This is a genomic window from Leptospira andrefontaineae, from assembly GCF_004770105.1.
GTDB lineage: Bacteria > Spirochaetota > Leptospiria > Leptospirales > Leptospiraceae > Leptospira_B > Leptospira_B andrefontaineae.
In genome coordinates, this window is sequence record NZ_RQEY01000028.1 from 1 (window position 1) to 57671 (window position 57671).

Here is a 57671-nt window from a genome sequence, read left to right on the forward strand (position 1 = left end):
GGCCTTATTTTCCAATGATCAATTCTCTGGGGATTTTAACGGAGATGGGACTTCTGACTTTTTATTATTCGATCGTTCTTCCGGAGAATGGACTTTAGGGGAAACAATCAACCAAACCATCAATTTTAAGATCTGGTCTAAGGCTCCTCAATTCAAAACAATTACTCGCTGGCTTCAGGGAGATTTCAACGGTGATGGATCAACCGACATAGGGTTTTTCTCTGAGACAGACGGAAGATTCTGGATCGGCGAAACAACGTCTAACGGATTCCGTTATAAAATTTATAGCGATATGAGCTATGGTCCAAACCAAGAGAGAGTGATGAAAACTCCTCTACCTTTGGATGAAGTAAAACCGATTAAAGGATTTGGAGTATTCTCCACTTCTTCGGATACTAAAACTGTTCTTTTAGATTACCAGTATGATGGGAACTCCAACCCAGGAAAAGGAGAGATCGCATATCCAGGATGTTTTACTACAAACGATTGTAGTGCTTCTTCTGAATTACTTTTGTTTGATAGAAAAACAGGAGTATTCGATTTCAAGAAGGGTTCTACCTTTACTGAAGCGGTTCTTACAGGTTTCAATCCGGAGACTAATGGGATCGTAACCATAAATAATGGAAAAGCAGATCGTTATACTGTAAACACTCGAGATGAAGTTTTATTCTTCGGAGATTTTGGAACAACGAGTAAATTTTTCGTAGTCACCCAAGATACCGGAAACGCTTTTAAAAGAACGGACCTCGCAAATATTGCAGACTCACAAGTTGTTTCTTTTGATATCAACTCAAGCGCATATGCGATAGATAACTTTGATTCTACTTCTTCTAAATCTGCCTTGGTCCTGAATGATCAGACAAGCACAAGCTCTCAAAGATTTTTACTCACAGGACCAAGTGGAACAAAATATTTAACAACTTCTGGCGATGTGCTCGATTCATTCTTACAAAACTTATTCCAAGTAGGAAGTGAAACAAATCGTAATAATCGGAACATGTTCAGTATCTTTTCCGGAGACTTTACTGGTGCTGGAAAAGCGCAGATCCTCTTAGTAGATCGTAGAACCGGAACTCATAAATGGTATTTGGGGACCATAGGAACTTCTTCCATTACTTTTAAATTATTGTTACCGACTGGGGCAGCTGTGAGCCTTCCTGTTACGACTACTGTTTATGACAGAACGAGCCAAGCTGGGATCCAATATGCATTGTATCCGGAAGTAGCTGGGAATTCTATCGTATACGAAGATCCTACGGATACAGCCTCCATCGTATTTTCAAAAATTAGAATTACTGCAACTACTATTGCAAGAACCGTATATAATCCTGGCCTTGTAGGATTTTCTAGCCAGTATGATCATAGAGGAAATCCGATTGTAGTCTCCGATGGAGAGAATAAAATTTACGATCTTTCTCAGAGTAAAATTGTATCTGCTGCTTCTCCTGTGTTTGCTTTATCTATCGACCGTCCTGATCTTATGACCAAGGTGTATCCATTCCAGTGGATCCAAGGAGATTATAATGGGGATGGACTTACAGATATTGGGATTATCCATCTCAAAGAACCTACCTGGTATTTTGCAATGTCCACTGGTACTGTTCCGGATGTGATAGAGCAGGTGAAGAACGGGATCGGTGGGACTTATACTTTAGAATATGAAAATTCTACCAAGTTTGATAATAACGGTGGAGATAATATCCCGGATCTTTCTATTAACTACAGGGTCTGTACTAAGATTACCTTAGATGACGGGCTCGGGAATACAATCCCGAAGAATTATAGTTACAAAAACGGGGTGTCTTTTTCCGCATTCATCAACGGCAAAAAAGAAACGGATGCATTCGGATTTACAGAATTCACTTTAACTGATGCGACAGGGTCCCGCACTGTTCATTCTTATTTTAGCCAACCTTATTCCAATTTTATGCATAACCGTGCACTTGCCGGAGCCGAAAAGGAAAAACATATTATAGGTTCTGATAATAAGGACTATGGATCTAATAAGAACACATACGAGATCCAACAGATAGAAACTGTTACAGGAAAAATCAGCTATCTTGCTCGTTTGAATAAAACCCAGAATTTCATCAATGGAACTGCAACCACTACTTCCGAAGGTTCCGTTATTTTTAATGGATATAATCTAACCAAAAAGATAGATACAACCACGGATCATTATGCGGATTCCGCTCACCCTTCTCAGAGTTTTACTACAGTTACTGATTTTGAAACGGATTCTACGAGCAATCAGACGAGACCAAAGAAAACAGTCTCCTTATCCGGTTCTTCTCATGAAATCACAAGCAATCTTACTTACGATTCCCAAGGCAATCTGACTCGAAATGCTGTAACCTATACTGGTAGCGGACTTCCTTCTGTTCCTGCAAACATTACAGAATATGAATACGATACTTACGGGAATAAAACTGAAGAAAAAAATGTAAGTGCAAATCCAAACCGTGGGACCTCCTACATTTACGACGACCAACTTCATCAATTCGTAAAAGAACAAACAAGTTATGGCGGGTCTCTTCAACTTAAAACCAGATATACTACAAATTACGCAAAGGCATTTGGCTCCCAAGATGATTCTACAGATCCGAATGGGAACAAGGCATATTTTGTATATGATGATTTTGGAAGATTAGTTGAGTCCAGTGCAGACACTGATTCTGGGACCAAGGTTCTTACAGTGTATGAATATGGATCTAGTTTTCCTTTCAGTGCAAAGACCACATTTCCTACAGGTGGTGCAGATCCAAGTTTTGCACTTCGTTCCTACAAAGACGGAATGGGGAGAATTGTCCATACTGTCAAAACAGGATCCAATGGACAATATATAAGATCTGGAAAGATTACTTATAATGGGAATGGACAATCAGTTCGATCTGGACAACCGGATTGGGCGGATGCAGGCGAGATAGACACCTTTGTTCTGCATGCTCAAGAAAGAAACCCAAGCTATATGGAATACGATGCCATCGGAAGAGCGAAAAAAACAATCCAACCGATTGCAGCAGGTGAAACACAAGCAACTACTATTACAGTTACTTATAACGATCCTTTCGAAACTTTAGAAACCCATAGTGACGGTACAAGTAAGAGAACTGTAAAAGATGGTAGAGGCCAAACTTTATATATTGAAGATTTTAGCCCAGATGGAGCGCAGGCAAAAATTGGTTTTTGTTTCGATCTTGCAGAAAAGATGATCAAAAAATCAGACCTGAATGACGGAGGAGCTTTATCCTGCGATACGAGCGGGATTACAGTAAAAGATACCTCCGGAAAAAACCAAGCCTATTGGCTATACGATGCTTTCGGAAGACTCAAGAAAAATAGCGATCCGGATTTCGGGGTAAGTTCTTCTTCATACAATGCATTCGGGGATGTTATTCAAACAACAGATGCTCGGGGTATTACTACAAGCTTTACCTATGATTCTTTGGGAAGGATGGCTACCAAGGACACTCCGGACGGCACCATTTATTACGATTATGACTCAGGAACTGGTTCAGAAAATGCTCTCGGAAAATTGGTCAAGGTAGAAGATTCAGTCCAGGCAAAAACATTCAGCTACGATAAACTTGGTCGTGCGAAAAAAGAAACCAGGGAGATCAAGAACCTAACTATTGAATTAGCAAATGGTCCTTATATTACCGAATACAAATATGATCTACTAGGTCGTGTAACCTCCATAGATTACCCGGAACATCCCGTTAACCATACTCGAATGAAGGCTTGCTATAATTACGGAACTGCAGGTTATATCACTGGAATTTCAGTCCAAGTAAATACAAACGGTATTATTCCAGGATTTTGCAGCAAAACCATCGTAGAAAATATCACTTACAACGAATTCGGGCAAACAGCTGGATTCGGACTCGGAAATGGAGTCCAAACAAATTACACTTACGATGTAAAGCAAAGATTAGTTCGAATCAACTCAGTTGGGGATGTAGACGGGACCACGAAAACTCTCCAAGATGCAGTATATGCATTCAATAGTAGAAACAATATCACTGGGATCACTAACACTTCTTCTGAATATACAACCGCTTATAATTACAGCTATGACGGCCTAGACAGACTTATCGCCGCAGACGGGCAATACCAAGAATCTGCGGATAATTACACCAAAACGTTCCGCCAAAGTTTTGCATACGCGAAGAATGGAAACCTTCTCGCAAAACGTAATCATAATTTTAACGATAACACTCTCATAGATGAATGGAATTACCAATATTCTAACCACCAAGTCACTCATATAGATTCTACCCAAAGTGGTAATAACCGTTTGGTCATGAACTACGATTCCGCAGGGAATATGACCTACCAGAGAGACAATTTCAAAGACCTTACAAAAACAATTACTGTTGATTCTCAAAATAGAATTACCAAGGTCCAAGATGCCCTTAGCACGACTATCGGTAGCTACTGGTATGACGAAGGTGGATTCAGGGTTCGTAAGAAAGCTTTTCTTCCAAGTGGAGCTTCTTTCAAAAACCAGGAGATCCTATATCCAAGCAAGTTTTATGGACTCGAATATTCTGAAGAAACGAATATTCTAAGTTCTATTAATAACGTTTATCTGAATGGAGTGCGGATCGCCGCTTTGAATGAAGATGGAGTCGCTGCTTATTTTTTAACAGACCAAGTAGATTCGGTTTCTCACATTTTAGATGAAGCCGGTCACACTCTGAGTCACGTACAGTATGAGCCCTACGGGGAAACTCTTGTTCAACGGGGAACGCTGGATTTTGCTCCAAAGTATAACTCCCAGGAATTAGACAGAGAGACTAATTTTTATTTTTATAATGCAAGGTATTACGACCCCCAGATTGCAAGATTTGCAAGTGCAGATACAAAGATCGATGGAGAACGCAATACTCAGGGATGGAACCGTTTTTCATACGTAGCAGGAAATCCAATTAATTACAAAGATCCCACTGGACATTGGAGTTGGAAAGGTGCCTGGGGTTCATTTAAAAGTGCAGCACAATCATTTGCTAGTAAAATATTTGGATCGAAAAGCACTTCTAAAACAACTTCGTTTGGAAAAGTCGGTGGAAATAAAAATCTCGGTGCAACAAAATCTAGTGGAGGAAGGAAAGGTTTTTGGAATTTGCGACGGAATGTCTTTTACGGAAAGTCTGGACTATCTACTATTCATGTTAATGGTAGTAAACTTAAAAGTGCTCCTAGTTTTGAGACACCTTTTTCATTACCTAATACTACTCCAAATATAGATCATGTATATAAACAACCGGAGGTAATGGGCCTTGAAGGCTATAAACTAATGGATTTAATGTATAAAGTAAAAGTAAAACCGACACCACCGCCACTTGAACCTACTATTTATTTTCAAGGATCTGGTGCATATTCCCCTCTTGGTTTTGGCGGTAACGTTTCTGGAGTCTTAGCATGTCAATTCGTATGGCCTGTGAAATGTTCGGTCGGCTTATCTGCTGGTGCTGCATTTGGTGTTGATGAAGGAGGTTCAGGATCTATCGGTTTTGGTGTTACAAGGGATCCAAACGATGTAATAGAAGCTATTGACATAACCGTAATGTATGGAGTTGGTCCTCAAGTTAAAATCAATCCTAATGGTAGTTTCCTATTGGGCGTTGCTGTTGGAGCGAGAGAAGGCGTTGGAATAACTGCAACTCCTTTTTCATTCACGGGAACTGTTCAAACCTACGGAAAATGGGAAGCGAAAGCTGCGTATCCGAATGGAAATTCAGACTCGAAAAATCTGTTCGATAAATGAATGAGGGGATATTTCTTGACTATTACTGTTCAGGAAATTGGATATTAGTATGGTAGCGTTTCATCTTGTATTTTGGCTTGGTGTGATTATTATTTTTGCTCAATACATTCTTAAAATTATAGACATAAGAAAAAAATATTACGAATTTAAAATATACTCGGGGTTTACCAAGGAGAACAGCCACATGGTATATCTTCCAATTTCTGAGTATATTTTATTTTTGAAGTATTTAAAGAAAAATAAAATGGAAATTCCCAGGTGGCTTAGATGGTTTTTTTTCTATTGGATAGGAGGCATCTTACTCTTAATGGCCTATGCCGTTTTAATGGGTCTAATATATCGATTAATGGTAAACTGATTTTTACTTAAACCCTCCTCAACGTAATAATAACAAAAATCTATTTAAAGAAGAGTAAATTAGATCAGCCTCATATTGGCATAGCCTTTCAACTATTTAATTCAATTAATGTCTTTGCATCAAATAATCAAAGCAGCTGTTATACCTATAATATTTCCTTTTTTTGGTTCTGCGGATTCCCCTGGGCCAAGACCTTGGCTTGGCCCAGGGGAAACTTCTCCCTACCCTTTCTCTCCATTACAAATCGAAGTCAAACCTGCTCCCTTGCGAATCACCGCCTCTTCCCCCCTCCCCAAACTAACCAACCCGTAACTACTTCGTAATAAATATGTAACTCAAATCACGTAAAAATGTCTCATTACTTCTTATGGAGCTTTCGAAAGCTATGCATAATCGATATACTAATCTCTCTCTACGCCAATGGATCGCCATTGCACTTGTAGGAGGATTCGTTCTAACTGCAACTTTACCTACTTTTTCTCAAGATGCTGCGCCTACAGACGCAAATAAAACCGAACAAACAACTGCACCTGCAGAACAACCTGCACCGGCTCCTGCTGAAAAAAGCGGAACTTGGGGATTTGTAGACCTGTTCAACAAGGGCGGATGGACAATGTATCCATTGGCTCTTTCTTCTATTATTGCTCTTGCGATCATTTTCGAAAGAATTTACTTTCTTACTACTTCCAAACTTCTTCCTAAAGGTTTTAATATCGATTTAGGGGAGAAGGTTGATGAGAAAGGTTTTGATGGAGCTAAAGAATTCATCGATGCAAACCCTTCTTATAAAATTTCCGATATTTTGAAAAACGGTATCGATGTATCTGCGGGTAATGCTGAAATTTTCGCAAAAGGTATCGAAAGAGAAGCTGCCGAAGTGATCGTAGTTCTTGAAAGAGGACTTGTGATCTTAGCTGCTGTTTCGACTATCGCTCCTTTGATCGGGTTCTTAGGAACAGTTTCCGGTATGATCAACGCATTCGATGCGATCGCAAATGCAGACCAAGTTAACGCGAAAGTAGTAGCGGGCGGTATTAAAGAAGCTCTTATCACTACTGCAGCCGGTTTGATCATCGCTATTCCTGCAATGACTTTCCACCAATACCTGACTTCCAGAATCGACGGATTCACTTCCGAAGTGGAAGAAGCTGCAAACAGAATTTACAAAGAATTCCTGAAACGTAACGCAAGAGCTTAATCTTAGTTCTTTCATTTATTAGGAATTCGGAATATGATTCAGCTTAAGAAAAAAAGAGGTTTGGAAGAAATTTCGGCCTCTTCTATGTCGGATATCGCGTTTCTTCTTCTCGTATTTTTTATGGTGACAGCGGTGTTTTTCGTGAAGGAGGGTTTGAATATCCAACTTCCCCGAAAAAACTCCAACCCCACCCTAGTTTTAAGAGAGAATATTTACGAGATATTGGTGGCAGGCGAAACGATCAAGATGAGGAACAAAGTCCTCGGCACTCGTGATTACAAGGATCTTGCGGAATTCAGAAAAGATCTGAACGATCTAGAAATCCCGAATCTCGATGAAAAAGTTGCTCTGATCAAAACGACCGGCGAAACGAAGTACGGAAATATGCTGGATGCTCTTTCTGCAGTGCAGTTAAGAGGATTCAAACAAGTCTCCGTAAAAAGATTAAAATAAGATATGGCACTTAAAAAGAAAAAAGCTCCACCTTCTATTCCGGTCAGCTCAATGGCCGATATCGCCTTTCTTCTTTTGGTATTCTTTATGGTGACTTCGGTCCTTGATACGGATCCGGATCTTCCCATCGCTCTTCCGGATGTTCCCGGCGGAGAGCAGCTTAATAAGAAAATCGCGAATTTATATTTAAGCGCCGATAACGAGAAGTCCATTTACTTCAACCAAGTAAAGATGCCTTTGAATGAAGCGATCAATAATGTTCGTGCCAAACTTGCAACCACTCCTGATCTGAAAGTATTGATCCATGCTGATAAAGAACTGAGTTATGCTGACCTGGACAATGTGTTCGAACTCTTAAAAGAAGCCGGTGCGTTAAAAGTTTCTCTGGTAACTAAAACTACCCAAGGAGGAGGCCTGAAATGAACCAAGTAGTTTCCTCTCCTTCTTCTTCTAAAAAACGTTCGGGGCTTCGCAGGTTTGTTGATCGTTACAGAATGGAAACCTTCTTAGGTTCTTCTGCCGTTCTTCAGATCGCAGCACTTCTTTTCTGGTACACTCCTCCAAACACTTACGATCATCTGGACAAGTTGATCGATGAGGTCGCTTTCGTGGAGAATCTTGTGATCCAGGATCCAAACGTAGGAGAAGCTCCCGACGACGGAGAATTCGAGGTTACTGATACTCTTAAGAAAAAGGAGGACTCCAGGATCGCAGGTGCTCAGGATGCAATCGTTTCCGGTGCTACTGCTCCAGTGGATCTTTCTCCAAACCTTCAACCTGAATATACAAAAGACGCTCAGTCTGCAGGTGTGGGAGGAACTCTTACCTTAGAAGTAATCATCGCTGACTCCGGAGAAGTTTTAAGAGTACGTAATATTGGTAAAACTTTAGGATACGGATTAGAAGAATCTGCAATCCAGGCATTTTACAAAAAACGTTACTCACCTTCTATGCTAGAAGGAAAAGCGATCACCGTAAAAGTTTACGTTCCAGTTCGTTTCTCTCTCTATTGATATAATCTTCTTCTTTCATATGGAAGAAGAAGATGTTCTACTCTCCCACCTAACACCCGCCTATTAGATATCTTTTATATATTTATCCCAGAACGATCGTTCGAATTATAATTTTATGATTTGCTTTTTATTCCCGGCCGGAAGTAATTACGGCCCTTGGGAGATACTAAGTGATGGAATCGAACTCAAATCAAGCCAAACATGCATGGAGGATACTGATCCTTCTATTCTTGGCAAACCTTCTCAACTTCTTTGATAGAACGATCCCTGCAATCATCATTGAACCTATTCGACATGAATGGGATTTAAGCGATCTCCAATTAGGTATTGTAGGTTCTGCATTCACAGTCATCTACGCCATAGCAGGCCTACCATTAGGAAGACTCGCGGATTCTTGGAGTCGCAAAAAGATCATAGGCTGGGGACTCGCAATATGGAGCGCATTCACCGCTTTGAATGGATATGCTTGGAACTATTTATCTTTTGTTTCGGTTCGTATGGGCGTTGGGATAGGAGAAGCAAGTTACGCACCTGCTGCTAACTCTCTTATTGGAGATCTTTTTCCTTCTCACAAAAGAGCAAGAGCAGTCGGTATTTTTATGTTAGGACTTCCTTTAGGGTTAGTACTCGCATTCTTTACTGTTGGTGCAATGGTAAAAGCTTTCGGAACCTGGAGAGCTCCATTCTTCATTGCGGCTTTGCCTGGGATACTTCTTTCCATATTCTTCTTTTTTATCAGAGAACCGGAAAGAGGAGCTGCAGAATCTATCCAAGTATCTAATGCCGCGCCTTCACAACCTATTAAAAAAGTATTAAGAATTCCTACTATGTGGTGGATCATTCTGTCCGGCCTTACATTCAATTTTGCAGCTTATGCAGTGAATAGTTTCCTAGTTTCTTTATTACAAAGATATTACCATTTCACTTTGGTAAAAGCGGCGATCACAACTGGATTTATAGTAGGGATCACAGGTCTAATCGGGCTAACGGTCGGTGGTTGGATCGCAGATAAGATCCACCAAAAATCCGAAAGAGGCCGTCTTCTTTTCGGAGCATTCAATTTGTTTGTGTCCGGGATCTTGATCCTTCTCGCATTAATGCAGTCGGAAGAAATGGTTTTATTCTTCTCCCTTCTACTTGGACTTGGATGGTTACTTTCTTATAATTATTATACCTGCGTTTATCCTGCTATCCAAGACGTGATCGAACCTAGACTCAGAGCTACAGCGATGGCAATCTACTTTGCAGCCATGTATCTATTAGGTGGTGCGACCGGTCCTGCTGTTGTGGGTTGGTTTTCGGACTACTTAACCAAATCTGCAATGCTCCGTTCAGGTACTTCTGAAATGACCGAACAATTCAAAGCGATTGGCCTTCATGATTCCCTTTATCTGATCCCTGTAACTGTGCTATTGACTTCCTTATTTGTATTCTTGGCTTCCCGAAGTTTTGCCAAGGATGCATCCGCGATGAAGCATAGTTTAGAAGGAAAAGTATAAAAACTAATCATATGATTAGATAATTTAGTCTTATTTCTGTAACTTAAATGATACCAGTTCTGCATAAAACTAGGCCGGAGGAGGCTTGTAACGAAATCATCGTCATACTGTAATCATTTTGTAACGTAAAAAGGCCATTCTGTTACCTAAACGTAAAACAGAATTCGCTCGGTGAAAATCCGGGAAGCGAATCGAAAAGGTAACTCTGAATGAAGCAGAAATCTAAAAATAGAAAGAACTTAGACGGGATTAAATCTAGTTTTCTAATTCTTGGACTAGTAGTCTGTTCTAGGGGGATTTTTTCCCAAGGGACTTCACCTGCAGGGGAACTTGCGCAAGCTAGTGAGCCTCCTAAAGTGGAAAAACCTAAACAAGAAGAATTCACTATTTATGAAGATCAGGACGGACAGTTATATACTAAGCCTGGTCCAGGTCGTTTTAAGAGTAAGATGGATAAAGCCATCAACAAGAGCGAGCCTAAGTTCAATCCTTATCCAAACCATTTCACTAGTAGACCGGATGAACTCCAAAAAGAAAGACTTACCATCACAGGTAGGATTCAATTTAGAGGTATCTCCGCTCAGACCGGATCCAATTATAATAACGGTAATGAAGATTTTAATTCTGTGGATTGGAACTTCAGACGTCTTCGCTTAGGATTACAATACCAAGGTAATTCTTGGTGGGGAATGATGATCAACCTAAGGGGAGAAAATATGTTAAATGCCCCTTACATCACCCAAAACAAGAATACTACCGGAGAAGTGACGAATGTTTCCTTGAGAGAAGGGAGAGGTTATATCCAAGAAGCATTCCTTTTTGTGAATATTCCAATCTTAGGAGCAAGATTGAGTTTCGGTCAATTACCAACTCAATTCCATAGAGAATATCTGATGTCTTCTGCGAACTTCATCGCATTAGAACGTTCTTATATGACAAACGCTTATCCTCAGTTCGATATGGGTGTAAACCTGAGACTTTCTCCTTTGAAAGATTTTTTCGAAGGAAAATATGAAAAATATCTTACCATCGACCTAATGGCAGGCAACGGACACGGGGGCGGCGGTGACTATGGAACAGGTAGACGTCAGGATCTTACCGTTGCAGGTAGACCGAACCAACCTATTTTGAATTCTCCTTTATATTTTGCGAGAGTTCAATGGAACGTTTTAGGCGGTCTAGTTAAGGAAAACGGTAGCAATGTAGGTTGGCAAGAAGGAGAAGAGATCTTCCAAAAAGATCTTAAAATTTCCTTGGGTGCCGCTACAATGCAAACTAAGAACGTAAGCTTTAGTTCCGGTCCTGCCTCCACTCTTGCTGTGGATGGCGCGATCCCAAGAGGAGCTCCTACTCAATATCTTCTTACCACACAAACAACTGCAGATAATAGCACAGGCGATTGCACCGTTCCAAGTTATCAAACCAGTTATTGCCAGAAAAATCTGGACTTAAGAGGTTATACTTACGACGGGACCATGACCTGGAATGGTATTTATCTAAGTGGAGCTTATACTACTTATACTGGAGCTGCTTCCAATAATCTTTCCGGATGGCAGGCGACCGTAGGATATAATATCCAGGTATTCGATAAATATTATATTATGCCTGTTTTCAGATATGATTTCCTAAAGGGAGATTTCAATCGTAACGGTAAGATAGAAGATAACGATCTGAAAAAATACTACTGGGTTGGTCTGAATCTTTTCGGAGACAAACACTTATTCAAGGCGCAATTATTCTATCAAATCCCTGTTCTTAAACTGGGAATAGATCCTGTAACCAGAGAACCTGAAACGATCAATAACCAAACAGTCTATTTCCAACTTCAGGCAACTTTCTGGACAGGAACGGTTACACCGGACCAATTGAACAGCAGATTAGATTAAGAAGAGGAGAAACGGTTAATATTATGAAATCTAAACTTAAATTCATACTTCCACTTTTGGGACTTTTAGCAATTTCTTGCTCTTCCGATCAAAAGGACGATGCCGCCCTATTACAAGCATTAGCAGGAACCCCGGACGACGGGAACAATTCTATAGTAGTAGTAGAGGTTGCAGGAAACTTCACTGACTATACGGGGGAATGTTACGATCATTTCACCGTATTAGGAACTTCTAATTCTACGATCTCTCCGACCAATTATTATCTTTATGTAATGTTTGGACATTCTCTGGATACGGAACTTAGAAAGTCCGCACTTTCTAAACAAACTTGTGGCGCTTTGGGATTTTTGGGTTCAGGAATTCCTACAAACGCAAGTCCTGTGAATTTTAAATATTATACCTGTGATCCAAACCTGGGACAGGCTGGGGGACATTGTGGGGATAAGATCAAGGAAGCAGTAGGATTCTAATCATAAAAAGCCTGCTGTATCTTCTTAAAGTCAGGGGCATATTTTCATAGAATGCGCTAAAATGCCAAATCTATGCAATAGAATAGAGTGTATCAGGATTGTAATATTTGAGAAATCCGTTCGTAACGGTTCTTGTTTATGATTCAAAAATATTTCAGGAGAAATATCAAACAGATGAAAAAGATAGGTTTAAGACTTATTGTCTTATTAGCATTCGCTCTTTCTTCATTTTCCGTATCCGGGGAAGAGAAAAAGACAATCACCATAAAAGGATCCGACACGATGGTTATCCTGGTTCAAAAATGGACCGAAACCTTCCCGGATAAATCGGTTCAATTCCAAGTTACGGGAGGAGGATCCGGAACCGGGATCGCTGCTCTAATCAACGGAACCACAGATATTTGTTCCGCTTCTCGCCCTCTCAAACCTCAAGAAATCCAACAATTAAAGGAAAAATATAATTCCAATGGTGTGGAAATCAAGGTTGCAATAGACGGTATTTCTCTTTATGTGAACAAAAAGAATCCAGTCGCAAAACTTTCTCTGGAAGAAATCCGTAAAATTTTCACCGGAAAGATCACCAACTGGAAAGAAGTTGGCGGCGAAGATCATAAGATCGTACTATATAGCCGTGAGAACAACTCCGGAACTTATGAATATTTCAAAGAGCATGCTTTAGAAAAGCAAGACTTTGATCCTTCTGCTCAACACATGGTAGGAACTGCAGCACTAGTTAACGCAATCTCCAAAGACAAATGGGGAATCGGTTACGGTGGAGCAGCTTACGCATCCGGTGTAAAAGATGTTGCAGTTTCAGCTGACGCAAACTCTAAAGCTGAACTTCCAACCGAAGCGAATATTTTGACAAACAAATATCCGATCTCCAGATATCTATATTTTTATTTGAGAGAAGCACCTAAAGACCAAACTAAAAAGTTTATCGATTGGGTAATCGGAAAAGACGGACAAAAAGTTGTGAAGGACGTAGGTTACTTCCCTCTTAAGAAAAAGTAATATTGTGCGATCGGCTCTCAGAAATGGGAGCCGATCTTAAATCCAGAATTCGGAACATTCAATGAGCAAACTCGATCCTCTGCTGAGATATCTTTTACATCCGAGCAGAAGAAAAATAGACGTTTTCGCGGAAACTTTAGTTAAAGGAACCGCTGCAACTTCCATCCTTATCATTCTTCTTATTTTTTTCTTTGTCTTTAGAGAAGCTTCTTCCTTGTTCTTCTCGGATTCTCCGCAAGCCTCCCCTACTATCCAAAGCTCCGGGGCACCAACAGAATACAATCCTGACTCCGGCTCGGATGCTCCTGCTGAGTATAATCCTGACGGAGATACTTTAGAATTGAATAAACCTATAGCTGTCTCTTCTCCTGAACCTGAAAAACTTTCTCTTTTCGAAAATCTTTTCAGTAAGATTTGGCAGCCGGTATCTTCCGTTCCTAAGTTTGGTATTCTACCTTTGATCGTAGGAACTGCAAAAACAACCATCATAGCAATTTTACTCGGAGCTCCATTAGCTATTTTAGCAGCTTTGAATATTACGTTCTTTGTTCCTGCAAGAGTGCGAGAGATCGTGAAGCCAGCAATTGAAATGCTTGCAAACTTCCCTTCCGTTGTGATCGGGTTTTTCTGTTTGATGGATGTTGCCACTCTAGTAAAAGCTACTTTTGATATAGATTTCAGATTGAATGCTTTGACTGGAGGGATCGGTTTAGCGATCGCAGTTACTCCGATCATATTTACGGTCGCTGAAGATGCATTGAGCACTGTGCCTCAATCTTATAGACAAGCGTCTTTAGCATTAGGTGCAACTGAATGGCAAACAGCTTATAGAGTAATGCTTCCTGCCGCGTTACCTGGCGTATTTGCCGCAGTACTTTTAGGGATAGGAAGAGCTTTTGGAGAAACGATGATCGCTCTTATGGCCACAGGTAATGCCCCTATGATGAGTTTCGGTATTTTTGATCCGAGTAGGACCTTTGCCGCCACGATCGGCGCGGAAATGGGAGAAGTTATCTGGGGATCGGAACATTATAATATTCTGTTCTTCCTAGGAGTTCTTCTCTTCCTATTTACTTTTTCCTTGAACGCAATCACAGAGCTGTATGTTAAAAAACGGCTTATGAAAAAGTTCCAAGGCTCCTAAACAAACAAAATTTGGTAAACCCCTTTGAAATGGAAAAAAGTCAGACTTAAAAGAAGAAAAGTCGTAAAAGATAAAATTTATTCCATATTAGCTCTAGGCGCTCCCATGCTTGCTACAGGACTGATCTTATCAGCGGTAATTCTAATGCTTGGGAATATATTCTATAAGGGAATCTCAGGTGTTAACTGGGAATTCCTAACAGAAGCACCAAGGAATAATAACTTAGAAGGTGGGATTTTTCCTGCAATCTATGGAACTGTATATCTAGTTTTTATAATGATCTTATTCAGTATTCCGATTGGTACTGCAACCGGGATCTTCCTTTCCGAATATACCGCAAGAGATTCTAAGTTCGCAATGACTGTTCGATTTGCGATCAATACCTTGGCAGGAGTTCCTTCCATTGTATTCGGACTATTCGGAGTTGGATTTTTCATCCAATTCCTCGGGAAAGGAATGGATTATATTGCAAGTAACACCACACCAATTTGGGGTAAACCGGCTCTGATCTGGGCCGCTGCAACTCTTGCAATCCTCACCCTACCGGTAGTCATTATCTCCGTAGAAGAAACGATGAGAAGTATTCCGAGAGAAATGAGAGAATCAAGTCTCGCGTTAGGTGCAACCAAATGGCAAACCATTTGGAAATTGATCTTACCTAATTCTTTAACTGGTATTTTGACAGGAGCAATTCTTGCGATCGGAAGAGGTGCAGGAGAAGTTGCTCCGATCTTATTCGTAGGAGTTGTATATTCTTTGCCTGAATTACCTTCTCACCTTTCGGATCAATTCATGCAATTAGGTTACCATTTATTCGTATTGGCAACTCAATCGCCTGATGTGGACGCGGCTATGCCGAAACAATATGCGACCACAGTTGTATTATTAACTCTTACCTTCGGGATGAGTTTTTTTGCTACATTCTTAAGATACAGAATCAGGAAGTCCAGGGGCAAGGCCCATGTATAACGTTTTTATTGGAGATGCGAGGAGTTAATCGCAGATGAAAGATACAAAAGTAAAAATAAAATCCCGCCATTTCAATTTTTTCTACGGTGAGAATCAGGCATTGCATGATATCTCTTTAGAGATCCATGCGAAGAAGGTCACTGCGTTCATAGGACCTTCCGGTTGCGGTAAATCCACTTTTTTAAGATCCATCAACCGAATGAATGACGTGATCGATAGCTCTAAAGTGAACGGTAAACTGGAAATAGATGGGATCAATATTTATGATCCTCTAATGAATGTTGTGGAACTCAGAAAAAGAGTCGGAATGGTTTTCCAAAAGTCTTTCCCTTTTCCTAAATCCATCTATGAGAACATCGCTTACGGATTAAAACTGAATGGCGGAGTGTCTAAAGATCAGATGGATCATATCGTTGAAGAAAGTCTTAGGAAGTCCGCACTTTGGAAAGAAGTTAAGGACAGACTGAACGATAGCGCACTCGGACTTTCCGGTGGACAACAACAAAGGTTATGCATCGCAAGAGCAATCGCAATGAATCCCGAAGTGATCTTAATGGATGAGCCTTGTTCCGCCTTGGATCCCATTTCTACGAAAAAGGTGGAGGAGTTCATTTCTGAATTCAAGGATTCTTATACGATAGTGATCGTGACACATAATATGCAACAAGCCGCAAGGGTGAGCGATTATACAGGCTTCTTCTATATGGGTCGTTTGGTGGAATTCGATACTACTAAAAAGATGTTCCATGATCCTTCCAAAAAGGAAACAGAAGATTATATTTCCGGAAAATTCGGTTGATACCGAACCAAATATTTCCTTTAAAAAAGCCTGCAGGATGCAGGCTTTTTTATTCTGCACTGTAACCTAAATTCAAAATCATCGAAGTCTCCCTCAATGAGGCAGACGAAATCAGACTTAATCGATTCACTCGAGATCATTTTTTCGAGATTTGCGGATCTACTATATAGGATCTCAGAAAGAAATTATTCTCGTCCTTTACATTTATTGTCCGGGGCGAGTATAGGCAAACAGATCCGTCATTGTTTAGAATTTGCGGAAGCATTATTAAACGGCTATGATGCTGGGCTTGTTTCCTATGATCAAAGAGAAAGAAATCCTCTCTATGAAAATTCTCCAAAGGCAGCGGCAGATCGTTTTTTAGAGCTAATAAGAGAATTCGAAAGTAAGGATTGGGAAGGAGAAATCCAAGTTTCCTATTTAGTACATTCTTCTTCCGGACTAGAGAACGTAGTAAGTTCTTCTTGGGAAAGAGAATTACTATATGTACAAGAACATACAATCCATCACGAAGCAATTATTAGAGTAGCGCTTGAACATGATCTCGGGTTCGATGATATTCCCGAAAGTTTTGGATTTGCGATTTCCACCCTGCAATACAATACGAATCGACTCATTCTTGCTTGGGACCCGGTCATATAGAATGTTAGAGACTCAGACAGAACAGGATTTGCTCAAACAATCCGATCCAATGGAATTTTGGCCCACTTGGAAATTGTATCTGCCTCTGATCCCTTATATCGCTTTTGAATCCATTCGTTCCATCCGATCCGGATCCATTTCTTCTCTAGGATTCGGAACGATTGCAGCAGCAAATCCAGGCATTCCTCTAGGCGGACTCGTAGGGGAATCCAAATATCAAATCTTACAAAAACTAAACTCTAAGAATATATTAAAATTCTTTTTAGTCCCCAAAGGTTCTAAAGATATAAATTCTATTTTAGAAAAAATGAATACTTTCGGATTAGTATTCCCGATTATACTCAAACCCGATTCAGGGCAAAGAGGACAAGGTGTGAGAAAGATCTTAAGCCCAAAACATTTGGAAGAATGTTTATTGGAATCAAATGTGGACCTACTTATCCAAGAATACCATCCTGGTCCATTCGAAGTTGGGATTTTTTATTATAGATATCCGACTGAGAGCAAAGGTAAAATATTCTCAATCACCAGGAAAGTATTCCCTAAATTAGTCGGGAACGGGATCTCTTCTCTTTCTAAATTAGTGGAGACCCATCCCAGATATAAGATCCAAAAAGATAGATTTCAAAAAAGATTTTCAGAGGCCTGGGACAAGATACCAAAACTAGGAGAAAACATTCTACTTTCCGAGGCAGGGAACCATTGCCAGGGAACACTATTTTTGGACGGTTCAGAATGGATCACTCCAGAATTAGAGAATAAGATCCATGAGATCTCTTCTTCTTTTTCCGGATTTTATTTCGGTAGATACGATATACGATTTTCCTCCCTCAAGGATTTTTTAGAAGGAAAAGATCTCCATATAGTGGAATTAAACGGAGTTACTTCCGAATCTACGAACTTATATGACCCCAGATTTTCATTCAGAGAAAGATATTCCATACTATTCTCCCAATGGAAGATTTTATTTAAGATTTCAAGACAATCCAAAGTGAAGGGTGCGGGCCTTTTTTCCATATTAAAAGAATTGTATAATTTTTATTTCGGGGAAAGAATCGTCTCCGATCTTTCTATATGAAACAAAAATTAGTACAACTGATTTATTTGATCTTTGGAGATCCTAAAAAGAACTCCTTAGAGCATCGATTATTCAATGCAATTTCCCTAGTAAACGGAAGTTTGAATATATTAGGTTCTATCTTCGAAGAACAAACCGAATATTCTCATCGGGTCATCATTCTAAACCTGATCTCCGGTTTTATTCTACTCACTATGTACTATTTTTCCAGATTTAGGAATATTTATTACGTTCTTTTCTGGCCCTTAAATCTAACGATTCTCGTATATTTATCTTCTCTTTGGTTCTTGCATGGTGGTTCGAATGGAGGAAACCATTATTATTTTATCCCTGCGTTAGTAATAGCGACAATTCTATTAAAAAATCATAATATATTTTTCATATATGCGTTTTATGCATTCGTGACAGGCTTCTTATATATATTCGAATATTTTTATCCGAATTTTATAGTCCCTCAAAAAGATAGGGATGCAGAATATATGGATCTGGGAGGAAATTATATCTTCGTCCAGATCCTAACAGGGATACTGATCTTTATACTCAGCAGAAACCTGAATATAGAGAGGAAAAAATCCGACAATCTACTTCGAAATATTCTTCCGGAGTCGATCGCAGACGAATTAAAAATGAACGATACTGTCCAACCAAAACGTTATGATAGTGTTACGGTATTATTCACTGATATGGCAGGGTTTACCCAGATCGCGGAGAAGATGAGTCCGGAAGAATTAGTGAAGGAACTCCACTTCTTCTTTGCTGAATTTGATAAGATCGCTAAAAAATACGGCTTGGAGAAGATCAAGACGATCGGAGATGCCTATATGGCCGTTGCCGGACTTCCTACACCGAATCATACTCATGCAAGAGACGCGGTTTTCTGCGGATTGGAGTTCCAACAATTCATGAAGAAACAAAAGGAAGAGAGACAGAAATTAGGTCTTCCTAGCTGGGAATTACGTTTAGGTATCCATACGGGCAGCGTAGTTGCAGGAGTAATAGGCACGGAAAAATTTGCCTACGATATCTGGGGGGACACAGTCAATACCGCAAGTCGTATGGAAAGTTCCGGACTTGCGGGAGAAGTGAATATTTCCTTAGATACATTCCATTTTGTGAGAGAAGATTTTATCTGCGAGTCCAGGGGGTTGATAAAAGCTAAGAATAAGGGAGAGATTGAAATGTTTTTGGTGAAGGAAGCCAGAGAAGCATAATAGGTTCTTGACCGAAAGATCATAGGAAAGAATTTGAACCAGTCAGATTTTCTTTCCCATGAATTTTAATAGTTTTGGATTTTTCATATTCCTATTAATTACCTTTACCCTTTACTATCTCCCTTTCCTAAAAAGATTCCAACTTCTGACAGTAGTTGCCGCGAGTTTTTATTTTTACGCATATACCGATCCTTGGTTACTCATCTTACTTTTGTTCTCTATCTTCTGGAACGCAAGTATCGTATATCTGATCCAAACCCCGGATTTTAGATCTAAAAAAGCAGTCTTGGCTTTAGGTGTGGTCCTGAACTTAAGCGTATTATTCTTCTTTAAATATAGCGGACTATTCGCCAAAACTTTCTTGGGCAATTCGGGATCCTCGGAACTACATTGGATTTTCCTAATACCTCTTCCGATCGGTATTTCTTTTTACACCTTTCATGGGATCAGTATGGTGGTGGATTTTTACAGGATAGGCACTGAAATTTTCAAGGAGAAGGTCCCCTACCCTAAACTTGTCCTACAATCTTCCCTCTATATTAATTTTTTTCCTCAGTTGGTAGCAGGCCCTATCGTTAAGGCAAAGGAATTTTTCCCTCAAATCAAAACGAAAGATTTCAAAGACATTCCCTGGATTGCAGCTGCGAAAATATTAATACTTGGGTATTTTCTAAAAACTGTGATCGCAGATAACTTAAATGATCTTACATTCGTTATCGATTTTCCTTATAATGCACATCATTCGACTCTTACTTTAATATTGCTGATTTTCGGTTATTCCGCTCAGATCTTTTCAGACTTTGCTGGATATTCTTTGATAGCGATCGGAACTGCATTCTTATTCGGCTATAGACTTCCAACCAATTTCAATTTTCCTTATATATCTTCTAACTTTTCCGAATTTTGGAGAAGATGGCATATCTCCCTTTCAACTTGGCTTAGGGATTATTTGTATATTCCTTTGGGTGGAAATAGAAAAGGAAATTTCAGGACATATATAAATCTATTTTTGGTCATGGCATTAGGCGGTCTTTGGCATGGAGCAGAATGGAGATATATGGTTTGGGGAATCGGCCATGGACTTCTGTTATTAATTGAAAGATTCCTAGATCAAAATCTTCCATTTAAACTTCCTGAGAATCGTTTTTTCTCCTTCATAAAAGCAGGATTTGTATTCTTATGTGTTTCTCTTCTATGGTTATTATTCCGTTTACCTGATTTCGAAACTGCAGTTAAGTATCTTAAATTATTAGGTACAAATTTAAGTTTGGGGACAGATTGGGAACTTTGCACTTTCTTAATATTCTTCTCTATTCCCGTGTTCTTTTATCATGTTTACGGATGGTATAAGGAGAAGTATCCGGAAGAAACAGTGGAGAAGGTTTCGAATATCGGTTATGCATTCTTACTATTTATGATCGTTCTGAACAAGGGGCCTTCTGCCGCATTTATCTATTTTCAGTTTTAATTATGAAATTTTTTTGCCGAGTCATTATTTTCTTTCTGATCTTCTTAGGACTGTATTCCGGTTTTGTATATTTTCTTTCTCCTCAAAAAATACCAAAACAAAGTTGGTGGCAACATAATAGAGTCAGAGTAGAAAGTTTCTTAACAGAAGGAAAAAATTCCAAATACGTAATTGCTGGATCTTCCATGTCGGATAGAATGTTACCGAAGGCCAACTCAGGATGGTTTAATCTTTCGCTAGTGGGCGAAGGCGCATTAACTGGATTATCTATATTAAAAAATTCGGATACTTCTCCCAAATTCGTTTTGATAGAAGTTAATCAGCTCTCCGTAAAAGAAAACGTAAAATTCTCCGGAGAGAATACCGATCCCTTTTTTGTTTTTACTAGAAGGAATTTCCCAGTCCTAAGATCCGAAAAACAACCTTTAAATTATGCGGTAGGATTTGTGATCCAATTTACGGATCGGTTCTTTACTACGGAAGCGAAACCGGCACCAAAGGAAGAAAAAGAAGTTCTTGAAATTTCCAAAAGACTAAAACAAGAACATCTACAAGAAGTAAAACGTTGGTATGGCGCCGCAGTAGAACAGAAAAAATTAAATGATAGGATGGTCTATCTTTCTTCTGTTCTTAAAGAATTGGAAGCCAAAGGAGTCAGGCCGATATTTTTCGAAATGCCAATGCATCCCGAAATTCTGATCTCCGCTAAGGAAACCAGGACCAGAGAAACTGTTCAGAAAAATTTTCCTCCTTCTCATTACCTTTGGTTTATAGATAATAAAGATATCTACGAAGACAGCGATGCTCTGCACCTGGCTTATCCGGAAGCCGATCGATTCTTATCTAAACTGAAAGAATATGCGGAATCCTTACAGTAAGGAGTTCCTACCACCCAGAATTTAAGTCCGGATATGTATTCTAAGCTCCGAGTTATATTAAACATTTTATTCAATATAACGGATTTTTCTGGTATCCAAGAAGACAGGCTCCATAGATCCTTGGACTAGTCAAACTCCGACTAAAGGTGAACAATGAATCGAAAGCTATTTATCATAGTACTCTGCCTTCTTCCTTTCTTTATAAACTGCGGAAAGAAAGAGGCCCCCAATCTTCCGGGTGATAGAAAGAATCTGAAGATCGGGATTTGCCCTGGTCCTTACGGTGATCTTTTGAAGAAAGGAGTGTTTCCGGATCTAGAGAAGAAGGGATACAAGATAGAGATCGTTCAGTTCAGCGATTATATCCAACCGAATCTAGCTTTGGCTTCCGGCGATATAGATGCGAATTTGTTCCAACATCTTCCGTATCTGAAAAAGTTTACAGCGGATAAAAATCTAAAGTTAAGTGCCATTATCAATATTCCCACAGCTCCTATGTCTGTGTTTGCAGGAAAGACTAAAAATCCTAAGGATATAAAAGATAAGGCTTCGATAGCTCTTCCAAACGATCCGACCAACTTGCTAAGAGCTTTAAAACTTTTCCAAGAATTAGGTTTTATTAAAGTAAATCCGGAAGCACTTCCTACTAAGGCTTCATTAAACGATATCACTGAAAACAAAAAACAGATCCAATTCTTACCTTTAGAAGCGGCTCAACTTCCTAGATCTTTAGAAAGTACTGACTTTTCTGCGATCAATGGAAATTTCGCACTCGCTTCCGGTTTGGATCTGACAAAAGCAGTGATCTTGGAAAAGCTGGCAGAAGAACATAAAAATATCATTGTAGTTCGTGAAGAAGAAAAAGACAGCGTTTTTGCCAAAGACATAGTCGAGGCAGTGAAGTCTGAAAACTTCGAAACAGTTATAGACCAAGACTTTAAAGGATTCCAAAAGCCGGAATGGTTCGGGAAACGGAAGTAAAAGAAAACTCACAAACAATATTAGAATTTCGGAACGTTTTTAAAACGTTCCCGAGATCTATACATCCTTCTATCGAGGATATCTCCCTAAAGATAGATAAGGGGGAAATTTTCGGGATTATAGGGACCACAGGAGCCGGAAAGAGCACCTTACTTAGATTCGCAAATTTATTGGAAACACCTGATTCAGGACAGGTATTTTTCCAATCTTCAGATATCTCCCATTTAAAGGGAGAAGAACTCAGACATCATAGATCTAAGGTGGGAATGGTATTCCAACAATCTCATCTTGTCTTAAACCGAAAAGTTTTCGATAATATCGCACTCCCCTTAAAAGCCGCAGGATGGAAAAAAGAAAAGATCCGCGCGAGAGTAATCGAACTTCTCTCCTTGATAGGACTCGAAGATAAAATAGATTCCTATCCGAACCAACTCAGTGGCGGACAAAAACAAAGGGTCGGAATCGCAAGAGCAATCGCCAACCATCCAACTCTACTATTATGCGATGAACCTACTTCCGCATTGGATCCGGAAACCACTCGTTCTATTTTAGGACTTTTAAGAGATATTCACAAAAAATTTTCGATCACAATTCTGATTGTTACCCATGAAATGAATGTGGTTCGAGAGATCTGTAACTCTGTTGCAGTATTAGAAAAAGGTAAACTGATCGAAACCGGATCTGTTTATTCTTTATTTGCCGACCCTTCTCAAGAAATTACTAAAAAGCTTACTGGACATGCCTTCACTAACTCAATTCCAGAAGAGACCTTGGCAAGAACGGAAGGCAGAATATTAAGAGTAGTGCTAAAAAACGAGATCGCTACGGAGCCAGTGCTCGGAAAAGTGATCCGTGCCACGAACCATGTCCCGAATATCATTCACAGTAAAATTGAATATATTTCGGGAAAACCAATCGGAGTTTTTTATCTGGAAACAGACCCGTCCGATAATAGCACGGACACGGTTAGAGCTGCATTCGTAAGATACGGAGCCACTGTGGAGGAAATATTCAGATGAATTTTTCCAAATGGATAGAATTATACCCGGAACTAGTCAATGCATTTGGACAAACATTCTTAATGCTTGGAATCTCCTTATCCTCTGCTTTGGTATTCGGAATTCCTTTGGGATTTCTAATTTATCTCACTGACAAAAAACTATTTATACCGAACAAATTCTTTCATGCAGTGCTTGGAGTATTGGCAAACTTGATCCGATCCATTCCATTCGTGATCTTACTCGTCGCACTTATCCCTCTCACTCAGTCCTTAGTAGGAACTACTATCGGCCCACTTGCTGCATCTGTCCCTCTTTCCGTTGCGGCAATCCCGTTTTTAGCCAGATTAGTTGAAACTTCTCTTAGAGAAATTCCAGAAGGAGTTTTAGAGGCAGCAGTTTCTACAGGAGCAAAACTCAATTTGATTATCAGGGAAGTCTTGATACCGGAAGCTTTGCCTGGGATTTATTCAGCGATCACTGTTACCACAATTAGCCTACTAGGATACTCGGCGATGGCCGGAATTGTAGGTGGTGGAGGGATTGGAGATCTTGCAATCCGATTCGGATATTATAGATACGAAGACGATATTATGTTTGCGACAGTTTTTATTCTGATCGCTTTAGTCCAAACATTCCAATGGATCGGAGACAAAACCCGCAAAAACAGTGACAAAAGAGTCTCTCATTAATTCTTATTAGGAAGATATTTCAGACTATTCATGGTAAAAAGAATCCGCAAGTAAACCTGCGGATCAAATGCTGTGGTAATGAAAGCGGGACCTTCATAGTCCTTAAGGAAACAATCCGGCCCCGACCATTGCATATTCAAAAATTTTAATTATCAAATGCGCCCAAGGAAACCCATTCGTTTCCTTCTTTTTTATATCTTAAAACTCCTTTTAACGGAATGATCTGTCCACTTTTCGCATCATACCAGCGAGAAGAAGATAAGTTTGCAAGCAATGAAAAATGTAACAACTTTTCCGTTCCGGATTTGTTTGCAGAATTTTGCATTACCCAACCAACGTATTCTCTATGATATCTTCCTTCTTGGGCATGATGAACGTAATTACGAACATCTTCCTTTAGTTTTACGTTTGCGGAGAAGGGAACGTACAACAAATCCTTACTTCCTGAGGAAAAGGATTCTTTTACGGAGATACCTTTTTCAGCATGTATGTCTTCTACAGTTCCGAATAAAGAAAGCCCTTTTTCCAGATCTGTTTTACATCTAGAATCGCTGATCTCGGAGCCACAGGAAAAGAATAAAATCGAAAGAATCCCTATAAACAAACTATATCGGATCATATTCATTTCCTCTAATGTTTTCCCGGGGCGAGAACGGAGTTTCTTCTCTCATACATGATATAAGCTTCTAATGCAATCATCTTAGGATCGTCATAAGCTAAAGGTTTTCCTTGCAGAGGATTTTGGATACACCAGTTGATCATTTCTCTCAATGTGGAAACCTTACCGATCTGTTTCTGGAATTTAGGATAAGTTTCCGGATGTGTATTCGTTGCATTCGGATGACACATAGCACATTGGACCGTATTTCCGCCCAATTCGGGTCCATGAAAAAGTTTCTCACCTCGAGCCACAGTTTCCATAAATGCAGCATTCCATTTGTCTTCATTTGATTTGTCCCAGTCATCTGCGAAGAGCAAGGAAACTGTCCCGAAAATGAAAAAGAAAACGGAAGCGAAGACCCCTAATAAAATTCTGGATCTATATCTATCTTTGAAAGTAAGCCGATCGTCCATAAGTTTCTCCTAATAATGTGTTTGAGGAAGAATTCTAGTTTCAGGCTTTTGATAAGTTGAATCTACCGGATGTCCTGCGGATTCGTCGTATTTTACGATCCGATCCTTATTCTCCCAAAGTTTATAATGCATTTCCTCTCTTGCATTATCCATATTTACGAATGCCCAACCTGTTCCGTCCCTCTCGTGGAATGGATCCTGACGGTTCATGAATACAGTCATCTTAGGAATATAATGTGGCGACTGAGTGTAACTTTCAGGATAAGGCCATGGCCATGCGGTAGACATCAATGCATAGAAACTTATATTCTTGATCTGATTATATAAGACCTGATGTACATGTCCGTGGAAGACTGTTACATTATCAAATTTACTTAAGACGGATTGGATCTGCTCCGCATCGTCCGTCCAGAAATTCCAAGGTTTATAAATTTTATATAATGGAGAATGAGAAAGAACTACTAAAGGAGTTCCACTTTTAATATCCTCCAAGTCCTTTTTCAACCAAGCTATCTGATCGTCACCCACCATAAATGGAGAACCGTTTGGATTATCCAGGCGTGCCATTTCGTTCATTCTTTCTTCAGGAGTTTTCCAACGTTTGATCCAATTGTCATATGTAAGAATACTATTCAAAACAACGAAATGAACCCCCTTATGATCGAAGGAATAATTGAGCTTACTGATCTTATCCTGCCAATAATTTCCCATATCCAAATAATAATCATGTTCACCGATCACAAACTTGACTGGCACTTTTAGTTTGGATAGAAGTTCCATACCATGATCCAGTTCTTCTCTTTTTCCTAACTGAGCAAGGTCTCCTCCGAATACAACAAAGTCAGGCCTTGGGAACATTAAGTTCACCGTTTCGATCGCCTTATTTAGGCCATTATCAAAGTTCCGAACAAAATTAGTTCCTTTAATATGCGTTAGGTGAGGATCCGATATGAACGCAAATGTAAATTTTTCATGAGTGCCCTTTCCTCTTCCTCCGCAGGCGATCTCCACCAAACTCATTGGAACAATACTCGCGGCGAGTAGACCTCCCGTTCTGCGCAAAAAATCTTTCCTGCTCAGTTTTCCCTCTTCCATAACTCCCCTCCTCGCCGGAATATTTCCGGTCTTCAATCATTTTGGCATGCTAGGCAAAACCGGACTCGTTAAGGATTTTAAAAAAGATAAAAGGTCTGCTTTTTCCTGGCCGCTCAATCCTAAGGGACGAATACCGCTACTTAAAAAAGGATTTGTTTCTCCACCTCTATCATAGAGGTCGATGACCTTCTCCAGAGTTGTCAAACTTCCATCATGCATATAAGGAGAAGTTAATGCGATATTTCTAAGAGTAGGAGTTTTAAATGCTCCTAGATCCTCACTCACTCCAGTTACTGCAAACCTACCTAGCTCCGAAGATTCTAGATTTGTAAGTATTTCTTCGTCAGAAGTCGGACTGTTTTTGGACTCAGCCTTTTTTTGAAGGATCTCTTCTAACTTAGGCTGTATCCTTTTAAACCCCACTCCTAGATTATGGAATTTATCATCGATAAAGATAGCGTATGTTTCACCTATCGTATGACAATCTTGGCATCTCGCCTTGCCCATATATAGATTCAAACCTCTGATCGCAGACTCGGATAAGGCCTTCTCATCTTTTCCAAATCGATAGCGATCGAAAGGAGAATTTCCAGAAACGATCGTTCTTTCGAAAGAAGCAATTGCCATGGCAACATGATCAATCTGAATAGAATCCGAATCGATCCCAAACACAGACTTAAACCTTGAAGTATATTCCGGATCCGATTTTACAACCTTAATCAGATCATCATGACTAGATAAGCCATGTTCTACCGGATTTAATAGAGGATCTTTTGACTGACCCTCTAAATCGTTTCTTCTTCCGTCCCAAAACTGAGATTTATAATAAACTGCATTTAATACTGTAGGTGCATTCCTAGTTCCGGTAAGATTTTTAATACCTTTAGAGACCTTTAGCTTATCTACAAATGCTTGTTCAGGCTTATGGCAGGTGGCGCAAGACACAGTTCCATCGGAGCTAAAACGTTTATCAGAATATAATTTGGCACCTAACGATACTTTATCGTTCGATTGAGGATTATTCTTAGGAACAGGTATATCTGGCAGTCCTAAAATCCCGCTTGGAATATAGGTGAGTTCTGTTAGGTCAGTGCCCTTCTTCTTTTGGGAATCACAGCCTATACAATAAAAAACGAATATAAGAAATATATATCCTAAAGACTTGGAATCGATTCGTGAAAATGTGCTTACTTTCATTCGACATCGCCGACAAAATTTCCGCTTAGAATAGTTCTAGAATTAAAATCGGTCAAGGCCTGGAGATAGAAAAAAGTTAGATTATTAGAATTTTTTTATCCTTCAATTTGAGAGTAAGTTTCAAGAATCATTAATAAGTTAAAACATTCGTTTTATTTAAAGTATGTTTTAAAATGAAAGACTAAACATACCTACAGTATTTCTATTTCTTTTCCGGTTCTTCAGGCTTTATCTCTTTTAAAAGTTTCGCCAATTGTTTTGCGGTGTGAGAAGTCCATTCAGGATTTAAATTATCCTCTTCACCGATTACTATATCTTTTTTCCAATAAAGCCATCTAGTCTCTCCAGATTTTTTCCAACCTATCACAGTTGCTTTTTTCCCCGGAGGCAAATTAGGAAAATATAAAACTCGTTTATTATACTCCATGTAAACAGGCATCATGGAATTGATGTCCTTAAAGATCAGAAGAAAGATCGGCCTTTCTTCTATATTCTTTTTCAAAATTTCCTCTTCAAGGACGTTTAGGTAAAGCGGAATGATCGGAGAAAAGTTCAAGAATCGGTCACAGTTAATCCAACCGAAATTCAATATAGAAAAACCGACTCTTCTTAATTCTGAAACTACGATTACACTTTCAGAATCGCGCATTGTCGTCTGTGCCTTTGCTTTGGACGGAGCAAAAGAGATGTTGGAATTCCAACCAAGGCTATCGTTTGTCCAATCTATACTTCCATCCTCTTTCTTTTTCCCATAAAAAATCTCATAGCCTGGTTCTGGAGAATTCTTAAATTCCACGCTTAAAGGATTTCTCTTATTGATTTTTGCTTTTTTACCTTCGGAAGAATACGCTTCTAAACGGATCATCCCCTTGGTTTCGATTGCTTTCTCTCCACTTGTAGTGCTTAAACCGGAAAGAAGAATATCTGCATTCGTATAATATTCTGCGAGTTCTATCCGGATTTCCCCTGCCAATGGTTTTCCATCTTCCCCAAGAAGAGAGCCCAAAGGAATATGTATGATAGTTCCTTCTTCTCCCCTTATTTTGGCATCCTTATCTGCATGGATGAAAAAAACCTGAGTTTCTTTATAACGATAAGAGAAAAGAAAGTCATCCCGATCTTTCGTAAAAATTTTCTGAAGGCTAGAACAATTCAGTAGAAGTATGGATAAGTAGGTTAGGCAAAATATTTTTTTGATCATGGATTCGGAACTTCTGTTTTAAAATCTATATCTATCCTGCTAATTACTCAGACAAGAATGTCTGAAAATTTATGTTTAAAAGGTCAATTTTCGGTACACTCTGAATTTCTAATGTAGGAATTCCAACAAAGGTATCCCGATAAAATTTTTCTCGCAAAAAAGAATGAAATGTGCTAAGGAGTCCGCTTGCCGGGTACCACCGCACCGGCCCCCACCCAAAGAAGGGCGGGGACCGCACTCCACAACATAACTCTCACAGCCTTCCTTCGTATAAGATACTGACCTTCTCCTTAACTAATTAAACAATCTCAGGCATTTTTTCCCAAATCTCTATTAAAACCTGAAGTAATTTCCGTTATTACGGATATAATTTCCACCATGTCAAACTCAACTACATTGCAGAAAGAAACTAGCAAAGTTCACCAAGAAGTTATAGAAGCGAATCAGAAATATGTTTCTGAGTTCGGTAAAAGGGGGGAATTGGCTCTTCCCCCTGCCAGAAGTTTTACGATCCTGACCTGCATGGGACGCTCGTCTGGATCCGGCTAAATATGCGGGCCTTTCCGAAGGAGATGCACACGTTATACGAAACGCTGGAGGAAGAGCAAGTGACGATGCGATCCGATCACTTATCATCTCCCACAAACTTTTGGGAACAAAAGAATTTTTCGTGATCCATCACTCAGACTGCGGAATGGCCTTATTCACAGACCAGATCATCCGAAATTTACTAGCGAAAAGTCTAAAAACTGCAACTGTGGATTCAAACGGTTGGAGAAACTTGGAAGAATCCGGAGGGTCAGACGAAGCAAAATATATCCCGTTCTTAACTTTTGAGAATTTGGAGAAGAGCGTGGTAGATGATGTAAAAAGGATCCGAAACCATCCTTTAATCCCTAAGGACATCCCTGTTTACGGATACTTCTACGATGTGAAAACCGGAAAACTTGTAGAAGTGGAAGAAGCTACCAAAATCGGAAGAGCTTCTTGATTTTTGGAAAAATTACCGGAAGGAAAATTAGATTCTGAATTTCTAATATTCTCTTCCGGTTTTTATTTTAGATCCTGATAGAATATCCAAAAGACCAGATAATACTATGAAGCGGTACCTTTTGCTCTAGGTGTTTATTCACTAAAGCCTGTTTTACATTAGGATCCAATCCGGAATTCTGGATAGAACTTAAGATAAAATCATTCACCAGCCCATAACCCTTAGAAGGATCTATAGTTAATCCGTCATTGGTATTTCCAGTTAACGGACCCACCCAAGTTGCTCCTGGGACTGTCCCGACTGTTTGGCCTCCCACACTATTTGGATAATAATAATTATTATCTATCATGTAAGTATTCGGCCTATAAACATCGGTGAGCGAAAAAGAGAATCCTAAATACTTTACGGTTAACTTATAGTCTATATTCTTAAATCCTGACCTTCTATCTATATTATCATTATAGTATTGGTATCCAAAATCGATCCCTGGTTGGATCTTAAAATTTTCTGTGATCTCGTATTCATGGAAAACCGAGAATCTATGGAAAGTTGTACCATTAAATGCGTTTGTAGGATATCCTGACTCCAGGTCCTTCTCCCCCGCGATACTTGAACCGCCAATTCTTTCGGAAGTCACTCTCACATTATAAGTATAAGTCGGGTGAATATACTTCAGAACAGGCAATGCCCAGCCAAAAGTGAAAAGTCCTAAAGCAAAACTCGGCTGATTATTTGTATAATAGATCCAGCCTGCATTCCAATCTCCCAAACGATTTGTGGACCATTTATAATTGAGAAGAGTGGCAAGACCTTCTCTCAATCCGTTAGGCTCCTTTCTCAATTGATATGTATTTGGATCCTGCATTGCCTTCTCTAAATCAACTCCTGGTCCATACGGATGTGATTGAAAAACTCCATCCACATCCCGATTCGTTCTTCCAGTCAAAGGAGAATAGTCCCTGATAATCAGTTGTAATCCTTCTATAGGTGTTGGGATATTCACCATTGTATCCAGAATTAAAGACTGAGGAACTTGTGAATAAGGCAAATTACCTCTTCGTGCAAAAGCATTTCCGAATAAACTGTTACCGTTGATGAACACATCATTGGTCAAGGATTGGGTCCAAACCAGATCATAATTCCTTTTTTGAGGAATGATCGCCTTCTGGTCCTTGGCATCTCCTGGATTGTTTTCAGTCTGGATGCTTGCGACCTCGGATTTGGAAATCCGGATCGGTATAGAATCTTCTAAGCTAAAAATATAATATTCTTCTGCTTCCTTCTCCAGCTTCAGATTTTTCAGGATTTTCCCTGATTTAAGTCTTACCTCATCTCCCAAAAGAGGTGTGATCAAAAAGAAGGAAAACAGCAAAATCGGCAAAATCTGGTAGGTTTTCTGAATCGACCTAAGTATTTTCATAGGAGTCTCCTTAGTCCCGTTTGCATAATCTTTGGATTTTAAGGCAAAACGAGGCTTCTTCCCATTAGTTCAATAATATTTGAACTATAAAACTTAGAAAGTGCTTGTCAATCTTTTGTTCAAATATTATTGAACTTTATAAGGAGTAATGGAAAAAAAATTCCGATGTCTAAACAACCAACTCATCCCAATTTAGATCAGATTGAATTGAACTCCATTTTCGAGGCGGTAAGCGATCCGATCCGCAGGAAAATACTATTGGATCTTTCCGAAAAGGGTGAATCGAATTGTTCGACCTTCCTAATTTATGCCCCGAAAACAAATCTCTCTTACCATATGGGAAAATTAAGGGACGCAGGCATGATCTTCACTAGATACGAAGGTACTCAGAGATTCTCTATCATTCGTAAAGATGACCTGGAAAAAAAATTCCCAGGCCTACTCGATACAATTTTAAAAAGTGCAAGGATAGAAAGCGATCAAGAAGAAGTTTCCGAGATCAAAGTCTAACTCGAAACTTAACCTTTCATTAATTGTAAACCCTGCGCAATACTAACCACAGGTTTATACCCTAACTCTTTTTTAGCCTTATCGATACGAATAGTACATTCTTTTCCCATAATATCCACAGGGAATCTCATCATAGGAGGTTCTTTACGAATTCCGAATATTCTCCAGATGCCTTCCACTATCATCGCCAAAAATCCAGCAAGTGAAGAAGGGATAGAAGCCTGAGGAAGTGTAATTCCTTGAGTTTGCATCATCTCGGTTAAAAATGTTTTTACCGTTTTATCTTCGTCGTCAGTGATGAAATATATTTGGCCCGGTATTCCCTTTGTTAAAGCAAGTTCGGTTGCATGGACCAAATTTGGGATACATGTTACGGATGTTTTGGCTCTTCCCCCATCCAACCACATAAATTTTCCTTCGGATACCATCTTCTTGAGAACAGGGAGGACGGATGTATCTCCCGGACCCCAAACTAGCCTTGGTCTCAAAGCAATTGTTTCAAAACCCGGACGATTCGCGGAGACAACTCTTCTCTCAGCTTCCCCTTTACTGAGACTATAATAGTAAGGAGTTTTTTTAGGATAAGGATAAGTCTCATCTATCTGTATCATGTCCTGTCCATGAAATAAAGCTGCCTCTGTTCCCATATGTATGAATCTTTTGACTCCTGCTTTTTGAGAAGCTTCCAATAAGCGAGATGTTCCTTCTACATTTCCATTCCAAAAATCTTGGTAGGTCCCCCATGGGCCAACGAACGCGGCACAATGGATTACAATATCTATTCCAGCTAAGTCTTGAGCAGTGATAGATTCTAAACTTCCACTCACTATTTCAAAACCTTGTTGAGTTAGGACTGAGTCTGTTTTTGGAGATCTGGATAATACTTTTATCTTATGTTTTTCTTTTAAATAACGAGCGATCGCTCCGCCTACAAATCCGGAAGCTCCGGTAATAAATAAATTCATAACTTCTCCAAGATCCAATTCTCCAATGGAAAGTTTTGGAAGTATACTAGAAAATCCGAAAGTCGTTGACCTTTTATAGTTTCAAAAAGAGAATCTAACTTATTCTTTTTAGGTGCAGAAGAATATGGGTCTTTTTCAAAAATATAATGTTCTTATTCTATTAAATCTATTCTTAATCTCGAATTTGCAAGCCTCGGAAGAAATTCCCAAAAACGGAACTTCTGAAAAGAAAAAACAAAAATTCGAATTATTATTAAAGAGGCAAACGTATAGTTTTATTCCTTATAATTTCACATCTTATTCTGAAAAAACAGATCCAAATATTTCTATAGAAACGAACCATTTACAACAAAATCAAAAGGTATTGGTTCCTGCAGTTTTCAGTTATGAAAACTATGAAAAGAATTATAGAGCAGAGATCTCTTATTACGAAGTAGAATTGGTAAATCCGAATTCGAATGTGATCCGATCCAATTCAGGAGTTTTATCTGCGGAAAGATTTTATTATTCTCCTTTAGCAAGATCGGAATTTGAAGCAAATTTTTATAAGATCATTTCTCCCGCCGAAAATTGGAATTTATATATAGGAGGAGGAATTCGTAATATTAATAAGTATACCTACGGCAAATATATGTTAGACGGTGCCTTCCAAGAATATTTTTATACATACGGTCCTCAGGTTTCTATCCAATCGTCTTACCAATTTATGGAAAATTTTTCTGCGAATATAAGTTTGGATGTATTTTATACGGAAGGAACCAGGTTTTTCAGGACTCCGATGATTTCTACAGACACACTCGTTTTTACGAATGGAAGCGCCGGAACCAAAGGAATTTTTAGAGGTTATGAATCGGAAATTTCTCTCCAATATAAATTTCATGAGAATATGAGATTTCACTTGGGATATAACCAAATATATTCTTACTTCAGTTATTTACATTTCGATCAATTGAATCTGAGTTATAATATATCTTCACAATCCCCTAACTCGATAAGCAACGGATCCAGATCAGGGAATTATGAGATTTTAAGAGGTTTCTTTTTAGGGTTTTCGGTCTTTTTTTAAAAACATCGTTATGCAATTTTCTATACAGGGTTCAGGCGGAGAATAAACTGGAGACCAGATATCAGAATGAGGTCATCTGTCTTTCATTTACTAGTCCTCTTGGCTTTCATGGGATGTTCTCAAAAAGCCGAGATCTATTCTCCACAAGCAAAAGATGGAATTTTAGATCTGAGAGATTGGGATAGAGATCGATTTTCTACTGTAGCCTTAGATGGAGATTGGGAATTTGCAAATGCAATTATATCTCCTGAGTCTTTCGTAAAAGACGGATTCATTTCAGTTCCCGGTGCATGGAACTCATTTACAAAAAACGGTAAACAACACGAGGGTGAAGGTTTAGGAACTTACAAACTCACAGTCTTACTAGACAAACCGGTAAAAGATCTAGCTTTTCAAATCGGAGATATTTCCACTGCATTCAAACTTTTTCTAAACGGAAAACTTCTGCTCGAAAATGGAAAGATCGGAAATTCCAGAACGGAAATGCTTCCTTCCTATAAACATCCAATTGTTCTAATAGATGAAGAATCCAAAGAACTAAAACTCACCTTACAAATATCAAATTATTATCATATAACCGGCGGACTTCGCAAATCTATTAAGTTAGGAAACACGTTAGCAGTGTTTGAGGAGAAAAAAAGACAGGTTGCACTTGGTTGGGTGGTTTTCGGCGCCACTTTTTTCATGGGTCTATATCATTTGATCCTGTTTTTAATGAGAAGAGTGGATAAATCAGCTCTTTGGTTCGGATTATTCTGCATTGATCTAAGCATTAGAGGCTTTTTTACAGGTTCCGTATTCATCTATGAGGTCACACCTGATTCACTTTGGGTTTATATTCATAAGCTGGATATTTTGACCTTTGTTTTGGCCCTCCCTCTATTCTCCGTCTTCCTTAAAGCCGTATTTCCGGAAGAGAAATATCATTATTATTTCAATAATATATTCCTAAGTGTTAGTTTTGTATTCTTTATTCTGGTTCTTGTACTCCCTTCTACGGAATACATGAATTACATAAGGATCTTCCAAGGTTTTGTCGGGATTAGTATAGTTTATTTTTTCATAATGATCTCTCTTTGTATTTTCAAACAAAGAGAAGGAGCCGTTTTATTTGCAATAGGCTCAATTATACTTTTTTTAACGACTTTAAATGATATTTTGAACCAAAGCTTGATCATAAAAGCTGAATATTTAGCAAGTTGGGGACTTCTCGCATTCTTATTCTCCCAAACAATCATGCTTTCCGTCAGATTTTCCAATGCTTTCGTAAGATTGGAAGAGCTGCAAAAATCCTTAGAACAAAAAGTAACGGAAAGAACCAAACAATTAGCGGAAGCAAAACATATTGCAGAAGAAGCAAATTCGCTTAAGGACACATTTTTATCCTTGGTGACTCATGACTTAAGATCACCGATCACGACCGTAATCGGGATCTTACAATTGATCCGAAACGATTACAATCAATTGGACGATAGATCATTATTGGAGTGGGTGGACAGAGCGGAATATACTTCTAGCCAGTCCCTAGAAATGATCGCAACACTCTTGGATCTGAATAGGCTTAAATCAGGATCTTTTCCTTTAGACAATAATTTGATCTATGTATATCCGGAAGTAGAAGGTGTATTAGCAAAACTTCTTCCACAAGCAGAGGCAAAGAAGATACGTATCATAAATGAGATCCCGAATGATGTGAAATTGAATGTGGATCGCACCTTATTTTCAGAAATATTCATTAATCTAATTTCTAATTCCATAAAATTCTGCAGAGAAACCGATTCTATACGCATAGGATTTTCTAATGAGAAGAATGATCCGGAATTTTTTGTAGAAGATACAGGGATTGGAATGCCTAAAGATATGATCCCGAATCTATTTTTAACGGAGATCAAATCCACTCGTTTGGGGACCAAAAACGAATCAGGAACTGGTTTAGGTTTACCCTTGGTTTATAGTATCATTAAAGCTTATAACGGAAAAATTTCAGTAGAATCCGAAGAGAAAAAAGGAAGCAAATTTACATTCTGTATTCCGAGAGTTTAAGTTTTAGAACAAATATCACAATTTTCGCAAGTATGGAAACTTGCACCAAAGTATTCGTATAAAAATTCCCTTCTACATTTATCAGATTTTAAATACATTAACATCTGATACAATCGATTCAAACTCGCCTTTTTTCTTTCTTCCAAAACTTTTGGATCGATCAAAATATCCGGTAATTCTCCACGCAATATTAGAGACCTTCTCTCCAAATCTCCCGAAGTCACTCCATGTCTTTCAAAAAGATTAAGAACGGTTTGTAAACGATGATCTCCTCTATTCTTGTGAACTACCATCGCCTGTAATTCTTCATACTCGAGAGAAGAAAGTTTTTCTCCCACAGACTTTAAGACCCGATGCACGCGGATCATAAAATTTTCATCAGGATTTTGCCATTCAATAAAATCCATAAGAACAGATAAATCGTCTTGGTTATAAAACAGAAGGCAATCAGAAGGATTTCCATCCCTCCCTGCTCTTCCTATTTCCTGATAATAAGATTCCAGGGAAGACGGTAGTTCCGCGTGAATGATTGTGCGGATATTTGCCTTATCAACACCCATCCCAAATGCATTCGTAGCCAAGAGCAAAGTATTTTTCGAATTTAAAAAATCGTTTTGGATCCTTCTTCTTTTATCCGAAGGTAATAACCCGTGATACACTCTATAGCGGATCTTATCTATATCCAAAAGTTCCGAAAAAGTTTCTATGTTTTTGATCAAATTAAAATATACGATCGTATTTCCTTTCAGATTTTTCAGATAAGAGATCAGTTCTTTTGCTTTAGAAGAAGAATCCACGAAAGTCCTAACTTCTAAATAAAGATTCGGCCTAGAAATCCCTTCGTTATATATTTGAATATCTGATTCAGATAATCCAATTTGTTTGATTATATCCTTTTGGATCTCTTTTGTCGCCGTAGCAGTCAAAGCTATAACCCTAGGATATTTTAGGATCTTTCTGAATTCTGAAATTTTAGTATAGTCAGGCCTAAAATCATGTCCCCATTGGCTGATACAATGGGCCTCATCCACAACCAATAAAGAAACTTTTCTAGTCCTAAAAATCTCTAAAAAGTGAAATTTGCGAAATCTTTCCGGAGAAACATAAAGAATTTTGTATTTCCCATTCTTTAGGTTTTCGTAACGAAGATTACGTTCTTCTTTAGAAATAGATGAGTTTATGAATTCTGCATCTATTCCCAAAGATTTTAATTTATCTACCTGATCTTGCATAAGAGCAATTAATGGAGAAATTACGACAGTCAGTTCCTCCAGAGCTAAAGCAGGCAATTGATAACATAAAGATTTACCCATCCCGGTGGGCATGATCACTAGACAGTTTTTGCCATCTAAAACATCTCTGATAATTTTTTCTTGGGAGGATCTGAATTCGGAGACTCCGAATTTCTTTTTTAATTCTTGTAGATCGAACATTCGGACAGTTTCCTTTTTGGATCTGATCCAGTTTTTGCCAATCCGGTTTTTAAATTCTTTTAAAGACTTTTTACTTCCAAAGTGAAATTTCTCTGGCCTTCTTTACAAAAACTCTTACTCTTTGTTACTAAATTTTTAACCAAGAGAATATAATGAACCTTTCGACATTTAGAAACCTTTTGATCATCCTAGGCTCTGTATTTACCGCAGGCTTTCTATACTTAGTGCTTCCTCCTTTATCCCAAAACTTCGATGTAATCGGTGCTTTTTTAGGAGGATTTGTTAATCCATTTTCCAGCGCTTATGCTCTGGATATTATTTTTACCTGGCTTGTTCTCGCCGCTTGGATCATATACGATGCAAAAACGAAAGGGATCAAAAATGGATGGATCGCACTTCTACTCGGTGTAGTTCCCGGTGTAGCAGTAGGAGCGGCTTATTATATTTATCTTAGAGAGAAACAACGCCATAACTGATCTTTTTCTCCATTTGTAGGAATTCCAACGTTCGGTTTCCATATGCCGGAAACCGACCAATCTCCAGGAAAATACAAATCCATCCTTTCTTCTAAAATTGGTGTGTGCCAATCAACCTGAGTTTGGTATTTTGGATAATCTAATAATTTATTGAACGGTTTGAAGGAATCGTATGAACTCCAACTCCCCCATTGTTTCCATCCAAAACCTCTCCAAATCCTATTCAAACGGATTCCAGGCATTAAAAAATATAAACTTGGATATTGAAAAAGGAGAGATCATAGCTCTTTTAGGCCCGAATGGCGCCGGAAAGACCACTCTGATTTCCATTATCTGCGGGATAGTCAATCCGACTTCCGGTTCCGTTTCTGTAGGCGGTTACGATATCATCAAAGATTATAGAAAGACCAGATCTATGATCGGCCTTGTTCCCCAAGAACTTACAGTTCACGCGTTTGAATCCGTTTTTACCACTACGAATTTCAGTAGAGGTCTATTCGGAAAATCACCTAACAAAGAATATATCGAAGAACTTTTAAAATCTCTTTCTCTCTTAGAGAAAAAAGACCAGATGATAATGACTTTATCCGGCGGGATGAAAAGAAGAGTCCTGATCGCAAAAGCATTATCACATGAACCATTAGTTTTATTTTTAGATGAACCTACTGCAGGCGTGGATGTAGAACTTAGAAAAGATATGTGGAATGTCGTGAGGGCTCTCAGAGACAAAGGAGTCACGATTATTCTCACTACACATTATATAGAAGAAGCCGAAGAGATCGCAGACAGAGTAGGCATTATGAACAAGGGAGAATTGGTTCTTGTAGAAAAGAAAACGGAACTAATGCATAAACTCGGGAAAAAACAGATCTTACTCGATCTTGTTTCCCCGCTCCAAAGTTTGCCGAATAATTTTAACGGTTATGAATTGGAACTGAAGAACGAAGGAAAACAATTATTGTACACCTACGACGGCCAGGAAAAACAAACTGGGATCGCAAGCTTCTTAGAACAATTGAAAAAATCCGGAATAGAATTCAGGGACTTGAATACCACCCAAAGCAGTTTGGAAGAAATTTTCGTACAATTAGTAAAGGAATCCAAATGAATCTAAACGCAATTAAGGCCATCTATTTTTTCGAAATGGCAAGAACAAGAAGAACATTGATGCAAAGTATTGCGTCACCCGTTCTTTCTACTTCTTTGTATTTTATCGTTTTCGGTTCCGCGATCGGATCCAGGATCCAAGAAGTGAACGGAGTATCTTACGGTTCTTTTATAGTTCCTGGGCTTGTTATGCTCTCACTTTTAACGGAAAGTATCTCCAACGCCTCCTTTGGAATTTATTTCCCTAAGTTTACCGGGACCATTTACGAAATTTTATCCGCACCGGTCTCCAGTATGGAAGCAGTAATCGGTTTCGTGGGAGCTGCCGCAACCAAGTCTTTGATCTTAGGTTCTATTATGCTTGCTACTGCTTCTTTGTTTGTGGAAATCAAGATCGCTCATCCTTTTTTGATGGTGTTCTTTTTGATACTTACCTGCATTTCTTTTAGTTTATTCGGGTTTATCATTGGGATTTGGGCGGATAATTTCGAAAAACTGCAAGTGATCCCTATGCTTGTAATCACTCCGTTAGTTTTCTTAGGGGGAAGTTTCTATTCTGCAAGTATGCTCCCTCCTTTCTGGCAGACAGTCACTCTATTCAATCCGATCCTATATCTGGTCAGTGGATTTAGATGGAGCTTTTATGAGATAGGGGATGTAAGCCTTGAGATTAGTTTGGCCATGATCCTATTCTTCTTAGTTTCTTGTTTAGGGGTTGTTGCATGGATGTTCAAAACAGGATATCATATTAAAAAATAATACAATACCTAGCCGGACAATCTAAGATTCTTTAGATTGTCCGTTCCCATTCGAAAGTTTACTCAAATATTTTTTCAAAAGTTCCTCTACCTTCAAAACGGATTCGTTAGATGGATCCAAACGTATCGCATCTTGTAAAATAGATTCGGCTCTATCGAAATTTTTGACCGCTATATAGATCTCAGCTAAATTGGTTAAATTTTTAATATGAGAAGGTTCCCTCAAACGAAGGCGTTCGCTGAAATCTAAGGCTTTTCTGATCTGGCCAGCTTTTCGAGCCGCAAAAGAAGCCACATACAAGATCTCACTATCGATCGGATTCATTTTAAAATAATCCTCAGCGTATCTTGCCGCCTTTTGATAATCTTTCAGTTTCAAGAAAAGTTTTATAAAATTCTTTTTTACCTCGGGAACCCTACTATCCAAAGATTCCGCTTCTTCCAGATAACTAAGTGCTTCTTGTGTATCTTTATTTAAGAAAGTCTCTTTTGCATTCCTAAGTAATTCCTTGATCCTCTGCCTCTTCTCATCTTGTGGAATATGTTGTTTTCCATTTCCAGTAAAAGATAATCGAATGAGAGAAAGGTCATCACTCAATTTACCGTTATTCAAAATAACATTATAGATAGACTGAAGATCTCCTCTTCCCTTCTCCACTGAATTTAGGAATAACTTTTCGTCATCGTTAATGATCCGATCGCCATCAGAATCCATGCCTACAATAATATCATCTCTACCATCCGAACCTACAAAGATACAATCACCCGGCTCCAATTGGAATGTTTTGATAAAAATAGTACCTTCTACTCCTGTGGTCCCTAATTTGCGGAACATAAACTCATTCTCTATAAAACTTGCTATCCCGTCCCGGTACAATACGGTCCATGGGTGCTCTGCATTAATATAATATAATACTCCAAGTTCATCATCCACAAGACCAATTACGGAAGAAACCAACATCGATCCGTCAAAACTTTCGAACACCTTATGCAATTCTATAAATGCGTTTTTCAACCATCTTTCCGGAGATTGTTTCTTGATTGTGTCCACCACTCTCGTTCTTTCAATAATGGATTCAAATACGGATCCAAGTACCAAAGCACCGCCGGCTCCCTGCATGGACTTACCCATTGCATCCCCATTTAAAAATACTGTGTAAGATCTTCCCTGTAGATCGATATGATTGGAGATATTCAAGTCTCCACCGATCTCATCCTCATGTTTTCTAAAAGTGAATCTTTTCTTTTGTTTCAGAAGGAATTCTACTTTTACGTTTTCTTGATTTGCCTTATTCGAACCTAAGGGTTTGATTAAAAGAGAAGTTAAAAAATAATCAGCATCCTGTTGTTGTTTTAATTCCTGAACCTCATTCAAAGTTTGTTCCAGTTCTTTGGTTCTATCTTTTACTTTTTCTTCCAGTTCATTAGCATATTGTTCCAATCTTTTTCTGGCAGCTTGGATGGATCTTGCCATTCTATTAAACGATCTAGCGATAAATCCAATCTCGTCTTCTACCCTTGGAACCAATCTATATTCTAAATTTCCCGAGTTTACCTCGGTCAATCCGACCACTACTTCTTCCATAGGTTTAACGATAGCATTATGGAAGAAGAATCTAAATCCAAAACTAATAGTAACGATCATTACTAAAAGGCAGATAACCATTACTAAAGAAGGAGAATGTAAATACTCTCTGAAAGATTTATAAGTGAAGCCTACTTCATAAATTTTCCCATTTTGAGGATGGGTCACTAAATATGCCAAATAAAACTCAGGAGTTTTTTCATCTGGCTTATTGAACTTAGCTCCTCTATACATCCGTTCTCCCACTTCTCTCAAGGAAGTTAATGGAAGAATGAAAGAAGATCGCACCTCCAACTCGGATTTTCCTGAAGAAATATCCTTCTCTACTTTTTTACGGACTTGTTCAAGCACCGACTTCAAACCGATCTCTTCCGAATTTAAAAGTTTAGCCACCGCAACCGGATCATTTTTAGAAGGGAGATTGGAAAATTTGTTTTTTACAATATACAGTTTTTTATTTAGAAATCGAAAGAAATCTATAAGTTCAGCATCTGAAACTTTAGTTTCTCCTTTTGATTCATAAAAACTTTTTATACCTTCCGAATATGCATAAAATTCCTTAGGAGAATCTTCAAGGATCGTTTTAGATCTTTCCCATCTCTCTTTCGCATTTAATGTTCCCAAATTCGTAAGTTTTCGGGTCACATTGAAAAATTTAATTTCTAAACGATCTTCCGAATCGAACCTCGAGTCCTTCTCCCCTTTTTCCAAACTAAACTCTCTCGATTCCGGATCAAAAGATAAAAGATAAGCAAAACCTTCCGGCTTTTTCCCTTGAAATGCGGCAAGTTCAGAGGCTTGTCCCTTTAATGTATCGAAAGAAGTATCATAACTATTTAATATTGCATAACCCACCAACTGAAAGGCTAAAAGAAAAGTAGCCATGGTCACGGCCACAATTTTACTTAAAATGGTAGTTCTTTCCTTGGTAGCATTTGCGTAAATGATCAGCACAAGGAATAGGCCGGCTACAAGCGCAATATCGGTAGTATGTTGGAATACCTTCCTAGAGACAGAACCGTCCCTACTCATTACATTCAGAATACCTGGAATGATCGTAATCGTAGAATAAGCGATTGCAATGTAGATGATCCATCTTCTCTCTTTTCCTTTTTCTACGATCGCTCTCCAAGTTGCAGAAGCCAAAAACGAAAAGTTATATATTAAAATTATAATAGAGAAAATTTTATAAAACTTATGAGATTCGAAATCCCAATAATTACTCCCTATATTAAAACGATGATCCGACTGTAATGTTATCACAATAAATGTGGCGGTTACGATCGCAAGTCCCGCATATAAAATGGAATAAACAGTTAAACCGAACTTAACGTTTTTAGGATTCGGAAAATAAAAGAAGAATATAAAACATTGAACAAATCCCATCATAGGAGAAGGGATCGCCAGCCAACGATGCACAATAGTCCACTGATCAAAAGAGATGAACGCGATAATATAAGCTAAATGAAAAATGGTCATCGCCAAGGTAGAAAGACCCAGGTGAAATGCAGCCTTACTTCTGTCCTTAATACTTAAAAAGAAGAAGGTAACGTAGATGGAAAAAAGACAGGCGAGTAGAGAACCGAAAAAATAAAAATTAAAATAGAACTGATCCATATCGGCAGCATAAAAAGAATCTCAAAACCGCTTTCCGTCAAGAAGATTGTTTCCAGATTAGAACCGGTTATAGTAGAACCCGCACTTAGAACGATTCCATTCGAAAATGAAACTATGCTCCCAACCTTTCCTGCTCCGAGTTTCTAGGAGAAAGACCATGGATCCTTTTGTAAGCTTTGGAAAAAGCAAACGCAGAAGAATAACCCACCGTCCTTGCAATTTCCTCTAAGGTAAAATTCTCCGCTGCCATCAAAGTTTTTCCCTTATCCATTCTTAATTTTGCCAAATAGTCCATTGGAGTACATCCCAAAACATCTCTGAATCGATTTGCAATGGAAGCCCTCGAGACTCCAACTGATCTGGATAATTTTTCCAAGGTCCAAGGATAAGAAAGTTTTCTATGCAATGCCTCTAATGCTCTTAAGACCTTTTCGTCTTTAAAAGCGCTTCGCCAGCCGGGAGAAGAAGTAGGATGAGTCTCCAGCCAATGTCGGATTACGTAGTATAGAAGAATATCGGTTAATCTTTGCAGTATCAGATCCGAACCAATGCCTGAATCCAATTCCTGTGAGATCAATACTTGAGTGGTGTTTAACGGATGATGGGCCAAAACATCGGATGACTTTACTAAAATAAAATCCGGAAGTTCCAAGAAGAATGGATGTTGTGCTGCTTCAGGAACCTCGTAACGAACGGAAACGAATGTGGTTAGAGGGATTTTTTCGGACTTCTTTTGTTTTTCGGACATATCTCTGAACTTTGCAATATCTACCACCTTATCATCTGGAGAATATACCAACTCATGGTCCAAACCTTTTGCGACAAAAAGAATATCTCCTTTTTCTAAATGTATCAATTTTCCCTTGATCCTTGCATAACAGGAACCTTGGGAAATAATATGGAATCCTCCGCTTCTTTCACACGGAAAACGAAACCCCCAAGGTTTATATAGGGAGGTCCTGGCGAGAAGGTCCGCTTTCCAACCGGCATTTGTCAATATTTCAGAAAGAATATCCATACTTTTAAGAATATGCTATAATATCCAAAAGTCGATTCATTTATACTCTTGGATATGTTTTTTAGATCCTGAGACATAGCCTAATTTCGAGACATCTTGTATCATTCAAAGTTACAGGAGAATAAATCAAATGAAAATTTTCGTTTATGGCGGAGCAGGACAGATCTCCAGTTCCGTAATTTCTAAACTATTGGGTTTAGGCCATGAAGTGTATGCAGGAACTAGAAATCCAGATGCTGGTAAAAAACGTCCAGGACTACATTGGGTATTTGCAGATGCAACCCAACCTAATAAAGGAACTGAAATTTTGGAAAAAGTGGAGAGAGCCTTCTTCATTTCACCGCCGGGATACACGGACCAATATTCAGTATTAAACCCTTGGTTTGAAAAAGCCCAAACTTCTTCCTTAAAAAAGGTAGTCCTCATGAGTGCAATGGGAGTAGACTTTGCTCCTCCCGAGGCCCCATTCAGAAAATTAGAGATCAGTTTGGAAAACTCCGGAGTTCCTTACACGATCTTAAGACCGAATTGGTTCATGCAGAACTTCCAAACATATTGGCTTTCGGGAATATTAAAAGATAAGAAGATATCTTTCCCTGCAGGCAATGCTAAAACCAGCTTTATTCACACGGATGATATATCCTCTTCCGTGGTCTCAGCTCTTTTGAATGACGAGTTCAACGGAAAAGGTATTACATTAACCGGGAAGGAAGCTCTCACTCATGGAGAAGTAGCGGAAAAAATCTCTAAACATACCGGATTGAAAGTGAGTTATGCGGATATCAGCCCGGAAGAATTTAAGACAGGCCTTTTACAAGCCGGTGTTCCCGAAGACTATGCAAGTTTTATGGTATTCATCGCAGGTGCGCTGAAAGAAGGCCATTCCTCTCCTATACTAAATACCGTTCGGGAGATTACAGGAAAGGATCCTATCTCTTTTGATGAATATGCAGAACAAAACAAAAAGGTTTGGTTAAACTAAAACCGTCGCTTGTTCGACCTTGATCTGATCTTCGGTTCAATCGAGGTCGAGCGATTCTTATAGAACTATAAATTCACCTAATTATAAAAAGTCGAAACAGGAAAATAGTACGAAAGCCTTAGTGCATATAGCAATTTAGAGTAAATTTTGAAACACATTTGAAATGATTTTCTTTTGTCGATCAAACGCTCGATAAAAATCAAGAATAAGTCATCTCATCTATTGCTATTTATCATGTATTCAGGAATCCTCTTGACATTTAGTCGTTTATGCAAAATCTAACAAGTCCGATATGGACGCCTCCATTCTTTTCTCCCATCATGCAAGCGGAGTTTTCTCCTTATTCCTTTTAACTGTCGTCCTGAGTGGATTCTTGATATTCAAGAAAAGCAAAACACTGCCCACATATTATCTACTTATAATGTATGCGGGATATGGGACCATGTTTTTCGGTTATTTCCTGTCCTATTCCGTATTCAATCCTTTAGGAGCGTATCATAGATACCTTACCGTTTTTGTGATATTCGCTATCGTAGCATTCATAGGTTTCTCTTATCATTTTCCTAGAAATATCTATCCGAAAGAATCCAAGATAGTCATTCCACTAACCTTGGTAATCGCTTTAGTCGCATGGATCCATTTCATTTTAAACACCGCAGGAAGGGAGAAGATATATCTATTCTCCGCACATCATTACAGTTTCGACTTCGGAAAAGAAGCTAGTTTTGCGATCCTTCTCTGCTTTATACTTAGCACAGTTATTCTGATCAGAAAGACGATCCATTTCTCCCGTTACTCAGGAATATTCCAAAAATGGAATACTTCCTCAAACTCTTTTGCCCTTCCTGTCCGTATTCTTGTAAAAACCCTTCTTTTTCTTCCCCTGAATGTCATGAAGGTTATTCTCCCGTCCGGAAAGGAAGGAATTGCACTCAGAGCATTTTTAGTCACCGTCCTCATAAATATACTAAATGCGTACAATAACGTATTGAATAAGTCCGGAGTCCTATCTTACGACACTTATGCAATCGTATATTTTATTCTATCGGTAAGCACTATGTTCCTCATACAAAGTGCTTATCTAAACCATTCTCCGGAACCTACAAGTTTTATGGGAAAAATACTTTCCAGCGCAGTAGTTACCGTTGTATTAGCGTTAGGTGCGATCAGTTATATTACGTTATTCTCCATAGACAAGTCTATTGAAAAAGAAAACCTAGTAGAGATGAATTCTGTCAAAACTGAGATCAGAAATGGAGATACTAATTTCCCTCCGAATGTAAGATATATACTTTCTCGTCCGGTCGGTTCAGGCATATTCGACCATAAGTATGAGATCCTCTATTCAAAAGATGGCTTAAACCAAACCATTCTTAAAGACGGAGAAAAATATTACAAAAATCAACAGCTCAAAGAAGCGATCGAAAAGAATAAAAAACTCAATAAAGGGAAATCCGAATCCGAATTAGAAACGATCACTCTCAAACAAATGAAAGAAACGGACCTACCTTTAGGTTCCAGGCTGTTTAGGGTTGCGGGAAATTTTTATATACATTACGATTTTGCAATAGGACAAACAAGATACGAGGTCGGATTCGCATATGCAGAATTCAGACAGGTGATCCACGATGTAGCTCGTTGGTTGATCCTGATCATCCTCGGAACAACTCTATTTATTCTGATCGCGTTCCCTATCCTACTTAGGGTCAGCTTGATCCATCCACTTAATAACCTGTTATCCGGTGTGGAGAAAGTGAATCATGGAGATCTGAATGTAAACGTTCCTGTAAAGACCATGGACGAGATCGGTTTCTTATCCTTATCATTCAACTCGATGGTAGATTCCATCCGAGGTGCAAGAGAACAATTGCAGGAACATGCAGATCATCTAGAAGAAAAGGTAGAAGAACGTACGAAAGAAGTTCAAGAGAAAATGGAAGAAGTCCAACGACTGAAAATCCAACAAGACGGAGACTATTTCTTAACTTCTCTGCTTGCAAAACCTCTTTTTTATAATGCAAATAAGTCTCCTAAAGTTAATACCAGCTTTCTTATCAGACAAAAAAAATATTTCGAATTCCGTAATAAGCAGGGAGAACTAGGAGGAGATATCTGCTTAACCGGAAATCTAAGATTAGGAACTCCTGATAATTATAAAAAATTCACGATGGCAATGAACGGGGACGCCATGGGAAAATCAATGCAAGGAGCCGGTGGTTCTTTGGTAATGGGAGTCGTGATGAACTCCATCATGGCAAGATCCGCTGCTAACAAAAGGGTTCTTTCAAAAACTCCCGAAGAATGGCTGACCGAAACCTATATGGAAATTCATTCCGTATTCAAAAGTTTCGATGGAACCATGGTCATCTCCGCTACCGTGGCATTGATCGACGATGAAACGGGAGAAATGTTTTACTGGAACGCAGAACATCCGTTCTCAGTATTATACAGGGACGGAAAGGCCTCTTTTATAGAGGATACATTAGAACTTCGTAAATTAGGATTGGATTCCGAATTCGAATTTAAGGTGAAAAAATTCCAACTTCATCCAGGAGACCTGATTATACTCGCTTCAGACGGAAGAGACGATCTTTTACTCTCCGTACATAATGAGAAGAGGATAATCAACGAAGACGAAAATGTATTCTTGGATGTGGTAGAAAGATCTCACGGAGATATCAAATCCATAGAGAGGAATATCAGAAGTATTGGAGAAGTTATAGATGACCTCTCCATTCTAAGAATCGGTTTCCAAGAAGTAAATGCACCTTCAATTGAGCAAAGAGAAGATCGAAATGACTTCGCAGATAAGGTAGTCTTACAAAGCCTTTATAAAGAAGGAAAGGAATTATACAGAAATGGAGAAGCTCAAAAAGCGATCTCCATTCTGCTGGATGCTTATGCAACGGATAATAATAATCAAAAATTGAACAAACTACTCGGGTTGATCAGCTTTAAAGAAAAAGATTATCCGTTAGCTGTAAAAGTCCTAAGCAAATACCTAACCCAGGATCCCGACACGGCGGAACTTTGGTATTATCTATCCATTGCGGAGAAACGGATCGGTAATTTAGCACAATCCTTAGAAGCGGCAATGATGGTTAATCAAATGCAACCTATGAATGTGCAGAATCTAGTCCATCTTTCAGATCTAAATAGACTCTTAGGAAATAGAGAAGAAGCTATCGGATTCACAAAATCTGCAGAAGAGATCGATCCAGAGAATAAGAATATCCGAAAGTTGAAAAAACTTTTGGAAATGGATTAAGGTACCGTAACTACTATGTTTTCCGGTGGAAATAAATATTTAAAGGCTCCTACTGCATCCACTGCTTTACCAGATCTAGTTTTGTTTTCCAAACCGGTTACCGTCTTTCCTCCATTCAACAATACCTGGATAGTATCTTCGGCCGAATACTTTGGATTCTTGTAACGAAGTAAGGCAGCGAGCCCAGCCACATGAGGAGCTGCCATAGAAGTTCCGCTTATAGCCTTATATCGATTCGTATAATCTTTGTCCATTGTGGTCATGCTCAACCCTAGAATCGCTACACCCGATTTTCCGATCTGAGTTCCAGAGTTAAATTCCATTCCGAGAGTGCATCTACTTCTTCCGACACAATCCTTTAATTCCAAAGTTAAAATTTCAATCCTTCCGTTCATTTCCTCTGATATTTGTTTGAGCATTTTACCATAAGTAATATTAAATGGAGGATTAGTGACATATCCATAATAAAAACTTAATGTATCATACGGATCTAAAGTATCGACTGTCAAAGCCATTTCGGCATAAACCCTGTCCACGGCAGAACTAATCGTAACTGATTTATAAACTTGCGAATGAGTCAAGTTTGCGTAGGCTCCATTTACATTCCCGACTAAAGGTGTATTACAATTATTCGGTAAAAGTAATGTAGTATATGGAAGTGAAGGGCCTCCATCTAAGGCAATGTAGCAAGTTAGATACGTGAAAGGTGTACCAGAATTATTGATGTATGTCCAATCCGAAAATTCCGAACTAGCAAGTACATCAACTTCCATCCCCGCCCAAGTATTAACGATATTTGTTCCCGGGGCTGATACATCTACATGGGTTTTACTCGTATCGTAATTCGAGAACTGAGCCAACGAATAGGATTGATCCAATGCCCCTACACAAACAATATTGCTTTCCGGGAATTTGCAAGGATACGAATTTCCTGAGCGGAGATCTTCCGACTCATTTCCTGCAGCCACCACAAACAAAGCATCATGATTCTTTCCAGCTAATGCTATCGCTTGTTGAAGCGCAGTGTCCGATTCGGTTCCGGATAAGCTTAAATTAATAATTTTTGCGCCGTTCTTGACTGCAAAATTGATCCCTTTTATTATTTTTTCTGTCGTTCCAATTCCTGTATCATCCAAAACGCGAACTGCCATGATAGGAGCACCCCAACAGACTCCTACACCGCCGAGCCCATTCATCTTAGCTCCAATAATCCCGCTTACGTGAGTTCCATGGCCGTTCAAATCCATTGGATAAATATCATTATCTACGAAATCGTATCCGTAAGGACAATTCCCGATATAACCTCCTAGGTCCGAAACACAACTTGAGGAGTTCCAGAAAGTTAGATCTTCATGATTATAGTTCGCGCCCGAATCCAAAACTGCAACAGGAACCCCGTCGCAGTATTTAGTGAAATTATCCCAGGCCTCAACCATGTTCATATCCTTTCCGCTAATTCCAGGATTATTACCTAAATAATTTGCAGAAAAAATAGTTTGTCCGGTATTACGAAATCCCCATTGATTAACGAACTGAGGGTCACTAGGAGCAACAGTTGCTCTGTATATATAATTTGGCTGAGCAAATTCTATATCTGGATGGTTTGAATATTCACGAATTGCATCTTGCAAAGAAATATTCTTTTCAATCGAAACAAGGGAAAAATCAGAATTCGAAATTTCAGATCCGATCATCTTCCCACTAAAAGAACCGACAATATTCGATTTTGCAAAGGAACCGATACCTTTTCGGAACTTCACTAAAATCTCATCACTCTTTGCACTCATATTAAGTGAAGGGTTTGTTAAGACTGAAGATACTTTTGCTTCTTTTTTAAAAATATTACGATTTATAGATTTAAAATATTCTAATACTTCATTCTTTTTTGAATTGTTATTCTGAGCTAACAAACCGATTCCAAGAAGAAAAACACCGAAAAAAAAGAAAGATAGATAGGGAATTCGTTTCATATAAATACCTCTACTGAACAACGAACTTTTTGGGCTCAGAGAATTCAGATTTCCAATTCCCATAAGGTTCTCGATACACTACGGATTTAATCCTAAGATACCAAGTTCCCTTAGAAAGAGTTCCTATCTTTTTAAAAGTTGGAGTAAAAGCTAAACCGGAAGAATTGGCAACGTCATCACATTTTACTCCGGTCTCTTCTTCCGAATTAAAGGAAGAACCTTTCTTATAACAAACTTTATACGATCCGTTAATCCAGTTTACTTCTGAATTTTTACTATTGGACCAAGTGATATAGGCATCTTTTTTGCCACCAGATCCTTGTAAGCCGATATACCCGTTATACTGTTCTCCTTTAAGACCGTTCGGACTCTCTATTTTCAGAGTAGCCGTTTTTATTCCTGCCGATTTGGGAACAAATCTAATCCCATAAGTAGTCGCTTTGCCGGGTGCTAAACTAGTAAGAGTTGATTTGACTAGAGTGAAATCAGATATATCGAATCCAACAAGATAGACAGAAGTTTGAGTTAGGTCTAAATTTGTATTACCCAAGTTTTTCAAAATTACGGTTTGAGTGGAGGAAGACTGTCCAGGTTCTATACCGCCAAAATCAATATTGGAGGTATTAGCTAAATTCATACCATAATCGCCCGAATAAGAAATCTCTATAATGGGAGCATTTGCAGAAGCGAATGAATAGCCAAATACGCCAATCGAGTATAGGTTTGCATTCGGATCGTTCGTGTGAAAATTAGCATAAGTTTGCTGAGTTCCCAATTGGGTTGGAGAAAAAGTAAATGTAATGTTCTTACTCTTTCCGGGAGCGATCGTAAACTGAGTTTCGGAAACTGAAAAAATCGATGTTTGAGTACCGATTTCGATATTGCTAATTATCAAATCCTGCTCTCCAGTGTTTCGGATCGTATAAGTCCTAGATTCCGTATTTCCCGGAGAGGAATAAATTTCCGCACTGTATGCATCATACTTCACACTTGCTTCTACGAGCTGAAATCGCGGAGCGGGAACGTTCGTACCTGCTCCAACCAAATTTAAATAATATGAACCGAATTCTGGATCATCGACTGGAATCACCAGTTTGGCATTCTTTGCTCCGATAGAATCAGCAAAAAAATAAATATCAAAGCCGGCAGTTTGATTTTGGGATATTTTCGTGAATTGGTTCGGCACGGTACCCTGTATTCCGAAACCGTAAGCATAAGGTCCAGTGAATTCAATACTTGGATTCCCAAGTAAGTGAACATATTCAGGATCCGGATATTCACCTGCAATTGTAAAATGAATGTTAGCCGACTGCGAAAGTTCAGATATATTTCCAAAGGAATATATAGATCCGCTAGGATACTTGTTTCCAATGGAATCAATAAGATAAATTCCACTTCCTCCCTCGATTGGGGGATTGGGCTCCTCGGTGTCTTCCGACGATCCGGGTAAGTAAAACGGGCCAGAAATTAGTTTCGAGTTGGAACCCCATCTACAAAACGATAGGGAAAGAAGAAGTATAATTACTAAACAAAAGTTTCTAATATAAAATTCCATATATATCTGAAAGCATTCAGAGTTACTAAATTAGTATATACTATTACTCGAAAGTGCCAGCCGAAGACAATCGTAAAAGAAAAATTTACGATTTTATAAAGAAAGATATATTATCTAAATCTATCCCATTAGAGGTATGGCCTAACGTAAAATTTCAGAATTACATTAAATATCTCTTGCCTATATTATCTCTTTTCTCCGTATCCGCTCCGTTCGAGATCAGAAGTTCTGAAATGTCAGAGAGTCCGTCATAACTATAAGAAATATGTAATGGAGTCACACCCTGCGGGTCGGAAACGTTCGGATCGGCTCCATGTTCCAACAGGATCTGAACAGGTTTGATCTTTCCGTTTTCCACAGCTTTATGAATAGGAAAGATCCCATTCCCATCGGGAAGATTCGGATCCAAACCAGCGTTCAATAATGTTTCCAAATAAAATGGATCTTGGATCTCCGAGGCACAAAAACCTAGAAGTCCTTTAGTACATTCTTTCAGCTCACCTTTATTAGGGATCAGATCCAAAATTTTTCTGAAACCTTGTTTGTCTCCGTTTTGGATCTTAGAAAATAATTCTTTTCCTCTTTGTATCGTCTTACGATTCTCAATCCAGTTTTTAATCCAATCTAGCATGTTATTTTCCGATCTATATTTAGAAAATAGACTGTTTGGATCCGGATTTTGATCTTATCTTTAGGGAGAATCTAAAAAATCTTGGACCAAAGCAGAGGTCAATTCCGGGTATCGATCCTTTCCTTGGGACATGATCGCTTCTCCCAAATAATCACCATGCCCACCAGGCAAAATCAATAGTCTTGCTTTCGGGATCATTCGGACCATCTCAACTGCATGCTCTAACTTTGGAACATCCTTGTCTCCGAGTAGGATCAAGATAGGAATTCCGACAGTTCTAATATCTTTATCGCTAAGATTCTTGAAGTTGCGCATTCTCGCAGCATCTTTCTCATACATGGTATGCAATTTTTGAGGATCAGGATTTACTTTCAGAAAAGCATCCTTAAGAGCTTGGGGCATATTTTCGAAAGTAGCATTTTTCATAAAGTTCCAAAACATAGGATACGCCCCTTCTCTTTTTGTTATAGAGGAAGCGAATACAAGCTTACGGACTAATTTCGGATGTCGGATCGCCACATTCAAAGCTACACTTGCACCATTACTAAAACCGAAAATATCCGCTTGCTCCACCTTTAGAAATTGCAGAAGAGCGACCACATCTTCTGCAGAAGTTTCAAAACTTACAGGCCCTTTTCTATCCGTAGTTCTTCCATGTCCTTGCTCGTCTAGTGCAATCACCTTACGATTTTGTGCGAGAAGAGGAAGTATCCGACTATAAGTTACTTCTATTGTGGAACCTCCACCGTTCAGAAGGACCAGAGGGACCCCATCCTTCTTACCATGGATCTCATAATACATCTGGATATCTTTGATAGGAGCGAGACCCTTTTCAATCGGCTCGGATGTGATTTTAGAAGGTACCTCACGTAGTTGAAAAGGTTGTCCGGAGGAACAGGACGCAACTGTAAGCAGTATAAAAATATAATATGGTATTTTCGAAATTTTCATCTGAGTTCTCCTTATTTTACCTTTTCAAGATAGTCGGTTAATCTTACTAAATGCGCCAGGGTACCTTCTCTTCTGGAAGCCACACCTTCTCTTCCAATGGTTTGGTCTAAAAATGCGACCTGCTCTGTGAATGTAAGTTTAGTATTGGAAGGATCTATCTTTTCGATTTCTGCAGAAGCGATGGAGACTGAGTGGATCTTTCCGCTTAAGATCATATCATAAACAAAAACGATCCTCTGGTTTTCTATTAGATCAGAAAACCGGGCTTTGTATAAGGTTTCCTTTCCGTTGGGAAAGCGACCATGCAATATTTCTTCTCCACCAATTCGAAAATCCAATTTTCTTTGCACGACCGACCAATCACCTGGACCAATAAACCAATTTGCTTTTGCTTCTATATTACTCCATGCGGAATACACGGATCTCGGATCAGATTGATACACTCTTTCTATACTAAAAATTTCGTGAGCGACTTTCAGTGTTTCCATATTTACTTCTTACCCTTCTCCTTTTTTTCCAAAAATTCTCCCAATCGATCAAAATTCCTCTCCCAGAATTTTCTGCGTTGGTTCAGCCAGTTCTCGATCAGCTCTAATGAATTCGTTTCCACTCTGCAAGAACGCACCCGGCCTATCTTCTGGGTTTTGATCAAACCGCTTTCTTCCAAAATTTGTATATGCTGGACTACCGCAGCCATGCTCATCGACAAAGGGCTCGCAAGCTCACTTACGGAAGCGGGTTTTTTGCTAAGCCTTTCAACTATATCGCGACGAGTCGGATCGGATAAAGCATAGAAGATCCTATCCAAGGACGAATTGTTAAGCATTTGCTTAAGTATATAGATACAAGCAAAATAGTCAAGTATTTGCTTAAGTATTTTTATCGATTTTCCGGGGTAATAGAGAGATCCGTTTCTCTTCTACGTATTTCATAAAACACCACCAATAAATTACGTATAAATACGGATCTATACTCCATGTATAGGTATCAGTACCAATAGAAATTTCTCAAGAATCTATATACTATTACTTATTACCTAATTTTTGGATGTCTTCATGATCTTTAAACAAAGTCGAAAAATCTTATATGCTGTTTTTTTTATATTCTTACTAACCGCTTGTTCTAACGGAAGCGGCGGAAATAACTCTCTTGCGTTGATAACTTTTTTAGATGGACCTTCTGAATTACCTGCAGAATGGACTTGGGTTAGCGGTCGAGCTTTTGATACCGTGGGCGGTGGATACGGTTTGCCTGTTTATGGAACAAAGGGAGTAGCGGACCCAGCAAATTTCCCAGGAGGGCGTCAAGATGCGATGCAATGGGTAGATTCATCCAATCAACTATGGTTATTCGGTGGTATGGGAAGAGATGCTGCCACCGGTTTCGGACGATTGAATGATCTATGGAAATTCGACGGGACGAATTGGACCTGGGTGAGAGGATCGAATAACGTCAATTCAGCTGGAGCCTACGGAACAAAAGGTATAACAAATTCCGGAAATGATCCAGGTGCAAGAATGGGTGGAACTACTTGGGTAGATTCCTCCGGAAACTTCTGGCTTTTCGGAGGTTGTGGCAATATAAACAGCGGAGATTGTTTTAGTGATCTATGGAAATTTGACGGAACTAATTGGACCTGGATAGCGGGACCAAATACCAAACAGAATAACGGAGTGTACGGCGTAAAAGGTGTAGCAAACTCCGGCAATTTTCCGGGAGGAAGACAAGGGGCCGCAGGATGGATAGATTCTTCCGGTACAGTTTGGATTTTCGGAGCAAATGCAGGCTTAGACGGATCATGGAATGCTACTTCCGTTATGAACGATCTTTGGAAATTCGACGGGACCAATTGGACTTGGGTAGCTGGACCTAATACTGCAGGGGGGCCTGGGGACGGGAATTGGGGAACAATCAATGTCCCTTCTGTCAGCAATATTCCATCTTCTAGAGGAAAATCCGTAACCTGGGTTGATTCCTCAGATAATCTTTGGTTATTCGGTGGGGCTAGTTACGATGATGGAGGACAGTTAAACGATCTTTGGAAGTTTGATGGGTCAAATTGGACTTGGACCGGAGGCTCTAACTTACCGGATCAAACAGGAGTTTACGGTAAAAAGAATGTCGCGAGTTCTAATAATAGTATCGGGGGCCGATTTAGTGCGATCGGAGGAAAACTTCCGAACGGAAAGGTTTGGGTTTTCGGAGGATCGGGACTAGATTCTTTGGGCGTCTCAGGACAGTTAAACGATCTTTGGATCTTTGACGGGAAAAAATGGACCTGGAAAGGCGGGATGGATCTTGTTAGCCAAGCGGGAAACTTCGGTCCAAAGGGGAAAGCAGGGACTGGCTATTATCCCGGAGGTCGTTATGGATCTAACGGATGGACCGACTCAAAAGGAAATATCTGGATCTTTGGCGGGCAAGGTATAGATGCAAACGGAAATAATGAATTCCAGAATGATCTCTGGAAAGTCCGTCCTTAAATTTAAGAATATTCTAAAATTCTAAAGTGACTAAGCAAAAAATCAGCGCCATTCGCCCTTCTGCGCTGATTTTGAAAAAACAAAAGGAAAATTATTTTCCGGCGTTATACAAGGAATCAGCTAAAGCTTTATAACATACCGAACCTAAATGAACGGAATCAGCCCATGAATCACAACTTTTCCCCAACGGTCTGGCATCGAAAACATTTAGATTCCCAAAGTCCTTCATTCTTTTTTTAAAATGAGAAATGAATTTTTCTTCGACACCCTGAGGTTTATAGACGTATTTTTCATGTATAGGGTGAATTGCAGGGATCCAAAGAACATACTTTATACCTAACTCTTCCATTTTCCGGACTCGTTTAAGCAAGATATCATAAAAGCCGTCCCATACTCGAAAGTTTTTATAATAACCGAAATGATCTTGAGTTTTTCCACCCTCGGTATATTCTCTTTCAAAAAATTCTTCGCCTTTCTTTCCTTTTAAATCTGATTGTTCTTTTGAAAATAATGTGAACTCCAAAACTCCTTGGATTGCATTCGGATCTAAGCCCGGATTGTTTTGTCGTTTAGAATAGGTAGCCAAATTATAAAAACTCACTCCATATTGTAGCGAGTGGAAAAACTTTCCTGTGCGAAATTTAGAACGTAAAGCCACAGGTAATTCATCCTGAGAGAACCTATCTAAAAAGGATTTTTCATATACGTTCGAATCCCATCTAAAAATTTGAAGAGATTCGTTCGCTAGAAAAGGCGAAATTTCCACAGCAATAAAATCAGGTCGTTGTTTAGCTTCGAGAATTTCGTCCAGAATCGCCATCTCCGCAAAAAAATCGACAGCAGTCAGAGCAAATCCGTTCTGGATGCCTAATTTCACTCCGGCTTCAGGCTCCCAAACATTTACATTATTCGATAAGGTAGAAAAGTAGAAAGATTGCGAAGAGCCTAAAAAAATTGCCGTCTTCTTATCTGCTTTTTCCAATTCGCCAAGTTTCAATCGGCATAAATCTAAAGAATTCTCCTGCATAGTTTTTTGTTTTCTAACAAACCGTATAATTGGATCGGAAGTGATAAGGCGATCTAGCAAAAGAAGAGTAACAAAAAAGGTAGAAATAGAAAGAATAAAGAAAATTTTGCGCATTCTAACCTCTCCTTAAAATTGAAAATATATAAAAGTCATAACGTTAGTAACTGTGGATGGAAAGAAGGCAAATATCGCGACACCAAAAGCAGGCAATAGCCAAAACTTTTTCGTTAACAAATCCAATTTACGATAATTGCGTTCAATTGCATGTAGGATTATCGCTGCAAATATCAGCCAACCTGCAAGACTATTATTTGTTAAATTAGAACCTACGTTTCGACTGAATCCTTCGAAAAATACAATTGCATCGCCTATATTCGAACTGCGAAAGAATATCCAGGTAATACAGACAAAATGAAATACAATCAAACTTCTAATTCCAAGCTGCCAAGACTCGGAATACTTTTGAAAAGTTCCAATAAAAGGCCTCTCTATCGCTAAAAACAACCCGTGCATGCCTCCCCATATTAAGAAATTATAATTTGCCCCATGCCAAAGTCCGCCCAATAGCATCGTCAAAAGAAGGTTTATATACGTATTAATTTTACCAGACTTATTACCGCCCAAGGGAATATACAAATAATCCCTTAACCAACGAGAGAGGGTGATATGCCATCTCTGCCAAAACTCCTGCAAGGTTGTTGCGAAATATGGAGTATCGAAATTCCGA

49 protein-coding genes (1 of these 49 running past the window's edge) are annotated in these 57671 nt (G+C 39.0%); 31 read left to right on the top strand and 18 right to left on the bottom strand.

What is annotated here, in order from left to right:
• The 20 genes from EHO65_RS20085 to EHO65_RS19705 all read left to right on the top strand — a co-directional run.
• On the top strand, nucleotides 1–5770 hold a 5770-nt coding region (locus EHO65_RS20085), incomplete at its 5' end, for an RHS repeat domain-containing protein (protein WP_244243597.1).
• Between the two features lie 743 nt (nucleotides 5771–6513).
• Nucleotides 6514–7326, top strand: coding sequence for a MotA/TolQ/ExbB proton channel family protein (locus tag EHO65_RS19615; RefSeq protein ID WP_108926858.1), 813 nt, complete (start codon nucleotides 6514–6516; stop codon nucleotides 7324–7326).
• A gap of 33 nt (nucleotides 7327–7359) precedes the next feature.
• Nucleotides 7360–7779 (top strand): ExbD/TolR family protein, encoded by a 420-nt coding sequence (locus EHO65_RS19620; RefSeq protein WP_100707940.1) that lies wholly within the window; start codon nucleotides 7360–7362, stop codon nucleotides 7777–7779.
• 3 nt (nucleotides 7780–7782) lie between these two features.
• Complete coding sequence (locus EHO65_RS19625) at nucleotides 7783–8202, top strand: ExbD/TolR family protein (protein ID WP_086446850.1); 420 nt, start codon at nucleotides 7783–7785, stop codon at nucleotides 8200–8202.
• Entirely contained in the window at nucleotides 8199–8792 is a 594-nt protein-coding gene (locus EHO65_RS19630; RefSeq protein ID WP_135776230.1) for an energy transducer TonB, read from the top strand. Before EHO65_RS19625 ends, EHO65_RS19630 begins: the two co-directional genes overlap by 4 nt.
• 173 nt (nucleotides 8793–8965) lie before the next feature.
• Nucleotides 8966–10291, top strand: coding sequence for a spinster family MFS transporter (locus EHO65_RS19635; RefSeq protein WP_135776231.1), 1326 nt, complete (start codon nucleotides 8966–8968; stop codon nucleotides 10289–10291).
• Nucleotides 10292–10500: 209 nt separating this feature from the next.
• On the top strand, nucleotides 10501–12177 hold the full coding sequence (locus EHO65_RS19640; protein WP_135776232.1) for a hypothetical protein: 1677 nt from the start codon (nucleotides 10501–10503) through the stop codon (nucleotides 12175–12177).
• A gap of 23 nt (nucleotides 12178–12200) precedes the next feature.
• The gene (locus EHO65_RS19645; RefSeq protein WP_135776233.1) at nucleotides 12201–12647 is read left to right on the top strand and encodes an LA_3150 family lipoprotein; all 447 of its coding nucleotides are present in this window, start codon (nucleotides 12201–12203) and stop codon (nucleotides 12645–12647) included.
• Between the two features lie 174 nt (nucleotides 12648–12821).
• Nucleotides 12822–13661, top strand: coding sequence for a phosphate ABC transporter substrate-binding protein (locus tag EHO65_RS19650; protein ID WP_100707983.1), 840 nt, complete (start codon nucleotides 12822–12824; stop codon nucleotides 13659–13661).
• Between the two features lie 61 nt (nucleotides 13662–13722).
• Entirely contained in the window at nucleotides 13723–14805 is a 1083-nt protein-coding gene (gene pstC, locus EHO65_RS19655; protein WP_135776234.1) for a phosphate ABC transporter permease subunit PstC, read from the top strand.
• 24 nt (nucleotides 14806–14829) lie between these two features.
• A complete protein-coding gene (gene pstA / locus EHO65_RS19660) occupies nucleotides 14830–15774 on the top strand; it encodes a phosphate ABC transporter permease PstA (RefSeq protein ID WP_135776235.1) in 945 nt (314 codons plus the stop codon).
• Between the two features lie 34 nt (nucleotides 15775–15808).
• Entirely contained in the window at nucleotides 15809–16573 is a 765-nt protein-coding gene (pstB, locus tag EHO65_RS19665; RefSeq protein ID WP_100707948.1) for a phosphate ABC transporter ATP-binding protein PstB, read from the top strand.
• Nucleotides 16574–16669: 96 nt separating this feature from the next.
• A complete protein-coding gene (locus EHO65_RS19670; RefSeq protein WP_135776236.1) occupies nucleotides 16670–17215 on the top strand; it encodes a hypothetical protein in 546 nt (181 codons plus the stop codon).
• A gap of 1 nt (nucleotide 17216) precedes the next feature.
• Nucleotides 17217–18293 (top strand): ATP-grasp domain-containing protein, encoded by a 1077-nt coding sequence (locus EHO65_RS19675; protein ID WP_135776237.1) that lies wholly within the window; start codon nucleotides 17217–17219, stop codon nucleotides 18291–18293.
• A complete protein-coding gene (locus tag EHO65_RS19680) occupies nucleotides 18290–19504 on the top strand; it encodes an adenylate/guanylate cyclase domain-containing protein (protein WP_135776238.1) in 1215 nt (404 codons plus the stop codon). The genes EHO65_RS19675 and EHO65_RS19680 overlap by 4 nt, the downstream gene beginning before the upstream one ends.
• A gap of 58 nt (nucleotides 19505–19562) precedes the next feature.
• Entirely contained in the window at nucleotides 19563–20972 is a 1410-nt protein-coding gene (locus EHO65_RS19685; protein ID WP_135776239.1) for an MBOAT family O-acyltransferase, read from the top strand.
• A 2-nt stretch (nucleotides 20973–20974) separates the two neighbouring features.
• A complete protein-coding gene (locus EHO65_RS19690; protein ID WP_135776240.1) occupies nucleotides 20975–21850 on the top strand; it encodes a hypothetical protein in 876 nt (291 codons plus the stop codon).
• Between the two features lie 153 nt (nucleotides 21851–22003).
• Nucleotides 22004–22831 (top strand): MetQ/NlpA family ABC transporter substrate-binding protein, encoded by an 828-nt coding sequence (locus tag EHO65_RS19695; RefSeq protein ID WP_135776241.1) that lies wholly within the window; start codon nucleotides 22004–22006, stop codon nucleotides 22829–22831.
• A complete protein-coding gene (locus EHO65_RS19700; RefSeq protein ID WP_135776242.1) occupies nucleotides 22810–23850 on the top strand; it encodes a methionine ABC transporter ATP-binding protein in 1041 nt (346 codons plus the stop codon). Before EHO65_RS19695 ends, EHO65_RS19700 begins: the two co-directional genes overlap by 22 nt.
• Nucleotides 23847–24521, top strand: a complete 675-nt coding sequence (locus EHO65_RS19705) for a methionine ABC transporter permease (RefSeq protein ID WP_135776243.1) — start codon at nucleotides 23847–23849, stop codon at nucleotides 24519–24521. Before EHO65_RS19700 ends, EHO65_RS19705 begins: the two co-directional genes overlap by 4 nt.
• A gap of 145 nt (nucleotides 24522–24666) precedes the next feature.
• Here the strand turns inward: EHO65_RS19705 and EHO65_RS19710 are convergent, their stop codons facing one another.
• The 5 genes from EHO65_RS19710 to EHO65_RS19730 all read right to left on the bottom strand — a co-directional run bounded on the left by EHO65_RS19710 (nucleotide 24667) and on the right by EHO65_RS19730 (nucleotide 29088).
• A complete protein-coding gene (locus tag EHO65_RS19710; protein ID WP_135776244.1) occupies nucleotides 24667–25140 on the bottom strand; it encodes a hypothetical protein in 474 nt (157 codons plus the stop codon).
• Between the two features lie 11 nt (nucleotides 25141–25151).
• Nucleotides 25152–25595, bottom strand: a complete 444-nt coding sequence (locus EHO65_RS19715) for a c-type cytochrome (protein WP_135776245.1) — start codon at nucleotides 25593–25595, stop codon at nucleotides 25152–25154.
• Nucleotides 25596–25604: 9 nt separating this feature from the next.
• Entirely contained in the window at nucleotides 25605–26690 is a 1086-nt protein-coding gene (locus EHO65_RS19720; RefSeq protein ID WP_135776246.1) for a metallophosphoesterase family protein, read from the bottom strand.
• A gap of 36 nt (nucleotides 26691–26726) precedes the next feature.
• Entirely contained in the window at nucleotides 26727–27887 is a 1161-nt protein-coding gene (locus tag EHO65_RS19725; RefSeq protein WP_135776247.1) for a cytochrome-c peroxidase, read from the bottom strand.
• A gap of 202 nt (nucleotides 27888–28089) precedes the next feature.
• Nucleotides 28090–29088, bottom strand: coding sequence for a hypothetical protein (locus EHO65_RS19730; RefSeq protein WP_135776248.1), 999 nt, complete (start codon nucleotides 29086–29088; stop codon nucleotides 28090–28092).
• 378 nt (nucleotides 29089–29466) lie between these two features.
• Between EHO65_RS19730 and EHO65_RS20090 the strand changes: the two genes are divergently transcribed.
• Nucleotides 29467–29637, top strand: a complete 171-nt coding sequence (locus tag EHO65_RS20090) for a hypothetical protein (protein WP_244243598.1) — start codon at nucleotides 29467–29469, stop codon at nucleotides 29635–29637.
• 34 nt (nucleotides 29638–29671) lie between these two features.
• Complete coding sequence (locus EHO65_RS19735; protein WP_244243599.1) at nucleotides 29672–30079, top strand: beta-class carbonic anhydrase; 408 nt, start codon at nucleotides 29672–29674, stop codon at nucleotides 30077–30079.
• Nucleotides 30080–30146: 67 nt separating this feature from the next.
• Here the strand turns inward: EHO65_RS19735 and EHO65_RS19740 are convergent, their stop codons facing one another.
• Complete coding sequence (locus EHO65_RS19740; protein ID WP_135776249.1) at nucleotides 30147–31499, bottom strand: hypothetical protein; 1353 nt, start codon at nucleotides 31497–31499, stop codon at nucleotides 30147–30149.
• Nucleotides 31500–31664: 165 nt separating this feature from the next.
• On the opposite strand from EHO65_RS19740, the gene EHO65_RS19745 reads away from it, so the two are divergent.
• Nucleotides 31665–32009, top strand: coding sequence for an ArsR/SmtB family transcription factor (locus tag EHO65_RS19745; protein ID WP_135776250.1), 345 nt, complete (start codon nucleotides 31665–31667; stop codon nucleotides 32007–32009).
• 8 nt (nucleotides 32010–32017) lie between these two features.
• Here the strand turns inward: EHO65_RS19745 and EHO65_RS19750 are convergent, their stop codons facing one another.
• A complete protein-coding gene (locus EHO65_RS19750; protein WP_135776251.1) occupies nucleotides 32018–32974 on the bottom strand; it encodes an NAD-dependent epimerase/dehydratase family protein in 957 nt (318 codons plus the stop codon).
• Between the two features lie 124 nt (nucleotides 32975–33098).
• Here EHO65_RS19750 and EHO65_RS19755 point away from each other — a divergent pair, with 124 nt between their 5' ends.
• Together EHO65_RS19755 and EHO65_RS19760 are read left to right on the top strand one after the other, a co-directional pair.
• Entirely contained in the window at nucleotides 33099–34040 is a 942-nt protein-coding gene (locus EHO65_RS19755; RefSeq protein WP_135776252.1) for an LA_2444/LA_4059 family outer membrane protein, read from the top strand.
• Between the two features lie 66 nt (nucleotides 34041–34106).
• Nucleotides 34107–36083: a sensor histidine kinase gene (locus EHO65_RS19760; protein ID WP_135776253.1), complete on the top strand. Its 1977-nt coding sequence runs from the start codon at nucleotides 34107–34109 to the stop codon at nucleotides 36081–36083.
• Here the strand turns inward: EHO65_RS19760 and EHO65_RS19765 are convergent.
• Entirely contained in the window at nucleotides 36080–37516 is a 1437-nt protein-coding gene (locus tag EHO65_RS19765; RefSeq protein ID WP_135776254.1) for a RecQ family ATP-dependent DNA helicase, read from the bottom strand. The two genes, EHO65_RS19760 and EHO65_RS19765, sit on opposite strands and share 4 nt — an antisense overlap.
• Before the next feature lie 152 nt (nucleotides 37517–37668).
• On the opposite strand from EHO65_RS19765, the gene EHO65_RS19770 reads away from it, so the two are divergent.
• From EHO65_RS19770 to EHO65_RS19780, 3 genes are all read left to right on the top strand, one after another.
• The gene (locus tag EHO65_RS19770) at nucleotides 37669–37992 is read left to right on the top strand and encodes a DUF2834 domain-containing protein (RefSeq protein ID WP_135776255.1); all 324 of its coding nucleotides are present in this window, start codon (nucleotides 37669–37671) and stop codon (nucleotides 37990–37992) included.
• A 172-nt stretch (nucleotides 37993–38164) separates the two neighbouring features.
• Nucleotides 38165–39100 carry an ABC transporter ATP-binding protein gene (locus EHO65_RS19775; RefSeq protein ID WP_135776256.1) on the top strand — a complete coding sequence of 312 codons (936 nt, stop codon included), beginning with the start codon at nucleotides 38165–38167 and terminating at the stop codon, nucleotides 39098–39100.
• Nucleotides 39097–39858, top strand: coding sequence for an ABC transporter permease (locus EHO65_RS19780; protein ID WP_135776257.1), 762 nt, complete (start codon nucleotides 39097–39099; stop codon nucleotides 39856–39858). Before EHO65_RS19775 ends, EHO65_RS19780 begins: the two co-directional genes overlap by 4 nt.
• 21 nt (nucleotides 39859–39879) lie before the next feature.
• On the opposite strand, the gene EHO65_RS19785 is transcribed toward EHO65_RS19780, so the two are convergent.
• Nucleotides 39880–43059 carry a SpoIIE family protein phosphatase gene (locus tag EHO65_RS19785; protein ID WP_135776258.1) on the bottom strand — a complete coding sequence of 1060 codons (3180 nt, stop codon included), beginning with the start codon at nucleotides 43057–43059 and terminating at the stop codon, nucleotides 39880–39882.
• Nucleotides 43060–43171: 112 nt separating this feature from the next.
• The gene (locus EHO65_RS19790; protein WP_135776259.1) at nucleotides 43172–44077 is read right to left on the bottom strand and encodes an AraC family transcriptional regulator; all 906 of its coding nucleotides are present in this window, start codon (nucleotides 44075–44077) and stop codon (nucleotides 43172–43174) included.
• Between the two features lie 130 nt (nucleotides 44078–44207).
• Here EHO65_RS19790 and EHO65_RS19795 point away from each other — a divergent pair, with 130 nt between their 5' ends.
• Together EHO65_RS19795 and EHO65_RS19800 are read left to right on the top strand one after the other, a co-directional pair.
• Nucleotides 44208–45059: an NmrA family NAD(P)-binding protein gene (locus tag EHO65_RS19795; protein ID WP_135776260.1), complete on the top strand. Its 852-nt coding sequence runs from the start codon at nucleotides 44208–44210 to the stop codon at nucleotides 45057–45059.
• Between the two features lie 292 nt (nucleotides 45060–45351).
• The gene (locus EHO65_RS19800) at nucleotides 45352–48327 is read left to right on the top strand and encodes a SpoIIE family protein phosphatase (protein WP_135776261.1); all 2976 of its coding nucleotides are present in this window, start codon (nucleotides 45352–45354) and stop codon (nucleotides 48325–48327) included.
• On the opposite strand, the gene EHO65_RS19805 is transcribed toward EHO65_RS19800, so the two are convergent.
• The 6 genes from EHO65_RS19805 to EHO65_RS19830 form a co-directional block, all read right to left on the bottom strand.
• Nucleotides 48324–50297, bottom strand: coding sequence for a S8 family serine peptidase (locus EHO65_RS19805; protein ID WP_167482069.1), 1974 nt, complete (start codon nucleotides 50295–50297; stop codon nucleotides 48324–48326). The two genes, EHO65_RS19800 and EHO65_RS19805, sit on opposite strands and share 4 nt — an antisense overlap.
• 10 nt (nucleotides 50298–50307) lie before the next feature.
• Nucleotides 50308–51852: a choice-of-anchor D domain-containing protein gene (locus EHO65_RS19810; RefSeq protein WP_135776263.1), complete on the bottom strand. Its 1545-nt coding sequence runs from the start codon at nucleotides 51850–51852 to the stop codon at nucleotides 50308–50310.
• Nucleotides 51853–52012: 160 nt separating this feature from the next.
• The gene (locus EHO65_RS19815) at nucleotides 52013–52483 is read right to left on the bottom strand and encodes an ankyrin repeat domain-containing protein (RefSeq protein ID WP_135776264.1); all 471 of its coding nucleotides are present in this window, start codon (nucleotides 52481–52483) and stop codon (nucleotides 52013–52015) included.
• Nucleotides 52484–52543: 60 nt separating this feature from the next.
• Entirely contained in the window at nucleotides 52544–53434 is an 891-nt protein-coding gene (locus EHO65_RS19820; protein WP_135776265.1) for an alpha/beta fold hydrolase, read from the bottom strand.
• 11 nt (nucleotides 53435–53445) lie between these two features.
• Entirely contained in the window at nucleotides 53446–53922 is a 477-nt protein-coding gene (locus EHO65_RS19825) for an SRPBCC domain-containing protein (RefSeq protein ID WP_135776266.1), read from the bottom strand.
• Nucleotides 53923–53924: 2 nt separating this feature from the next.
• Nucleotides 53925–54260 carry an ArsR/SmtB family transcription factor gene (locus tag EHO65_RS19830; protein WP_135776267.1) on the bottom strand — a complete coding sequence of 112 codons (336 nt, stop codon included), beginning with the start codon at nucleotides 54258–54260 and terminating at the stop codon, nucleotides 53925–53927.
• A gap of 229 nt (nucleotides 54261–54489) precedes the next feature.
• Here EHO65_RS19830 and EHO65_RS19835 point away from each other — a divergent pair, with 229 nt between their 5' ends.
• On the top strand, nucleotides 54490–55917 hold the full coding sequence (locus EHO65_RS19835) for a Kelch repeat-containing protein (protein WP_135776268.1): 1428 nt from the start codon (nucleotides 54490–54492) through the stop codon (nucleotides 55915–55917).
• A 91-nt stretch (nucleotides 55918–56008) separates the two neighbouring features.
• Here the strand turns inward: EHO65_RS19835 and EHO65_RS19840 are convergent, their stop codons facing one another.
• Together EHO65_RS19840 and EHO65_RS19845 are read right to left on the bottom strand one after the other, a co-directional pair.
• Nucleotides 56009–57058, bottom strand: a complete 1050-nt coding sequence (locus tag EHO65_RS19840) for a DUF1574 family protein (protein ID WP_135776269.1) — start codon at nucleotides 57056–57058, stop codon at nucleotides 56009–56011.
• A gap of 12 nt (nucleotides 57059–57070) precedes the next feature.
• On the bottom strand, nucleotides 57071–57671 hold the end of the coding sequence (locus tag EHO65_RS19845) for an MBOAT family O-acyltransferase (protein ID WP_167482070.1). The gene runs 698 nt beyond the window's last position; only the last 601 of its 1299 coding nucleotides appear in the window; its start codon lies beyond the right edge, outside the window; it ends in the stop codon at nucleotides 57071–57073.

Excerpts from the sequence above, each read along its gene's own strand:
- EHO65_RS19675 (WP_135776237.1), top strand. The coding sequence starts at position 17,217 with ATGTTAGAGACTCAGACAGAACAGGATTTGCTCAAACAATCCGATCCA.
- EHO65_RS19755 (WP_135776252.1), top strand. The coding sequence starts at position 33,099 with ATGGGTCTTTTTCAAAAATATAATGTTCTTATTCTATTAAATCTATTC.
- EHO65_RS19800 (WP_135776261.1), top strand. The coding sequence starts at position 45,352 with ATGGACGCCTCCATTCTTTTCTCCCATCATGCAAGCGGAGTTTTCTCC.
- EHO65_RS19775 (WP_135776256.1), top strand. The coding sequence starts at position 38,165 with ATGAACTCCAACTCCCCCATTGTTTCCATCCAAAACCTCTCCAAATCC.
- EHO65_RS19785 (WP_135776258.1), bottom strand. The coding sequence starts at position 43,059 with ATGGATCAGTTCTATTTTAATTTTTATTTTTTCGGTTCTCTACTCGCC.
- EHO65_RS19690 (WP_135776240.1), top strand. The coding sequence starts at position 20,975 with ATGAAATTTTTTTGCCGAGTCATTATTTTCTTTCTGATCTTCTTAGGA.
- EHO65_RS19730 (WP_135776248.1), bottom strand. The coding sequence starts at position 29,088 with ATGATCAAAAAAATATTTTGCCTAACCTACTTATCCATACTTCTACTG.
- EHO65_RS19625 (WP_086446850.1), top strand. The coding sequence starts at position 7,783 with ATGGCACTTAAAAAGAAAAAAGCTCCACCTTCTATTCCGGTCAGCTCA.
- EHO65_RS19685 (WP_135776239.1), top strand. The coding sequence starts at position 19,563 with ATGAATTTTAATAGTTTTGGATTTTTCATATTCCTATTAATTACCTTT.
- EHO65_RS19750 (WP_135776251.1), bottom strand. The coding sequence starts at position 32,974 with ATGAATTTATTTATTACCGGAGCTTCCGGATTTGTAGGCGGAGCGATC.
- pstC (WP_135776234.1), top strand. The coding sequence starts at position 13,723 with ATGAGCAAACTCGATCCTCTGCTGAGATATCTTTTACATCCGAGCAGA.
- EHO65_RS19695 (WP_135776241.1), top strand. The coding sequence starts at position 22,004 with ATGAATCGAAAGCTATTTATCATAGTACTCTGCCTTCTTCCTTTCTTT.
- EHO65_RS20090 (WP_244243598.1), top strand. The coding sequence starts at position 29,467 with ATGTCAAACTCAACTACATTGCAGAAAGAAACTAGCAAAGTTCACCAA.
- EHO65_RS19615 (WP_108926858.1), top strand. The coding sequence starts at position 6,514 with ATGCATAATCGATATACTAATCTCTCTCTACGCCAATGGATCGCCATT.
- EHO65_RS19680 (WP_135776238.1), top strand. The coding sequence starts at position 18,290 with ATGAAACAAAAATTAGTACAACTGATTTATTTGATCTTTGGAGATCCT.
- EHO65_RS19840 (WP_135776269.1), bottom strand. The coding sequence starts at position 57,058 with ATGCGCAAAATTTTCTTTATTCTTTCTATTTCTACCTTTTTTGTTACT.
- EHO65_RS19720 (WP_135776246.1), bottom strand. The coding sequence starts at position 26,690 with ATGGAAGAGGGAAAACTGAGCAGGAAAGATTTTTTGCGCAGAACGGGA.
- EHO65_RS19805 (WP_167482069.1), bottom strand. The coding sequence starts at position 50,297 with ATGAAACGAATTCCCTATCTATCTTTCTTTTTTTTCGGTGTTTTTCTT.
- EHO65_RS19725 (WP_135776247.1), bottom strand. The coding sequence starts at position 27,887 with ATGAAAGTAAGCACATTTTCACGAATCGATTCCAAGTCTTTAGGATAT.
- EHO65_RS19645 (WP_135776233.1), top strand. The coding sequence starts at position 12,201 with ATGAAATCTAAACTTAAATTCATACTTCCACTTTTGGGACTTTTAGCA.
- EHO65_RS19820 (WP_135776265.1), bottom strand. The coding sequence starts at position 53,434 with ATGAAAATTTCGAAAATACCATATTATATTTTTATACTGCTTACAGTT.
- EHO65_RS19640 (WP_135776232.1), top strand. The coding sequence starts at position 10,501 with ATGAAGCAGAAATCTAAAAATAGAAAGAACTTAGACGGGATTAAATCT.
- EHO65_RS19815 (WP_135776264.1), bottom strand. The coding sequence starts at position 52,483 with ATGCTAGATTGGATTAAAAACTGGATTGAGAATCGTAAGACGATACAA.
- EHO65_RS19765 (WP_135776254.1), bottom strand. The coding sequence starts at position 37,516 with ATGTTCGATCTACAAGAATTAAAAAAGAAATTCGGAGTCTCCGAATTC.
- EHO65_RS19810 (WP_135776263.1), bottom strand. The coding sequence starts at position 51,852 with ATGGAATTTTATATTAGAAACTTTTGTTTAGTAATTATACTTCTTCTT.
- EHO65_RS19790 (WP_135776259.1), bottom strand. The coding sequence starts at position 44,077 with ATGGATATTCTTTCTGAAATATTGACAAATGCCGGTTGGAAAGCGGAC.
- EHO65_RS19710 (WP_135776244.1), bottom strand. The coding sequence starts at position 25,140 with ATGATCCGATATAGTTTGTTTATAGGGATTCTTTCGATTTTATTCTTT.
- EHO65_RS19795 (WP_135776260.1), top strand. The coding sequence starts at position 44,208 with ATGAAAATTTTCGTTTATGGCGGAGCAGGACAGATCTCCAGTTCCGTA.
- EHO65_RS19635 (WP_135776231.1), top strand. The coding sequence starts at position 8,966 with ATGGAATCGAACTCAAATCAAGCCAAACATGCATGGAGGATACTGATC.
- EHO65_RS19780 (WP_135776257.1), top strand. The coding sequence starts at position 39,097 with ATGAATCTAAACGCAATTAAGGCCATCTATTTTTTCGAAATGGCAAGA.
- EHO65_RS19770 (WP_135776255.1), top strand. The coding sequence starts at position 37,669 with ATGAACCTTTCGACATTTAGAAACCTTTTGATCATCCTAGGCTCTGTA.
- EHO65_RS19835 (WP_135776268.1), top strand. The coding sequence starts at position 54,490 with ATGATCTTTAAACAAAGTCGAAAAATCTTATATGCTGTTTTTTTTATA.
- EHO65_RS19760 (WP_135776253.1), top strand. The coding sequence starts at position 34,107 with ATGAGGTCATCTGTCTTTCATTTACTAGTCCTCTTGGCTTTCATGGGA.
- EHO65_RS19740 (WP_135776249.1), bottom strand. The coding sequence starts at position 31,499 with ATGAAAATACTTAGGTCGATTCAGAAAACCTACCAGATTTTGCCGATT.
- EHO65_RS19630 (WP_135776230.1), top strand. The coding sequence starts at position 8,199 with ATGAACCAAGTAGTTTCCTCTCCTTCTTCTTCTAAAAAACGTTCGGGG.
- EHO65_RS19620 (WP_100707940.1), top strand. The coding sequence starts at position 7,360 with ATGATTCAGCTTAAGAAAAAAAGAGGTTTGGAAGAAATTTCGGCCTCT.
- pstB (WP_100707948.1), top strand. The coding sequence starts at position 15,809 with ATGAAAGATACAAAAGTAAAAATAAAATCCCGCCATTTCAATTTTTTC.
- EHO65_RS19715 (WP_135776245.1), bottom strand. The coding sequence starts at position 25,595 with ATGGACGATCGGCTTACTTTCAAAGATAGATATAGATCCAGAATTTTA.
- EHO65_RS19830 (WP_135776267.1), bottom strand. The coding sequence starts at position 54,260 with ATGCTTAACAATTCGTCCTTGGATAGGATCTTCTATGCTTTATCCGAT.
- EHO65_RS19670 (WP_135776236.1), top strand. The coding sequence starts at position 16,670 with ATGAGGCAGACGAAATCAGACTTAATCGATTCACTCGAGATCATTTTT.
- EHO65_RS19705 (WP_135776243.1), top strand. The coding sequence starts at position 23,847 with ATGAATTTTTCCAAATGGATAGAATTATACCCGGAACTAGTCAATGCA.
- EHO65_RS19700 (WP_135776242.1), top strand. The coding sequence starts at position 22,810 with ATGGTTCGGGAAACGGAAGTAAAAGAAAACTCACAAACAATATTAGAA.
- EHO65_RS19650 (WP_100707983.1), top strand. The coding sequence starts at position 12,822 with ATGAAAAAGATAGGTTTAAGACTTATTGTCTTATTAGCATTCGCTCTT.
- EHO65_RS19745 (WP_135776250.1), top strand. The coding sequence starts at position 31,665 with ATGTCTAAACAACCAACTCATCCCAATTTAGATCAGATTGAATTGAAC.
- EHO65_RS19825 (WP_135776266.1), bottom strand. The coding sequence starts at position 53,922 with ATGGAAACACTGAAAGTCGCTCACGAAATTTTTAGTATAGAAAGAGTG.